A 56,683-nucleotide genomic window follows, 5' to 3' on the forward strand; every position below is an offset into this window, starting at 1 on the left:
CGAGCCGCCCGGCGCCGCGGCCGAGGCCGCGTCAGCCGCCGGTGCCGATGCCGATGGCGCAGCCCGCGGCGCCGCCGACGCGGCCGGCGCCGCCGCCGGGGGCGCGCTCGCGAGCGGCGCGCTCGGCACCGGCCGCGTCGCCAGGCCCCAGCCGACGATCGCGGCGCCCACCGCGCCGATCGCCATGCCGGCGGCCAGCACCGCGCCGCGCGGCCAGCGCGCCGGCGCGCTCATCGCCGCGGCAGCGCCGGTGGGCGCGAAGCCCGAGGCCCCAGCGCGCGCCGGGGGCGTGTCGTCGAACACCTCGGCAGCCGCCTGCCGCACCAGCATGCGGCCGATGCGCGGCTGGCCGGCGGCGTAGGCGCCGAGCATCGCGCGGTCGCACAGCAGGTTGATGCGCCGGGGCACGCCGCGCGCGAGCCGGTGCACCAGCGCGATGGCCTCGTCGCTGAACGGCATCGAGCGCTTGAGCCCCGCCACCTCGAGCCGGTGCGTCACGTACTGCGCGGTTTCCTCCTCGGACAGCGCGCCGAGGTGGAAGCGCGCGATCACGCGCTGCGCGAGCTGCTCCAGCTCGGGCCGCGCGAGCACCTCGCGCAGCTCGGGCTGGCCGATCAGGATCACCTGCAGCAGCTTGCGCTCGGTCGTCTCGAGGTTGGTCAGCAGCCGCAGTTGCTCGAGCACCTCGGCCGAGAGCTGCTGCGCCTCGTCGATGATGAGCACGTTGTTCTGGCCGACCGCGTGCGTCGTGAGCAGGTACTCGTTGAGCGGATCCAGGTACTCCTTGATCGTCAGCTTCGCCGGCGCGGCCGCGTCGCGCGCCGGCAGCGGCACGTGGAACTCCTCGCAGATCGAGCGCAGCAGCTCCTCGACGGTGAGGCGCGGATTGAAGATGTAGGCGACGTTGCAACGCTTGGGGATCTGCTCGAGGAAGCAGCGGCACACCGTCGTCTTGCCGGCGCCGATCTCGCCCGTGAGCAGCACGAAGCCGCCGCCTGCGCGCACGCCGTAGAGCAGGTGCGCGAGCGCCTCGCGGTGGCGCTCGCTCATGAACAGATAGCGCGGATCGGGCGCGATCGAGAAGGGCTCGCGCTTCAGACCGAAGAAGGGCGCGTACATCGATCTCAGCGGCGCACGGCCGCCCGAAGCCGCTGAGCGCCCCAAAGGCCACGAAGGGGCCCCTTCGTGGCCCCGGGGGCAGGAGCGAAGCGACGTGGGGGCTCCATTGCTAGGGCACGATCGCGAGGAACAGGAAGGCCGCGAACAGCGCCAGGTGCACGGCGCCCTGCATCACGGTCGCGCGGCCGCTGCCCAGCGTCAACACGCCGACGACGAGCGTCAGCGTCAGCAGCACGAGCTCCTTGGCGGGCAGGCCCAGCACCAGCGGGTGCGGGAAGAACATCGACACCGCGGCGACGACGGGGATCGTCAGGCCGATGCTCGCGAGCCCCGAGCCGAGCGCGAGGTTCAGGCTGGTCTGTAGGCGGTTGGCCATCGCGGCGCGCACCGCGGCCCAGGTCTCGGGCGCGAGCACGATCAGCGCGATCAGCACGCCGACGAAGGCCGGCGGTGCGCCGGCCGCGCGCACGCCGGCCTCGATCAGCGGCGCGAGCGTCTTCGCCAGGCCGACCACCGCGACCAGCGACACCAGCAGCAGGCCGAGCGCCGACCACGCGGCCGCGTCGGACGGCGGCGCCGCATGCGCGCTCGGGTCGGACTCGTGCTCCTCGGGCAGGAAGTAGTCGCGATGGCGCACCGTCTGCACGAAGACGAACACGCCGTACAGCGCGAGCGAGGCGACGCCCGCGAACGCGAGCTGCGAGCCGCTGTAGGTCGGCCCGCCGGTGGTGGTGGTGAAGGCCGGCAGCACCAGCGCGAGACCGGCCAGCGCCGCGAGCGCGGCCAGCGCCGGGCTGGTGCCGTCGACGCGGAAGCGCAGCACGTGGTGCCGCACGCCGCCGACCACCAGGCACAGGCCGACGACGCCGTTGGCGACGATCATGATCGCGGCGAACACCGTGTCGCGCGCCAGCGAGGCGGCGGCCTCGCCGCCGGCGAACATCAAGGCGACGATCAGCGCCACCTCGATCACCGTGACCGCGACCGCGAGCACCAGTGTGCCGAAGGGCTCGCCGACGCGGTGCGCAACGACCTCGGCGTGATGCACCGCCGACAGCACCGCGGCCACGAGCGCCGCGCCGATCGCCGCCGCGGCGAGCGCACCCGGCGCGCGGCCCCAGGCCGCCGCGAGCACCAGCGCCGCGAGCAGCGGCACCGCCAGCGACCACGGCGGCAGGCTGGCCGAGCGCCACCACGCGCCGGCCTGCGGCTTCGTCAAGGCGGGATCGCGATGCATGCCGGATGCTAGCCGTCGCTCCCCACACAATCGTCGCGACCCCACTCGACCGCCCGCGATGGCCCTCCGTGTTCTGTGCTGTCACCTCGCCTGGCTGGCCGCCGCGGCCACCGCCCCGGCGGCCGCCGAGCCGCTGGATGCGGCGCAGCGCGCCGCGGTGCTCGAGGCCGCCGGCCTGAAGCCGCGCGACGGCGGCACGTTCGCGATCGAAGGCTGCGCGAGCGTGCTGAAGCCGCAGCTCGAATCGATCGCGCTCGAAGCGGGCCGGCCGGCCGGCGTGCTGGTCTACCTCGGGCCGTCGCGCTGCTTCGCCGAGACGCAGGGCGGCAACGTCGCGCTTTTGGCCGTCGATGCGAACGGGCGCTGGTCGATGCCGATGGCGTTCGTGCCCGGCGTCGAGGTCGTGCGCCAGCCGACGTCGAACGCCGGCTGGCCCGACCTCGGCGTCGCCAACCCGGGCGGCTGCATGCCCGTCTACCGCCACGACGGCACGCGCTACGCGCGCATCGGCCAGAAGGCCCTGCAGCCCGGCGGCTGCCAATTCCGCGAGTAGCCCGCCCGCTGCTTGCCCGCACCGGCCATGCACGACTCGATGCCCTTGATCGTCACGCTGGCCGCGGCGCTGGGGCTGGCGCTGGTGCTGGGCTGGCTCGCGATGCTGGCGCGGCTGCCGGCGCTGGTCGGCTACCTGGTCGCCGGCGCGCTGATCGGGCCGCACACGCCGGGCTTCGTCGCCGACGTGCCGCTTGCAATGCAGCTGGCCGAGGTCGGCGTGATGCTGCTGATGTTCGGCGTGGGGCTGCATTTCTCGATCGACGACCTGCTCGCGGTGCGTCGCATCGCGCTGCCCGGCGCGGTGGTGCAGATGGCGGTGGCGACCGCGCTCGGCGCCGCGCTCGCGCTGGCCTGGGGCTGGCCGCTGCAGGGCGCGATCGTCTTCGGCGTCGCGCTGTCGGTCGCGAGCACCGTCGTGCTGCTGCGCGCGCTCGAGGCGCGCGGCCTGCTCGACAGCCGCAACGGCCGCATCGCGGTCGGATGGCTGGTCGTCGAGGACCTGGCGATGGTGCTGGTGCTGGTGCTGCTGCCGGTGCTGGTGGGCCCGCAGGCGCGCGGCATGGCCGAGCTGGGCTGGCCGCTCGCGAAGACGGTGCTTGCGGTGGCCGCCTTCGTCGGCGTGATGCTGCTGGCCGGGCGGCGCGTGCTGCCGTGGCTCTTGTGGCAGATCTCGCGCACCGGCTCGCGCGAGCTGTTCACGCTGTGCGTCATCGCGGTGGCGGTCGGGCTCGCGTATGCGGCGTCGGCGCTGTTCGGGGTGTCGGTCGCGCTCGGCGCGTTCTTCGCCGGGCTGGTGCTGCGCGAGTCGGAGTTCAGCCACCGCGCGGCCGACGAGTCGCTGCCGTTTCGCGACGCCTTCGCGGTGCTGTTCTTCGTCTCGGTGGGCATGCTGTTCGACCCGCGCGTGATGCTCGATCGGCCGCTGCAGGTGCTCGCCGTGGTGGCGGTGGTGATGCTGGGCAAGTCGCTCGCCGCGGCGGTGCTGGTGCTGGCGCTGCGCTACCCGCTCCACAGCGCGCTGACGGTCTCGGTGAGCCTGGCGCAGATCGGCGAGTTCTCGTTCATCCTGATCGCGCTCGGCACCAAGCTCGGCGTGCTGCCCGGCGAGGCGCAGAGCCTGGTGGTCGCCGCGGCGCTGCTGTCGATCGCGCTAAACCCGCTGCTGTTCACGCTGGTCGGGCCGCTGGAGCGCTGGGTGCTGGCGAAGTCGGCCTTCGCGCGCCGGCTCGAAGCGCGCGATGACCCGCTCGCGGCCTTGCCGCCGAGCACCGACGACCGCTTCCTCGCGAAGCAGGCGGTGCTGGTCGGCTACGGCACGATCGGGCGGCACCTCGCGCAGGCGCTCGACGCGGCCAAGCGGCCTTACGTCGTCGTCGAGCAGAACCGCGAGCGGGTGCAGGCGCTGCGCGACGAAGGGCGCGCCGCCGTCGCCGGCGATGCCTGCGATCCGGCCACGCTGGTGCAGGCGCACATCGCGCGCGCCGGGCTGCTGGTGATCGCGGTGCCCGACAGCACCGAGCTGCGGCCGATGATCGCGACCGCGCGCGCGCTGAACCCGGCCATCCCGATCATCGTGCGCGCCGCGAGCGAGGCCGAGGCCCGGCTGCTCGAGTCCGAGAACCTCGACCGCGTGCTCCACGCGAACGGCGCGCTCGCGCACGCGATGGCCGACGCCGTGCTCGAGCGCCTGGCGCGCGCCTGAGCGCGCCGCGGCTTCGTTTCGGAGCCGGCCGCTTCGCTGGAGCGCACCGTCTGCGCCGCGCGCCGTGCCACAAGACGGCAACGCCGTCATGCCGTTTGCCGAGCCATGCTTCTCTCACCGATCTCCGCGACGCGCCAAGTGACCCAGCTGTCGCCGCTGGACGAAACGGCCGGCCCCCGCTCCGAGCGCATCGAGACGCTCGAGTTCGCCATGCAGATGCTCGAGCAGCTGTTCCAGCAAGTGCTGCTCAGCTTCATCCTCGACCGCCTGGACGACAGCCCCTCCGCGGCGCCGCGGCCGTCGGAAGCGCCGCCCGTCACGCCGGCCTTCGCAGCGCCGCCGCCGGCCTGGGCCCCACCCGCCGCGCCGCCCGACGCACCCGCCTACACGCAGACGCCGGCCGACGCCGCCCCACCCGTGGACGCACCGCGCGGGGCGCGCGCCACCAGCCTCGATGCGCTGGACCGCAGCTTCGATCCGGGCGATCTCACCTTCGTGCCGATCCGCAGCCCCGAGGAAGCCCGCCGGCGCGACGCGCAGATCCACGACGAGCACGACTTCGCCGCCGCCGTCGACGAAGCCGCCGCGCGCTACGGCATCCCGCCGGAGCTGCTGCGCGCGCAGGTGCAGACCGAGTCCTGGGGCTTCGGCAACAGCTCGAACCCGGACCAGTACCTCGAAGCGATGCGGCATCGCGGCGACCTCGACCGCGGCGACAACGCCTCGCGCGGCCTGCTGCAGATCTCCGGCAACTTCCTCGACGGCGGCGAATGGTCGGCGGGCGGCCCGAACAACCCGCGCGTCGGCGGCCGCAGCGTCAGCCGCGAGGACTACGACAACAGCATCACGCTGCAGCTCGACGTCGGCGCGGCGAACCTCGCGCAACGCATCGCCGACGGCGGCGGCCTGCGCGAAGGCCTGGCGTACTACTTCTCCGGCAGCTTCGACCCCAGCCGCGCCACCGGCTACCTGGAGAAGATCGACGCCGGTCTGCGCGACGAGTATGCGCAGGGGCTGTAAGCCGCAGGGAGCCTGCGCACCGCCGGCCGGCCGCACGCCCGGCCGGCCGGCTTCGTCCGCGAGCTTTCAGGCCAGCCCGAGCGCTTCGCGCAGGCGTGCCGGCGTGAGGCCGGTCCAGCGCTTGAGCGAGCGGCGGAAGTTGGCCGCGTCGTTGAAGCCGAGCTGGCGCGCGACTTCGTCGTTGCCCTGGCCGCGGCAGTGGATCAGCAGCAGCGCGACATGCGCGCGCGCTTGGTCCAGCTCCGCCTGGAAATGCGTGCCGTGCGCGGCGAGCCGGCGCTTGAAGGTCGCCGGGCTCAGCCCGAAGTGCGCGGCGGTCGGCTCCAGCGAAGGCGCCGGCGCCGCGAGCGGCGGCAGGCAGGCGGCGAGCAGGTGGCGGTACAGCCGCGACAGCAGCGCGTGGCGCGGCTCCTCGGCCTCGGCCTGGCGCGCCAGCGTCGCGGCCGGCAGCGCCGCGGCGGCGCGCGGGCCGAGGCCGGGCCAGGGGCGGTCGAGCCAGGCGGCGTCGATCAGCATCGCGTCGATGCGGCAATCGAAGCGCAGCCGCGTGCCGAGATGCGCCTCGTGCGCCTCGGTGTCGCGCGGCGGCGCGCGGTTGAAGCAGCAGCGCCAGGGCAGCCGCTCGCCGGCGAGCCAGTCGGCCATCGACACCACCGCCGCCATCTGCAGCTCGACGAGGAAGGCGCGCAGGCCGCCGCTGGCGCCGGTCTCGGTGAAGTAGAGCGCGCACAGCGGCCCTTCGACGACCCAGTGCGCGGCGAGCAGCGGGCTCAGCCGCGCCGGGTGCGCCACCAGCACCTCGAGCGCGCGTCGCAGCGTCGGCGCGCGCAGCAGGGCGTGGCTCGCGGCGCCGAAGTGCCCGGGCAGCAGCGCCTGGCCGAGCACGAAGGCGGCCTCGCGCTCGCCGAGCAGCGTGCGCGCAGCGCGCAGCAGCTCCAGGTACTGCAGCGGCGTCAGCAGCGCGCCCGGCGCGCGCAGGCGCGCGGCGGTCAACCCGGCGCGCTGCAGCGCGGCGGCCGGATCGCGGTCGAGGGCTTCGAGCTGCTCGAGCACCAGCGCCGACTGGTGCGCCGCGGGGATCAGCGGCGTGCCCGCCTCGTAGCAGGCGCCGGCGAGGCCGGCCAAGGGCGCGGTGCGCATCGGGCCTCAGGTGGCCGCGGCGGCGCGCGCGGGCACGGCGCCCGTCTGCAGGTCGTCCGCGAGGCGGCGCAGCAGCGCGGCCGCGTCGTCCGCAGGCGTCGCGGCGACGCAGGCCCAGCGCAGGCCGAGCGGCCACGCGGCGTTGCCGGCCTCGAAGGCCGTCAGCTGCACCATGCGCGCAAGGTGGGCCGCGCGGCGCCCGGCCTCGGCCGCGCCAGTGGCGGGCAGCAGCACCACGAAGCGGTCGCCGGCCGCGCGGCACAGCAAGTCGCTGCGGCGCAGGTTCAGCAGCAGCTGGTGCGTCACCGCGCGCAGCGCGCGCACCGCGTCGCGCCGGCCGTGTTCGTGCAGCAGCGGCGGCAGGCCCTCGATCTCCAGCATCAGCAGCGCCGCCGGCGTACCGGGCCGGCGCGCGGCGTCGAGCGCGAGCTGCTCGCGCAGGTAGCCGGTGTCGGCGAGCTGGGTGATGCGGTCGAAGGCGCGGTGGTCGCGGAACAGCCGCTCGCGCTGCGCCATGTGCTCGGAGAGCTCGAACTGCTCGCGCCGCCAGCCGACCAGCCCGGCCGTCAGCAGCAGCATGCCCAGCGGCGGGAGGCCGGACTCGATCCACTTGTCGAAGCGCCCCGGCGCGGCCTGCATCGAGACGATCTCGTCGAGCGCATCGGCCCAGGCGCCGAGCGCGACGCAGCCGAGGCCCAGCGCGAGCAGCGCGGTCACCCGGCCGGCCGGGCGGCTGGCGAGCACCAGCGCCATCCAGGCCGCGGCGAGCAGCGCGGTGCCGCCTTCGCCGAGGACGTCGAGCCCGCGCCAGGCCGCCTGCGGCTTGAGCTCGCCGAAGGCCAGATAGGTGCAGGCCAGCGCCGCGGCCGCGGCCGGCACGCCGAAACGGAGCAGGCGGTGGATGGAAGGACGGGCGAGCCGCATCGAGCGCGCGATGCTCGGGGCGGTTCGTGACGCTCGCGTGGCAGCCGCCCGCCGCGTGGCGCCGCGGCCTCAGGGTCGTTTCGGCTCACGCGGCGAAGCCGGCCGCGCCCGCGCCGGGCGCGGCGACGGCCGGGCCGGGGCGCCGGGCGCCGGTCGATTCGGCTCGCGCGCCGCCGCGGGCGGGCGCAGCGCGGGCCGGGCGCGCCGCGCGTCACCGCATCGACACTCGGCCTTCCTAGCGTCGCGCTCCTTCCGGGTCCAAGGGATGCGAGGAGCGAGCACATGCGACACCCCGATCGATACGAACCGACGCGCCGGCCGCGCCCGGGCCTGCTGGCGCTTGCCGCCTGGCTCGCCGCGGGAGGCGCCATGGCGCAGGGCACGCCGGCGCCCGCCGCCGACGCCGGCACGGCGCTCGTGCCGGTGGTCGTGCGCGGCCAGGCCGCTGCGGCCGACCGCGCGCTCGACGACCAGGAGCTGGCCTCCGACATCCGCAGCGTGGTGCGCAGCGACGGCATCGGCCGCCTGCCCGACAAGAACGCGGCCGAGGCGCTGCAGCGGCTGCCGGGCGTGTCGATCGAGCGCGACCAGGGCGAGGGCCGCTACGTGCGGGTGCGCGGCCTCGGGCCCGACCTGAACGCGGTCACGATCCACGGCAGCCTGGTGCCGTCGCCCGAGCGCGACCGCCGCGCGGTGATGCTCGACGTGCTGCCTTCGTCGCTGATCGGCTCGCTGGAGGTGATCAAGACGCTGACACCTGAAATGGACGCGAACTCGCTGGGCGGCACGATCGAAGTCAAGTCGCTGTCGGCCTTCGACCTGAAGGCGCGGCTGCTGTCGGTGGAGCTGGGCGCGTCGAACAACCGGCAGACGGACCGCAGCAGCCCCTACGGCTCGCTGGTGTTCGCCGACCGCTTCCTCGACGGCAGGCTGGGCGTCGCGCTCGGCCTGAACGCCGAGCGCCGCAGGTTCGGCTCGAAGAACGTCGAGACCGGCGGCGCATGGGACGCCGACGCGCTCGAGTCGTTCGAGCGCCGCGACTACCGCATCACCCGCGACCGCGTCGGCGGCGCCTTGAACCTGGAGCTGCGGCCCGCGCAAGGCAGCGCCTACACGCTGCGCGCGATGAGCAGCCGCTTCACCGACGACGAGCGCCGGCTCGCGCACGGCATCGCCTTCGCCGCCGCGCAGCCGGCCGGCGCGCTCGGCGACGCGGAAAGCACGCGCGAGCTGAAGGACCGCAAGGAGACGCAGCGCATCGAATCGCTGGTGCTCGGCACCGAGCAGCGCTTCGGCGACTGGTCGGCCAACGCCGCCTTCGGCGTGAGCCGTTCGAGCGAGCACACGCCGCCGCACATCGCCGGCGCCAGCTTCGACGGCGGCGACTTCGCCGACGTGGGCTTCGAGAACACGCGCACGCCGCGGCTCGTCGGCCCGGCGGCGATCAACGACGCGGCGGGCTACGAGCTCGACGAGATCGAGCTGGAGCGCATGCTCGTCAAGGACCGCGAACGCAACCTGCGCTTCGACCTCGCGCGCCGGCTCGCGGCCTTCGGCGCGCCGGCGGAAGTGAAGTTCGGCGCCAAGGCCAGCCGGCGCACGAAGACGAGCGCGCAGACGACCTGGATCCTCCAGGACTTCGGGGACCCGCCGTTCTCGCTGCCGGATGCGCAGCGCGGCCTGGGCGCCTATGCCGGCCCGTCGCCGGACTACCCGCTCGGCGCCTTCGGCCCGGGCATCGAGGCCGCGCCGCTGCGCGCGCTGGTCGGCGGCATCGACCTCGACCCCTTCGTCGACGACGAGGAATCGACGATCAACAACTTCCGCATGAAGGAGGACATCGACGCCGCCTACCTGCAGGGCAAGTTCGAGCTGGCCGGCTGGAAGGCCATCACCGGCCTGCGCTACGAGGGCACGCGCTTCAAGGCCAAGGGCAGCGGCCTGCTCGACGGCGAATTCGTGCCGACGACGACGGATCGCAAGGACCGCCACTGGCTGCCCGGCCTGCACCTGCGTCGCGATCTCGACGACGACACCGCGGTGCGCGCCGCCTTCAGCAAGTCGGTCGTGCGGCCGACCTTCGGGCAGCTCGCGCCCGGCTTCGCGATCGAAGGCGACGAAGCCGCGTTCGGCAACCCCGAGCTGCGCCCGCTGCGATCGACCAACCTCGATCTGGGCATCGAGCGCCGGCTGGGCTTCGCGGGCGTGATCTCGGCCTACGGCTTCCACAAGCGCATCCGCGACTTCGTCTACCCGACCGACCTGGCCGGCACGCCCGGGCGCTGGGAAGGCTTCGACGAGGCGATCAGCTTCGCCAACGGCGACAAGGCGAAGGTCTACGGCGTCGAGCTCGCGTGGTCGCAGAGCCTGAAGGGCGTGCTGCCCGGCGCCTGGGGCGCTCTGCTGCTGGGCGCGAACGCGACCTTCTCGAAGAGCGACGCGCGCATCGAGCGCTTCGACGGCGGCGCGGCGGTGTCGCGTTCGATCCCGCTGCCAAGCCAGTCGGACCGCATCGTGAACCTGATGCTCGGCTACGAGAACGACGCCTTCAGCCTGCGGCTCGCGGCCAACCACAAGTCGCGCTACCTGCTCGAGGTGAGCGACGTGCTCGACGCGGGCCGCGATCTCTACGTCGATGCGCAGACGCAGCTGGACTTGTCGGCGCGCTGGTCGCCGAGCAAGGCCTGGCAGCTCTCCTTCGAGCTGCTGAACCTGAACGACGCGCCGTACTCCGTGTACGCCGGCCAGCGCGCGCGCAACGCCCAATGGGAGACCTACGGCCGCACCGTGCGGCTGAGCCTCAAGTACACACTCGACTGATCGCAGGAAGACGACGACATCGACGCGCGCGGCGCAGGCGCTGCGCCACCGGCGTTCCCGAACGGCCTGCTCGTCGTGCAGGACGGCCACAAGCGCCTGCCCGACGGCCCGCAGAACTTCAAGCGGGTGCCGTGGGACGAGGTGGTGAAGGCGCTGAAGCTGCCGTGAGCCCGCCGCCTAGAGCTGGAGCTCGTAGTCGACGATCAGCGGCGCGTGGTCCGAGAAGCGCTGCGCCTTGTAGACGCTGACCGCGCGGGCCGTCGCGGCGAGCGCCGGCGTCGCGAGCTGGTAGTCGATGCGCCAGCCGACGTTGTTGGCCCAGGCCGCGCCGCGGTTGCTCCACCAGGTGTAGGCCTCGCCGGTGTCGTCGGGGCGCAGGCTGCGGTGCACGTCGATCAGCCCGAGCTGGTCGGCCTCGGCGCCGAGCGCACGCGTCATCCAGGCGCGCTCCTCGGGCAGGAAGCCGGAGTTCTTCTGGTTGCTGCGCCAGTTCTTCAGGTCGATCTCGCGGTGCGCGATGTTCACGTCGCCGACCAGGATGAATTCGCGCGTCGCCTTCAGCAGCTCCAGGTAGGGAAAGAAGGCCTCGAGGAAGCGGAACTTGGAGGCCTGCCGCTCGGGCCCGGCCGAGCCGCTCGGGAAATAGCAGCTGATGATCGAAAGCTTGCGCCGCGGCGTGTCGAAGCGCGCCTCGACGTAGCGGCCTTCGTCGTCGAACTCGGGCACGCCGATGCCGGTGATCACCTCGCTCGGTGTCTTGCGCGTGTACAGGCCGACGCCCGAGTAGCCCTTCTTCACCGCGCAGTGGAAGTGGCCGGGCATGCCGGCGACGGTGCGCAAGGCGTCGGTGAGGTCGCCGGCTTGGGCCTTCAGCTCCTGCACCCCCATACAATCCACGCCGCTCTTTTCGACCCACTCGACCCAGCCTTTGCTGGCTGCGGAGCGGATGCCGTTCAGGTTGAGCGAGACGAGTCGCCACACAGCTTTCACTCCAGGTATGAGCACGCCGCTGAGCACACGAACGAGCGACGCGCTGGCGCAGGATTTTGTGGCCTTCGCGGTCGATGCCGGCGTGCTGCGCTTCGGCGAGTTCACGACCAAGGCCGGCCGTCAGTCGCCCTACTTCTTCAACGCCGGCTTGTTCGACGACGGCGCAAAGCTCGGCCGGCTCGCCGAGTTCTACGCGCGCCGGCTGATCGCCTCGAACCTGGCCTTCGACATGATCTTCGGCCCGGCCTACAAGGGCATCACGCTCGCGGCGGCGGTGGCGGTCGAGCTCGCGCGGCTCGGCCGCAACGTGCCCTACGCCTACAACCGCAAGGAGGCGAAGGCGCACGGCGAGGGCGGCATGCTGGTCGGCGCGCCCCTGCGTGGCCGCGTGCTGGTGATCGACGACGTGATCACCGACGGCGCCTCGAAGCGCGAGGCCGCCGAGCTGATCCGCGCCGCGGGCGCCGAGCCCTGCGGCATCGCGATCGCGCTCGACCGGCAGGAGCGCGCGAGCGACGCGGCCGGCGAGCCGGGCGTGCAGGCCGAGGAGAGCCGCCTGAGCGGCGTCCAGAGCGTCGAGCGTGCACTCGGCCTGAAGGTCGTCACGATCGCGACGCTGGCCGACCTGCTTCAGTATTTGGCGGCCCAGGCCGATAACGAACTTTCGCGACATCTGCCGCGCGTCGAGGCCTACCGGGTGCGCTACGGCGTCTAGAAGGCCCGATGCTTCGCCGATCCGCCCGATCGATCCGACCGCGCCCCCGATGAACGCTTCGCGCCTCCTGCTTGCCGCCGCCCTCGTGCTCGCGCCGTTCGCGGCGCCGCCCGTGTCCGCCCAGGAGCGCTCGGCCGGCACGGCGATCTACACGTGCACCAACGCCGCCGGCCGCAAGCTCACCTCCGACCGGCCGATCCCCGAGTGCAACGACCGCGAACAGCGCGTGCTCAACAGCGACGGCTCGGTGCGCAACGTGCGCGAGCCTTCGTACACCAGCGAGGAACGCGCGGCGCGCGACGAGGCCGAGCGCCGCCGCAACCAGGAGCGCGTGACCAAGCAGGAGGCGATCCGGCGCGACCGCAACCTGCTCGCGCGCTACCCGAACGACGCTGCGCACGCGAAGGCGCGCGAGGCGGCCAAGGGCGTGGTGCAGGACGCGATCAAACGCTCCGAGCAGCGCGTCGCCGATCTGCGCAAGGAGCGCAAGCCGCTGGGCGACGAGGCCGAGTTCTATGTCGGCAAGACGCTGCCGATCAAGCTGAGGCAGCAGATCGAAGCGGTGGACGTGAGCATCGAGGCGCAGGAATCGATCGCGGCGAACCAGAAGGTCGAGGCCGAGCGGATCGACGCGCTGTACGACGCCGAGCTCGCGCACCTGAAGAAGCTGTGGGCCGGTGCCGAGCCGGGCTCGATCGGCGCGCCGCCCAGCGCGACCGGCAAGCCGCTGGCGGCAGCCGCTGCACCGGCGAGCGCGCCGGCGACGCTCAAACGCTGAAGCAGCGTTCGCGACGGCCGCGACTCAGCGGCTCAACCGGGCCTTCAGCAGTTCGGTGATCTGCGCCGGATTCGCCTTGCCCTGGCTCGCCTTCATCGCCTGGCCGACCAGCGCGTTCAGCGCCTTGTCCTTGCCGGCGCGGTATTCGTCGACGGATTTCGGATTCGCGGCGAGCACCTGATCGACGATGGCGTCAAGGGCGCCCGCGTCGGACACCTGCTTCAGGCCCCTGGCCTCGATGACGGCGTCGACCGCGCGCTCGCCGGACCACAGCGCCTCGAGCACCTGCTTCGCGCCGGCGTTCGAGACGGTGCCGTCGGCGACGCGCGCGATCAGCGCGGCGAGCGTCGCGGCATCGATCGGGATCGCCGCGATGTCGACCTGCTCGGCGTTCAGCCGCCGCGACACCTCGCCCATCAGCCAGTTCGCGGCGAGCTTCGCCGGCGCGCCGGCCGCCTTCACTGCCTCGTAGTAGCGCGCGAACGCGAGGCTCTGCGTCATCGCGGCGGCGTCCTGCGCCGACAGGCCGTCCTCGCGCACGAACCGCTCCGCCATCGCCGCCGGCAACTCCGGCATCCCGGAGCGGACCCGCTCGATCCACGCCGGCTCGATCACCAGCGGCGGCAGGTCCGGGTCGGGAAAGTAGCGGTAGTCGTGCGCGTCTTCCTTGGTGCGCATCGCGCGCGTCTCACCGGTGTCGGGGTCGAACAGCACGGTGGCCTGCTGGATCGCGAGGCCGTCCTCGAGCTGGTCGATCTGCCACTGCACCTCGAAGTCGATCGCCTGCTGCAGGAAGCGGAAGCTGTTGAGGTTCTTGATCTCGCGGCGCGTGCCGAAGGGCGCGCCGGGCTTGCGCACCGAGACGTTCGCGTCGCAGCGGAAGCTGCCCTCCTGCATGTTGCCGTCGCAGATGCCGAGCCAGACGACGAGCTGGTGCAGGGCGCGCGCGTACTCGACGGCCTCCTTGCTCGAACGCATCTCGGGCTCGGAGACGATCTCCAGCAGCGGCGTGCCGGCGCGGTTGAGGTCGATGCCGCTCATGCCGTCGACGGCGTCGTGCACCGACTTGCCGGCGTCTTCCTCCAGGTGCGCGCGGGTCAGCCGCACGCTGCGCTCGGCGCCGTCGAGCATGAACTTCACCGCGCCGCCCTGCACCACCGGCAGCTCGTACTGGCTGATCTGGTAGCCCTTGGGCAGGTCGGGATAGAAGTAGTTCTTGCGCGCGAAGATCGACAGCGGCGCGATCTGCCCGCCGACGGCCAGGCCGAAGCGGATCGCGCGCTCGACCGCGCCGCGGTTCATCACCGGCAGCGTCCCCGGCAGCGCGAGATCGACCACGCTGGCCTGCGTGTTCGGCGCCGCGCCGAAGGCGGTCGAGGCGGTCGAGAAGATCTTCGACGCGGTGGAAAGCTGGGTGTGCGTCTCGAAGCCGATGACGACTTCGTGGCCGCGGATCAACGGGGCCGGCATCTCAGCAGCCCTCCGGCGCGCGCAGGTGGAAGTCGGTCGCCTGCTGGAACGCGTGCGCCGCGTGCAGCAGCGCGGCCTCCTGCCAGTAGTTGCCGATCAGCTGGAGGCCGACCGGCAAGCCCGCTTCGCCGAAGCCCGCCGGCAGGCTCATCGCCGGCAGGCCGGCCAGGCTCGCCGGCAGCGTGAAGATGTCGGCGAGGTATTCGGCGACCGGATCGGTCTGCGAGCCGATCGGCCGCGCGACCGTCGGCGCGACCGGCCCGGCGATCACGTCGCAGCGCGCGAAGGCGGCCTGGAAGTCGTCGGCGATCATGCGGCGCAGCTTCTGCGCCTGCAGGTAGTAGGCGTCGTAGTAGCCGTGGCTGAGCACGTAGGTACCGATCATGATGCGGCGCTTGACCTCGGCGCCGAAGCCTTCGCTGCGGCTCTTGCGGTAGAGGTCGAGCAGGTCCGATGCGTTGGCCGCGCGGTGCCCGTAGCGCACGCCGTCGTAGCGGCTCAGGTTCGAGCTCGCTTCGGCCGGCGCGATGATGTAGTAGACGGGGATCGACAGCTCGGTGCGCGGCAGGCTCACCTCGACGAGCGCTGCGCCCAGTTCGGCACAGCGCGCGAGCGCGGCGCGCACCGCATCGTTCACGTCGGCCGCGACGCCGGTGCCGAAGAACTCCTTCGGCAGCCCGATGCGCAGGCCGGCCAGCGGCTTCGATCCGCTCGCGCCGGCGCGCGGCGTGTGCAGCGCCGCGGCGAAGTCGGGCACCGGCTGCTCGGCACTGGTGGCGTCGCGGGCGTCGAAGCCGCTCATCGCCTGAAGCAGCGCGGCGCAGTCGGACGCCGAGCGCGCGATCGGCCCGGCCTGGTCGAGGCTCGACGCGAACGCGATCATCCCGAAGCGCGAGCAGCGGCCGTAGGTCGGCTTGATGCCGGTGACGCCGCACAGCGACGCGGGCTGGCGCACCGAGCCGCCGGTGTCGGTGCCGGTCGCGGCCGGCAGCAGCCGCGCGGCCACCGCGGCGGCCGAGCCGCCCGACGAGCCGCCGGGAATCCGCGTACGGTCCCACGGGTTGCGCGCCGGCATGAAGGCCGAGTTCTCGTTGCTGCCGCCCATCGCGAACTCGTCGCAGTTGAGCTTGCCGAGCGTCACGGTGCCGGCGGCCGCGAGCTTCGCGACGACGGCGGCGTCGAAGGGCGAGCGGTAGCCGCCGGAACCTGCGCCGCGGCCGACGAGCATCTTCGACGCGGCGGTGGTCGGCAGCTCGGCGGTGACGAAGATGTCCTTGTGCGCGATCGGCACGCCGTCGAGCGCGCCGCGCGGCTCGCCCTGCGCGCGCCGCGCGTCGGCCGCGCGCGCATGGGCGAGCGCGGCCTCGGCATCGACGACGAGGAAGGCGCCGAGCCCGGTGGCCGCGGCCACGCGGCCGAGCAGGTGGCGCGTGACCTCGACGCTCGACGTCCGCCCGGCCGCGAGCGCCTCGCCCAGCTCGGCCACGCCGAGCTCGTGCAGCTGCGTGCTCATCGCCTCACTCGATCACGCGCGGCACGAGGAACAGGCCGTCCTGCACCGCGGGCGCGCTGGCCTGGTTGGCCTCGCGATCGATGCACTCGGCCGTCGCGTCCTCGCGCAGCCGCAGCGCCACCTCCTGCACCGCCGACAGCGGCGTGTACAGCGGCGCGACGCCGGTGGTGTCGACCGCGCGCATGCGCTCGACGATCGCGAAGAAGCCGTTGAGCTGTTCGAGCATCGCCGCCTGTTCGGCGGCATCGAGTTCGAGCCGCGCCAGGTGCGCGATGCGGCCGACATCGGAGGGGGTCAGGGCCATGGACAAGCGGTGGGCCAGAGGGTGCGAAAGGGCGCGGAAACAAGGCGTTTCGCGGCGGCCGGCGAGTATCTCTCGGGTGGGCCCTCGGGTATCATCCCGCCACTTTTTTGGGCGGCCGGCAACCCGCATGGATGCTCGCATCCGAAGGCGCCGGAGCCCCTTCATCCAGCATCCGCCGAGGCCGCCGAACGAAGCCGGCGGCCCCACCGCCCGAACCCCGCCGAGCCCGCTGCGCCTTCGAACGCCAACGCGGGCCGCGCCCAGCCAAGCGCGACGCTCAAGCCTCGCCCCACATCCATGTTCGCTTCCTTGCGACGCTACTTCTCCACCGACCTCGCGATCGACCTCGGCACTGCCAACACGCTGATCTACGTGCGCGGCAAGGGCATCGTGCTCGACGAACCCTCGGTCGTCGCGATCCGCCACGAGGGCGGGCCGAACGGCAAGAAGATGATCCAGGCCGTCGGCACCGAGGCCAAGGCGATGCTCGGCAAGGTGCCCGGCAACATCGAGACCATCCGGCCGATGAAGGACGGCGTGATCGCCGACTTCATCGTCACCGAGCAGATGATCAAGCAGTTCATCAAGATGGTTCATCCCAGGAGCCTCTTGACGCCCAGCCCGCGGATCATCGTCTGCGTGCCCTGCGGCTCCACCCAGGTGGAGCGCCGCGCGATCAAGGACGCGGCCGAAGCGGCCGGCGCCTCCGCCGTCTACCTGATCGAGGAGCCGATGGCCGCCGGCATCGGCGCCGGCCTGCCGGTCAGCGAGGCCAGCGGATCGATGGTGGTGGACATCGGCGGCGGCACCACCGAGGTCGGCGTCATCTCGCTCGGCGGCATGGTCTACAAGGGCAGCGTGCGGGTCGGCGGCGACAAGTTCGACGAGGCCATCATCAACTACATCCGCCGCAACTACGGCATGTTGATCGGCGAGCAGACGGCCGAGGCGATCAAGAAAGGCATCGGCTCGGCCTTCCCCGGCAGCGAGGTCAAGGAGATGGAGGTCAAGGGCCGCAACCTCTCCGAAGGCGTGCCGCGCGCCTTCACGATCAGCAGCAACGAGGTGCTCGAAGCCCTGACCGACCCGCTCAACAACATCGTCTCGAGCGTCAAGAACGCGCTCGAGCAGACGCCGCCCGAACTGGGCGCCGACATCTCCGAGCGCGGGATGATGCTCACCGGCGGCGGCGCGCTGCTTCGCGACCTGGACCGCCTGCTCGCCGAGGAGACCGGCCTGCCGGTGCTTGTCGCCGAAGACCCGCTGACCTGCGTGGTGCGCGGCTGCGGCATGGCGCTCGAACGCATGGAGCGCCTGGGCTCGATCTTCACGTCGGAGTAGGGCGGGCCGCGCTCGGGACGGGCGCGCCGTAGTCGCCGATGCCGCTCGGCACCCTCGATCGCACGCCGCCGCCCTTCTTCAAGCAGGGCGCGTCGGCGCTGACGCGCCTGATCTTCTTCTCGGCCTTCGCGCTGTTCCTGATGGCGGCCGACACCCGCTTCAAGCTGACGCAGCCGGTGCGCGCGGCGATCGCGACGGCGCTGGCGCCGGTCGAGCGCGCGGTCATGCTGCCGGTGCGCACCGGCATGACGCTGCGGGACTACCTGGCCGGCATCGGCGGCGCGCTGGCGCGGGCCGACGGCGCCGAGCGGCGGCTGGCCGAGCAGGCCGAGCGCGCGAACCGCGTCGAGCCGCTCGAGCGCGAGAACGCGCGCCTGCGCGGCCTGCTCGAACTGCAGCCGCGCTTTTCCGCGCGCACCCACGCGGCCGAGGTGCTGTACGAATCGAGCGACCTCTACACGCGCAAGCTCGTCATCGACCGCGGCAGCAGCCAGGGCATCGTCGCCGCCTCGCCGGTGATCGACGCGAGCGGGGTGCTCGGGCAGGTCACCCGCGTCTACCCGCTGTCGGCCGAGGTCAGCCTGCTGATCGACAAGGACGCGGCGATCCCGGTGCGCAACCTGCGCACCGACGCGCGCGCGGTCGCCTACGGCGACCCGTCGGCCGAAGGCGGCGGCATGGAGCTGCGCTTCATCGCCGCCAATGCCGACATCGAGCCCGGTGACCGGCTGCAGACCTCCGGCGTCGACGGGGTCTACCCGGCGGGGCTGGAGGTCGCGACGGTCGCGAGCGTCGATCGCCGCGGCGGCAGCCAGTTCGCGAAGGTGGTGCTCGCACCGGCGGCGCGCTTCGATGGCCTGCGGCATGTGCTGGTCGTCGAGCCGCTGGCGCTGCAGCTGCCGGCGCGGCCGGCGCCGGAGCCCGAGCTGCCGGCCGCGCCGGCCAAGGCGAGGCGCCCGTGAGCTGCGGCCCTTGCGGGCGCGTGGGCGGGCGGGCGGCATGAGCGCGCGCGGCGATCAGCTGCTGCTGCCGGTCAACCCGTGGTTCCTGTGGGGCTCGCTGGTCGTGGCGCTGCTTGTGAGCATGCTGCCGCTGGGGCGCCAGCCGGCGCTGCCCGACGTGCTGGCGGTCGTGCTGGCGTTCTGGGTCGTGCACGAGCCCCGGCGCGTCGGCATGGGCGCGGCCTTCCTGTTCGGCGTGGTGATGGACGTGCACCAGGGCGCGCTGCTCGGCCAGCACGCCCTCGCCTACACGCTGCTCGCCTTCGTCGCGACGATGCTGCACCGGCGGCTGCGGTGGTTCGACGCGCTCGGCCAGGCGGCGCAGGTGCTGCCGCTGTTCGTGCTGTCGCATGCGGTGATGCTGGTCGTGCGCCTGGTCGCCGGCGCGACGCTGCCTGGCTGGAGCCTGCTGCTCGCGCCGCTGTTCGAGGCCTTGCTGTGGCCTATTGCCAGCTGGCTGTTGCTGGCACCGCAACGCAGGCCACCGGACCGCGACGAAAATCGGCCCTTATGACGTTCCCCCCCGTTGCGGCTTCGCCGCGCCCCCCCGGGGGGGCGCCGCTGGCGGCCCGGCGGAGCCGGATCCGCGGCGGCTGCCCGGGGGGCCGTGCCAGCTTCCCCGCCGCGCCGCTGGAGCGAGCGCCCGAATGAACGCCTCCTACGGCGATTTCCGTGACAGCGAAAGCGAGCTGGGCCGTTTCCGCCTGCGGCTGCTGGTTGCCGGCGGCGTGGTGCTGCTGGGCTTCGCCTTGCTGATCGCACGCCTGGTGACGCTGCAGGTGCTGCGCCACGACGAGCTCGCCACCCGCGCCGAGAGCAACCGCATCGCGCTGCTGCCGGTCGCGCCGAACCGCGGCCTGATCCTCGACCGCAACGGCATCGTGCTGGCGAGCAACTACTCGGCGTACACGCTCGAGGTCGTGCGCGGCAAGGTCGCCGACCTCGACGCGACCTTCGACGCGCTGGGCGAGTTGGTCGAGATCACGCCGCGCGACCGCAAGCGCTTCAGGCGGCTGAGCGAGGACAACCGCAGCTTCGAGTCGCTGCCGATCCGCACGCGGCTGACCGACGAGGAGGTCGCCCGCTTCACCGCGCAACGCTTCCGCTTTCCCGGCGTCGAGATCAAGGCGCGGCTGTTCCGCCAGTACCCGCAAGGCGAGTTCGGCGCGCACGTGCTCGGCTACATCGCCCGCATCAACCCGGCCGAGAAAGAGGCGCTCGACGAGAGCGAGGACGCCGCCAACTACCGCGGCACCGAAGTGATCGGCAAGCTCGGCATCGAGCAGCGCTACGAGGCCGAGCTGCACGGGCAGACCGGCTACGAGGAAGTCGAGACCAGCGCGGGCGGCCGCGCGGTGCGCCGGCTGCGCTCGAACCCGCCGACGCCGGGCAACACGGTGCACCTGTCGATCGACTTCAAGCTGCAGGCGCTGGTCGAGCGCATGTTCGGCGATCGCCGCGGCGCGCTGGTGGCGATCGATCCGCGCAACGGCGAGGTGCTGGCCTTCGTCAGCAAGCCGAGCTTCGATCCGAACCTGTTCGTCGACGGCATCGACAGCGAAAGCTGGAAGGAGCTGAACGAGTCGCTCGACAAGCCGCTGCTGAACCGCGCGCTGCGTGGCACCTACCCGCCCGGCTCGACCTTCAAGCCCTTCATGGCGATGGCCGCGCTGCAATCGAACAAGCGCACCGCCGAGCAGGGGCTGCACGACCACGGCAGCTTCATGTTCGGCAACCACCGCTTCCGCAGCCACGGCGACCACGGCCTCGGCTGGGTGGACATGCACCGCTCGATCGTCAAGTCGAGCAACGTCTACTACTACCAGCTCGCGGCCGACATGGGCGTCGACCTGATGCACGAGCAGCTCGAGCCCTTCGGTTTCGGCCGCAAGACGGGCATCGACCTCAACGGCGAGGTGACCGGCGTGCTGCCCTCGACCGCCTGGAAGCGCCGCGCCTACAAGAAGCCGGAGCAGCAGAAGTGGTACGCCGGCGAGACGATCTCGCTGGGCATCGGCCAGGGCTACAACCACTTCACGATGCTGCAGCTCGCCTCGGCGATGGCGACGCTGGTCTCGGGCGGCCAGCGCTTCGAGCCGCGGCTGGTGCGCGAGATCGAGGACGTGGTCACGCGCGAGCGCCGGCCGGTGTCGGGCGAGGCGCTGAGTCCGCTGGCGCTGAAGCCGGCGCATGTCGAGACCATCCTCCGTGCGCTGCACGGCGTGACGCAGGAGGGCACCTCGACGCGCGTCTTCGCCGGCGCGCCCTACAAGAGCGGCGGCAAGACCGGCACCGCGCAGGCGGTCGGCATCCGCCAGGACCAGAAGTACGACAAGAACAAGCTCGAGGACTACCTGCGCGACCATTCGCTGTACACCGCGTTCGCGCCGGTCGAGGCGCCGCAGGTGGCGCTCGCGGTCGTGGTGGAGAACGCCGGCTTCGGCGCCGAGGCCGCCGCGCCGATCGCGCGGCGCGTGCTCGACTACGTGCTGACCGGCCGCGTGCCGAGCGACGAGGACATCGCGTTGGTGCAGAAGGGCCAGGCCAGCGCGCCGCCGCCGCTGCCGGCGGCCTCGGCCAGCGCGCCGCAGCCATGAGCGGCGCCGGCGGCCCGGGCGCCAACGCCGCCGCGGGGCAAGCGACCGCAGCTCACGGGAGGCGCCGTTGAACGCGGTGCTGCAACGCCCGCCGCTGTGGCGGCGCGCGCTCGGCGTCTTCAGCGGCTTCGACGCGCTGCTGGTGCTGGCGATCCTGCTGCTGTGCGCGATCGGCCTGGTCGCGATGTACTCGGCCGGCTACGACCACGGCACGCGCTTCGTCGATCACGCCCGCAACATGCTGATCGCCGCGCTGGTGCTGTTCACGGTGGCGCAGCTGCCGCCGCAGCAGCTGATGCGCATCGCGGTGCCGCTGTACGTGGTGGGCGTCGCGCTGCTGATCGCCACCGCGATCTTCGGCATCACGAAGAAGGGCGCGACGCGCTGGCTGAACCTGGGCGTCACGGTGATCCAGCCGAGCGAGATGCTCAAGATCGCGGTGCCGCTGATGCTGGCCTGGTGGTTCCAGCGCCGCGAGGGCCAGAGCGACGCGCGCCGCGGCGCCGACTTCGCGGTCGGCTTCGCGCTGCTGGCGGTGCCCGTGGCGCTGATCGTCAAGCAGCCCGATCTGGGCACTGCCATCCTGGTGCTGTCGGCCGGGCTCTACGTGATGTTCCTGGCCGGCCTGAGCTGGAAGCTGATCGTGCCGGCGGCGGCGGTCGCGGTCGTCGGCATCGGCTTGATCGTCGGCTTCGGCGAGACGATCTGCCAGCCCGACGTGAAGTGGGTGCTGCTGCGCGAATACCAGAAGCACCGCGTCTGCACCTTGCTCGACCCGACCGCGGACCCGCTCGGCAAGGGCTTCCACATCATCCAGGGAATGATCGCGATCGGCTCCGGCGGCCTGTCGGGCAAGGGCTTCATGAACGGCACGCAGACGCACCTGGAGTTCATCCCCGAGCGCACGACCGACTTCATCTTCGCGGCCTTCTCCGAGGAGTTCGGCCTGTTCGGCGTGCTGGTGCTGGTGGCCGCCTTCGTGTTCCTGATCGCGCGCGGCCTGGTGATCGCCGCGGAGGCGCCGATGCTGTTCTCGCGGCTGATCGCCGGCGCGATCACGCTCGGCTTCTTCACCTACGCGATGGTCAACATGGGCATGGTCGCCGGCATCCTGCCGGTGGTCGGCGTGCCCTTGCCCTTCGTGAGCTACGGCGGCACCGCGATGGTCACGCTGGGTCTCGGGCTCGGGATCCTGATGTCCGTGGCCAAGAGCCGCAGGCCGCCGGGCGCCTGACTACTTCGGCGCCGCGCGCGCCACGTCACTGCCGCCCCGCAGCGTGCGGCCGTGCTTCGCGAGGAACACCCGCTCCACGTCGAAGCTGCTCTTGACGCCGACGTCCGCGAGGTGCCGGTGCTGCCAGTCGCGTGCCGCGATGCGGCCCAGCGTGTGCAGCTGCTCGAGGAAGGCGCGGTCGGTGTTCATCTTGCTGTTGGCGCCCAGCGGCGTCAGGCCCGCGTCGTCCGCGATCATGTGCAGCCGCAGGTCCTTGTAGCGGCCGGCGTCGAGCTTGCCCTCGCGCACCAGGCGCGAGACGAAGGCGATCGCGCGCATCTCGGCGATCAGACTGGCGTTGAAGGTGATCTCGCTGATGCGGTCGAGGATGTCCTCGGCGCGCCGGGGCGTGCCTTCGCGCTTGAGCGGATTGATGCGCACCAGCAGGATGTCGAGCGCCTCGGTCTGGTAGATCAGCGGGTAGATCGCCGGGTTGCCGGTGTAGCCGCCGTCCCAGTACGGCTCGCCGTCGATCTCCACCGCCTGGAAGGTCATCGGCAGGCAGGCCGAGGCGAGCAGCACGTCGATCGACAGCTCGCGGCCGGTGAACACGCGCGCCTGGCCGGTGGTGACGCTGGTGGCGGCGATGAACAACGGCAACCCGCCCTTGCGCAGCGCCTCCTCGTCGATGTGGCGCCGGGCCACGTCGCGCAGCGGATTGAGGTTCAGGGGGTTGAACTCGTAGGGACTGAAGGCGCGGAAGAAGCTGGAGAACCACCTGTAGCTGGGCAGGTCGTCGATGCCGAAGCCGCCCGGGCTCGGGGCGCCGTTCGAGCCGCGGCTGAAGGGCGCGAAGATCTGGCCCTCGCGGCTCACGTCGTGCCAGAAGGCCGCGAGCGCATCGCGTGCGGCCGGCGCGCCGCCGTTCGCCAGGCCGGTCGCCAGCACCGCGGCGTTCAGCGCGCCGGCGCTGGTGCCGGAGACGGCGCCGATCTCCAGCGCGTCGTCCTCGAGCAGCCGGTCAAGCACGCCCCAGGTGAAGGCGCCGTGCGAGCCGCCGCCCTGCAGCGCGAGATCGACGCGGCCGGGCCGCTTCGGCGGGCGCGGCGCAGGCCGTGACGCCGGGGTGGTCGGGTGCGGCCCGTGCGGCGCGTGCGCCGGCTTGCGGCGCAGCATGTTCATCAGCCGCTGTCGCATCGTGGCCATCGTGGACTCCGGGTTTTCACCGAGTCTACGGGCCCTTCTCGTTCAACCGTCGGCCACCGCGCTCGTCGGCTCCTCGGCCGGCCAGGCCGGGAAATGCAGCGTGAAGCGCGCGCCCGGCCCATGGCCGTGCGGCGCATCGACCGGGCCGTCGCGCGCGTCGTCGAGCGTCAGGCTGGCGCGGTGGCGCCGGGCGATCTCGGCGACGATCGCCAAGCCGAGCCCCGAGCCGTCGACGCCGGTGCCAAGCGCGCGGTAGAACGGCTGGAACACCAGCTCGCGCTCGGGCGCCGGGATGCCGGGGCCGGAATCCTCGACCTGCAGCACGACGACCTGGCCGAAGGGGTCGCCGCGCACCCGCACCGTGACCGTGCCGCCGCGCGGCGAGTAGTGCAACGCGTTGTCGACCAGGTTGCGGATCAGCTCGCCGAGCAGCACCGCGTGGCCGGCGACGACGCAAGCCGCGGCCTCGGGCTCGCCGATCGCGGCGGGCCCGCCCGGCGGCTGCTCGAAGCCGAGGTCGATGCGGCCGTCGAGCGCGCGCGGCACGAAGTCCTGCACCGTCTCCATCGCGAGCGCCGCCAGATCGACGCGATCGAGCCGCAGCGCGGCGCCGCGGTCCTCGGCGCGCGCCATCGCGAGCAGCTGGTTGACGGTGTGCGCGGCGCGCTGGCTCGAGCGGGCGATCTGCTGCAGCGTGCGCTTCAGCGATTCGGGGCCGGCCTCGCCGAGGTCGATCTCGCGTTGGGCGATCTCGGCCTGCGTGCGCAAGCCGGACAGCGGCGTCTTCAGCTGGTGCGCCGCGTCGGCGAGGAAGCGGCGCTGGGTCGCGAACGAACGGTCGAGGCGGCCGAGCAGGTCGTTGATCGCGCGCACCAGCGGCGAGACCTCCTCGGGCGCATCGCGCTCGTCGATCGGGCTCAGGTCGTCGCTGTCGCGCTGGCGGATGCGCCGCTGCAGTTCGTCGAGCGGCGCGATGCCGCGCGCGAGCGCGAACCAGACCAGCAGCACCGCCACCGGCAGGATCACGAACTGCGGAAGGATCACGCCCTTGATGATCTCGGTGGCGAGCTGCGAGCGCTTGTCGAGCGTCTCGGCGACCTGCACCAGCACCGGCGCCGTGGCCGGCGGCACGGCGGGCGCGGCTGGCGACGCCCGCGCCGCGGGCGCCGACGCCGCCGGCACGGCCCACAGGTAGGCGACGCGCACAGGGCGGTCGCGCATCTCGTCGTCGCGAAAGCGCAGTTCGCCGGCAGGCGCGGCGGGCTCGTCGATCGGCGGCGTCGGCAGCGTCGCCTCGCCGCCGATCGGCTCGCCGCGGCTGCCGAGCACCTGGAACCAGATGTCGTCGGCATCGCCGGTGCGCAGCAGCCGGTCGGGCGCGGCCGGCGCCTCGAAGGCTGCGCGGCCCTCGGCCAGCACCACCTGCTGCGCCAGCGAGCGCGCGATGTCGCCCAGCGCACGGTCGTAAGGCCGGTTCGCGATGTTCTGCGCGACCAGCCAGGTCAGCGCGACGCTCATCGGCCACAGCAGCAGCAGCGGCGCGAGCATCCAGTCGAGGATCTCGCCGAACAGCGAGCGCTGGCCGCGCGACATGGGAACCGCCCGCCCGCCGGCTCCGTCGGTCGATGCCCCCGGGAGATGCGGGCCGGCCGGGTCGGGCGACAAGGGGGCGCCTGCATGGCCTTCGCCCGGCGCTCGGCCCGCGTCCATTCAGCTCGCGATCTTCTCGAGGCAGTAGCCGAGCCCGCGCACGGTGGCGATGCGCACCGGCCCCTGCTCGATCTTCTTGCGCAGCCGGTGGATGTAGACCTCGATCGCGTTGTTGCTGACCTCGTCGCCCCATTCGCACAGCCGTTCGACCAGCTGCTCCTTGCTCACCAGCCGGCCGGCGCGCTGCAGCAGCACTTCCAGCAGCGACAGCTCGCGCGACGACAGCTCCACCAGCTGGTCGTTCAGGTACGCCACGCGGCCGGTGGCGTCGAACGCGAGCGGGCCGTGGTGGATGACGTTCGAAGCGCTACCCAGCCCACGGCGCGTCAACGCGCGCACCCGCGCTTCCAGCTCGGCCAGCGCGAAGGGCTTGGCCATGTAGTCGTCGGCGCCGAGATCCAGTCCCTTGACGCGCTGCTCGACGCTGTCGGCCGCGGTGAGGATCAGCACCGGCGTCGCGTTGCCGCGCGCGCGCAGCTTGCGCAGCACCTCCAGGCCGTGCAGCTTGGGAAGGCCCAGGTCGAGGATCACCAGATCGAAGGCGTGGTCGGCGAGCGCCGCGTCGGCCTCGCTGCCGCTGGCCACCGCGTCGACCGCGTAGCCGCCGCGGCGCAGCGTGCGCAGCAGGCCGTCGGCGAGCACTTGGTCGTCTTCGGCGATCAGGATGCGCATCGGCTCGTTGCTTTCATGGTCGGCCAAAAACTACTGTACAAATCCCCAGCCTTGCTCGATGATCGCGGTCACTCACGGAGGCCATCATGGACACGAACGTCAAAGCGCTCAATACGGAAAAGGCCAAGGCTCTGCAAGCCGCGCTGGCCCAGATCGAGAAGCAGTTCGGCAAGGGCACCGTGATGCGCCTCGGCGAAGGCGAGGTGATCGAGGACATCCAGGTCGTCTCCACCGGCTCGCTCGGATTGGACATCGCGCTCGGCGTCGGCGGCCTGCCGCGCGGGCGGGTCGTCGAAATCTACGGTCCCGAGTCCAGCGGCAAGACAACGCTCACGCTGCAGGTCATCGCCGAGATGCAGAAGATCGGCGGCACCTGCGCCTTCATCGACGCCGAGCACGCGCTCGACATCCAGTACGCCCAGAAGCTCGGCGTCAACCTGCAGGAGCTGCTGATCTCGCAGCCCGACACCGGCGAGCAGGCGCTGGAGATCGTCGATGCGCTGGTGCGCTCGGGCTCGGTCGATCTGGTCGTGATCGACTCGGTCGCGGCGCTCACGCCCAAGGCCGAGCTCGAAGGCGAGATGGGCGACTCGCTGCCCGGCCTGCAGGCGCGGCTGATGAGCCAGGCCCTGCGCAAGCTCACCGCGACGATCAAGAAGACCAACTGCATGGTCGTCTTCATCAACCAGATCCGCATGAAGATCGGCGTGATGTTCGGCTCGCCCGAAACCACCACCGGCGGCAACGCGCTGAAGTTCTACGCCTCGGTGCGGCTGGACATCCGCCGCATCGGCAGCATCAAGAAGGGCGAGGAAGTCATCGGCAACGAGACCAAGGTCAAGGTCGTCAAGAACAAGGTCAGCCCGCCGTTCAAGGTCGCCGAGTTCGACATCCTGTTCGGCGAAGGCGTGTCGCGCGAAGGCGAGATCGTGGACATGGGCGTTGAGGCCAAGATCGTCGAGAAGTCCGGCGCCTGGTACGCCTACAACGGCGAAAAAATCGGCCAGGGCAAGGACAACGCCCGCGAGTTCCTGCGCGAGAACCCCGACATCGCCCACGAGATCGAGAACAAGGTGCGCGAGTCGCTGGGCGTCGCGCTGCTGCCGGCGATCGAGGTCGAAGTGCCGGCGGCGGCCAAGCAGGGCAAGAAGGCAGCCGGCGGGGCCCAGTGACAGCGAAGGAACGGCGCCGCGAGCACCTCAGCGCGAGCGGCGGCGCAAGTTCGGCGCGATGCAAGACCCGAAGTCAACTGAAGCACGCTTGAAGGCCAAGGCCCTGGCCTGCGTCGCGCAACGCGAGCACAGCCGTGTCGAGCTGCGCACGAAACTGTTCGCCTACCTCGACCGGCAGCGACGCGCTGCAGAGGCCGCCGGCGCCGAGACGCCCGCCGCAGCCGACGAGGCCGGCGGCGATCGCGAAGCGGGCGTCGAGGCGCTGCTGGACTGGCTTGTCGAGCGCGACCTGCTGAGCACCGAACGCTTCGTCGAAGGCCGCGTGCGGGCCCGCGCGGCGCGCTTCGGGTCGCGGCGGGTGCAGCAGGAGCTGGCCCGCCATGGCGTCGCGCTCGATGCACAAGCCGAACGCCAGTTGCGCCAGAGCGAGCCGGCACGCGCCCATGCGCTGTGGGCGCGGCGCTTCGGCACTGTCGCCGCCGAGCCGGCGCAGCGCGCCAAGCAAATGCGCTTTCTGCTTGCACGCGGCTTCGATGCCGAGCTGGCGCGGCGCGTCGTCGCGGGCACGGCGACCGTCGACGGCGAGGACCACGAGACGCTCTGAACGCCTTGCGTCGAGCTGCGCTTCGCACGCTTGGCGGCCGCAGGGTCAAGAACGAAGTTCAAGCGGCGTCTGACGCAACGACGCAGCGGCGTGCGATGGCGTGCGGCCCTACAGCCCGAGCATCAGCCGCAGGTTCTGCACCGCGGCACCGGAGGCGCCCTTGCCGAGGTTGTCGAGCCGAGCGACCAGCAGCGCATGCCCGCGCGCGACATTGCCGAAGACGCGCAGCTCGAGTCGGTTGCTGTCGTTCAGCGCCTCGGGCTCCAGCGTCGCCGTGCCTTCGGTCGACGGCACGCTGACGAACTCGCTGCCGGCGTAGTGGGCCGCCAACGCCGAGTGCAGGTCGGCCGGCGCCGGCCGACCGGGCAGCAGATCAAGATGCAGCGCGATCTGCACCAGCATCCCCTGGCGGAAGTTGCCCACGCTCGGCACGAAGATCGGCCGGCGCGCGAGCCGGCCATAGCGCTGCAGCTCGGGCAGGTGCTTGTGCTCGAGCGCAAGGCCGTACAGCTCGAACGCCGGCGCGCGCTTGTCGGGATCGACGGCTTCGTAGGCCTCGACCATCGAGCGCCCGCCGCCCGAATAGCCGCTGACCGCATGCACCGCGAGCGGGTAGTCGGCCGGCAGCAGGCCGGCATCCACCAGCGGCCGCACGAGCGCGATGCCGCCGGTCGGGTAGCAGCCCGGATTCGCGACACGACGGGACCCGGCGATCGCCGCGTCCTGCCCTGGCGTCAGCTCGGCGAAGCCGTAGACCCAGCCGTCGGCGACGCGGTGCGCGGTGCTCGCGTCGACGATCCTCGGCCCGCCGCCCGGCAGGGCATCCGCCAGCGCGACGGTCTCGCGCGCCGCGTCGTCGTGCAGGCACAGGACCGCGAGGTCGGCCTGCGCCAGCAGCTCCCGTTTCGCGCCCGGATCCTTGCGCCGCGCGGGGTCGATGCTGATCAGCTCGATGCCGGCCAAGCCGGCCAGCCGATCGCGGATGCCGAGGCCGGTGGTGCCCGCCTCGCCGTCGATGAAGATGCGCGCGCGTGCCATGCCGGGTCGTCCTCCGCAGTCGTTGCGGCGCAGCATGCCATAGCGGCGCATCGGCACGATCGAGCAGAATCCGCCCCCGGGCCGAAGCCGCCCCGCCGCGCCTGGCGCCTCGCCGGGCATCGCTTCCCGCCATCGAGAACCACCATGAAGATCCACGAATACCAGGGCAAGGAAATCCTGCGCCAGCACGCCGTGCCGGTGCCACGCGGCTATCCCGCGTTCACCGTGCAGGAGGCCGTCGAGGCGGCACAGAAGCTCGGCGGCCCTGTGTGGGTGGTCAAGGCGCAGATCCACGCGGGCGGCCGCGGCAAGGGCGGTGGCGTGAAGATCGCGAAGAGCCTCGACGAAGTGAAGACGCTCGCCGGGCAGATCCTCGGCATGCAGTTGAAGACGCACCAGACGGGCCCTGAAGGCCAGAAGGTGCGCCGCCTGCTGATCGAGGAAGGCGCGGACATCAAGAAGGAGTACTACGTCGCCGCCGTCACCGACCGTGCGACGCAGAAGGTCGCGATCATGGCCTCCAGCGAAGGCGGCATGGACATCGAAGAGGTCGCGCATGCCACGCCGGAGAAGATCATCAAGGTCTTCGTCGATCCGGCCGCGGGCCTGACCGACGCGCAAGGTCAGCAGCTCGCCGACGGCATCGGCGTGCCGGCCGCGAGCCGGGCCCAGGCGATCGACGTGTTCAAGAAGCTCTACGGCTGCTACATGGCGACCGACTCGAGCCTCGCCGAGATCAACCCGCTGATCCTCGAGGGCGGCGGCGGCATCCGGGCGCTGGACGCGAAGTTCAACTTCGACAGCAACGCCCTCTTCCGCCATCCCGAGATCACCGCCTACCGCGATCTGGACGAGGAGGATCCAGCCGAGATCGAAGCGAGCAAGTTCGACCTCGCCTACATCCAGCTCGACGGCAATATCGGCTGCCTCGTCAACGGCGCCGGCCTTGCGATGGCGACGATGGACACGATCAAGCTGTTCGGCGGCGAGCCGGCGAACTTCCTCGACGTGGGCGGCGGCGCGACCGCCGAGAAGGTCACCGAGGCCTTCAAGATCATGTTGAAGAACCCCAAGGTGAAGGCGATCCTCGTCAACATCTTCGGCGGGATCATGCGCTGCGACACCATCGCCGAAGGCGTGATCGCCGCGTGCAAGGCGGTCAACCTGCAGGTGCCGCTGGTCGTGCGGATGAAGGGCACGAACGAGGACCTCGGCAAGAAGATGCTGGCCGATTCAGGCCTGCCGATCATCAGCGCCGACTCGATGGCCGAGGCCGCGCAGAAGGTCATGGCCGCACTGAAGTGACCCACCCCCGTTGCGGCTTCGCCGCTCCCGTTCGAGCAAGCGACGCCGGCGGCCCGGCCGAGTCGGATCCGCGGCATGCGCTGGCGAACGACCCGAGCGACATTTCGAGGACACGAGCATGAGCATCCTGATCGACAAGAACACCCGCGTCATCACGCAAGGCATCACCGGCAAGACTGGCCAGTTCCACACCCGCGGCTGCCGCGACTACGCGAACGGCAAGGCCTGCTTCGTCGCCGGCGTGAACCCGAAGAAGGCCGGCGAGGACTTCGAGGGCATCCCGATCCACGCAAGCGTCAAGGAGGCCAAGGCCCAGACCGGCGCAACCGTCAGCGTGATCTACGTGCCACCGGCCGGCGCGGCGGCCGCCATCTGGGAAGCGGTCGAGGCCGAGCTCGATCTCGCGATCTGCATCACCGAAGGCATCCCGGTGAAGGACATGCTGGAGGTGCGCAACAAGATGAAGGCCAAGGAGGCGGCCGGCGGCAAGAAGACCTTGCTGCTCGGGCCCAACTGCCCGGGGCTCATCACGCCCGAGGAGATCAAGATCGGGATCATGCCGGGGCACATCCATCGCAAGGGGCGCATCGGCGTGGTCTCGCGCTCGGGCACGCTGACCTACGAAGCGGTCGCGCAACTCACCGACCTGGGCCTGGGTCAATCGAGCGCGGTGGGCATCGGCGGCGACCCGATCAACGGCCTCAAGCACATCGACGTGATGCGCATGTTCAACGACGATCCCGACACCGACGCGGTGATCATGATCGGCGAGATCGGCGGCCCGGACGAAGCCGAGGCCGCACGCTGGTGCAAGGCCAACATGAAGAAGCCGATCGTCGGCTTCATCGCCGGCGTCACCGCGCCGCCCGGCAAGCGCATGGGCCATGCTGGCGCGCTGATCTCCGGCGGCGCCGACACCGCCGACGCCAAGCTCGCGATCATGGAAGAGTGCGGTTTCACCGTCACGCGCAACCCGTCCGAGATGGGCAAGCTGCTCAAGAGCCTGCTCTGACGTTTCCGCACCTGCCAACGAGACCAGAGGATCCGCATGGAAGCGTTCATGACCCCCGAGTTCTGGGTCGCGGTCGGACAGATCATCCTGATCGACATCGTGCTGGGCGGCGACAACGCCGTCGTCATCGCACTGGCCTGCCGGGGCCTTCCGCCAGCGCAGCGCACACAAGGAATCATCTGGGGCACCGCTGGTGCGATCGTGCTGCGGGTGATCCTGATCTTCTTCGCGCTGACGCTGCTGGCGATTCCCTACCTGAAGATCGTCGGCGCGCTGCTGCTGGTGTGGATCGGCGTCAAGCTGCTCGCGCCCGACCATCAGGACGAGCACAGCAACATCGCGAGCAGTGACAAGCTCTGGGCCGCGGTGAAGACGGTGATCGTGGCCGACCTCGTGATGAGCATCGACAACGTGATCGCGATCGCGGGTGCGGCGGAAAGCGCGGGCGGCGACCACAAGATGCCGCTGGTGATCTTCGGCCTGCTGGTGAGCATTCCGATCATCGTCTGGGGCAGCCAGCTGGTGCTCAAGCTGATGGACCGCTACCCCATCATCATCGTGGTCGGCGGCATGCTGCTCGGCTGGATCGCGGGAACGATGGCGGTCACCGACCCGGCGGTCGTGCCGCTGCTCGCGGGCGTGCAGGAAGAAGTGGGCTGGCTCAAGTACGCGGCCGGAGCGCTCGGCGCGGTGCTGGTCTACGTGATCGGCAAGGCGGTGGTGCGGCGCAAGGCGCCGCCACTGCCGCCGGGCGTCTGAAAACCGAGAGTTACTGCCGCCGCGCGCCGGCCGGCAGCCGAAGGTCGCGTGCTACCTTCGGCGGATGCTCGATGCCGCTTCGCCGACGACCCTGTGGATCGTGCTGGTCGTCGGCGTCGCGGTGGTCGCCGGCCTGGTGCTGATGCGCCGCGCCGGCGCGGCCGGACCGCATGAACGGCGCGGCGGCAAGCTGCTAAAGACCGATTTCGCGAGCACCCAGCAGAACGCCGCGGTCGACACGGTGCTCGACCCGCGCGTGGCCGAGCCGCAGCGGCGCATCGGCCACTACGTGATCGAGCGCGACATCGGCCGCGGCGCGATGGGCATGGTGCTGCTGTGCCGCGACGAGCGCACCGGCGAGGCGGTCGCGGTCAAGACGATGGCGCTCGGCCGCGAGTTCCACGGCGACGCGCTCGAGGAAGCACGCGAGCGCTTCTTCCGCGAAGCCGAGATGGCCGGCCGGCTGCGGCACCCCGACATCGTCGCGATCCGCGAGGCCGGTGAAGACGGCGGTACCGCCTACATCGCGATGGAGCTGCTTTCCGGGCGCGACCTCAGCGAGTTCGCGCAGCCGACCCGGCTGCTGCCGACGCCGGTGGTGCTGGGCATCGTCGCGCGCGTCGCGCTGGCGCTGGCGCATGCGCACCGGCAGGGCGTGACGCACCGCGACATCAAGCCGGCGAACATCATGGTCGAGCTGATCAGCGGCATGGTGAAGGTCACCGACTTCGGCATCGCGCGAATCATCGACTCGACGCAGACCCGCACCGGCCTCGTGCTCGGCACGCCGAGCTTCATGTCGCCCGAGCAGATGGCCGGCGAGCGCGTCGACGGTCGCAGCGACCTGTACGCGCTCGGCGTCACGCTGTTCCAGCTGCTGACCGGCCAGCTACCCCACAAGGCCGAGTCGATGGCCGAGCTGCTGCACTCGATCGCCAACGACGCCGCGCCGGACATCCGCACGCTGCGGCCCGAGCTGCCCGAAGCGCTCGCCAACGTCGTCGCGATCGCGCTGGAGAAGCACCCGGACCGCCGCTATGCCGACGGCGACAGCTTTGCCAGCGACCTGCAGGCCGTCGTCGCGCAGATGAAGGCGCCTGCCGCTTCGGCAGGCGGAGCCGGGCAGAATCCGGCGCCCCAGTCGCAGCGTGCCTAGCGCCGCGCACAGCAGCCCCACATCCTCAGCTTCGATGTCTACCGCGCCCGGCCTGCACTTCGAGTTCGCGAGCGCGACCGACACCGGCCGTGCCCGGTCGAACAACGAGGATTCGGTGATCGTCGACGCCAACGCCGCGCTGGCGGTGCTGGCCGACGGCATGGGCGGCTACAACGCCGGCGAGGTGGCCAGCGGCATGGTGACGAGCTTCATCAAGGCCGAGCTCGGCCGCTGGCTCGCCGAAGCCAGCGCGCAGGCGACCGACAGCGACGTGCGCCGCGCGATGGACATCTGCGTGGACAACGCCAACCGGGCGATCTTCAACGCGGCCAACTCGAACCCGCAGTACGCGGGCATGGGCACGACGCTGGTGGTCGCGGTGCTGCGCGACACGCGCCTGCTGCTCGGTCACATCGGCGACTCGCGCTGCTACCGCTGGCGCGCCGGCGAGCTGGTGCAGATCACACGCGATCACTCGCTGCTGCAGGAGCAAATCGACGCCGGGCTCATCACGCCCGAGCAGGCGGCGGTGTCGAACCACAAGAACCTGGTGACGCGCGCGGTGGGCGTCGAGGACACCGTGTTGCTCGAAACGCACCTGCACGAAGTGCAGCCCGGCGACTGGCTGCTGATGTGTTCGGACGGTCTGTCCGACATGGTCGACGACCCACGCATCGCCTCGGTGCTTGCAAGCAGCGAATCGCTGCAAGATGCCGCACAGGCGCTGGTCCAGACGGCCAACGAGGCGGGCGGCCGCGACAACATTTCCGTTATTCTCGCCAGCGCCGAGGGCCCTGCGCCGCCCTCGCGCGCCTGGTGGCCATTCAGGCGCTGAAGCCGCGGTCTGCAGGCAAAGGCAGAGCGGCTGCGCAGGCGGCGAACAAGAACAGGGCGGGAGCGCCGCGCCAAGCATCCAAGATCAGAACGCACGGGGTCAGGCATGGGCAAGCTGGTGGTTTCGCTCGACGGTGTCGTCATCAAGGAAGTGCAGCTGACCAAGGACAAGACCACCTTGGGCCGCCGCCCCTACAACGACATCGTGATCGACAACCTCGCCGTCAGCGGCGAGCATGCGGTGCTGCAGATGGTCGGCCAAGACGTCTTCATCGAAGACCTCAACAGCACCAACGGCACCTACATCAACGGCAAGGCCGTCAAGAAGCAGCTGCTGCAGAACAACGACACCGTCGAGATCGGCAAGTACAAGATCAAGTACCACTCGGTCGAAAGCTCGGATTACGAGAAGACGATGGTGATCAAGCCCTCGCCGGTGGCCAACACGCAGCCGGGCGCGGTCAATTCGGGCTTCGGTGCGTTCTCGGCCGGCCCAAGCGTGGCGGCCATCAAGGTGCTCAACGGCGCCGCGGTCGGCCGCGAGGTGCCGCTCACGAAGGTCGTCACCACCGTCGGCAAGCCCGGCGTGCAGGTCGCCTCGATCACCAAGCGCCCCGGCGGCTATGTCTTCGCGCACGTTGAAGGCGCGAGCCGGCCGATGGTCAACGGCGGCTCGGTCGGTGCCGAGCCGGTGCATCTGAAGAACGGCGACGTGATCGAGCTCGCCGGCACGCAGATGCAGTTCGTCCAGAGTTAGCCCACCCCCCGTTGCGCCTTCGGCGCTCCCCCTCAAGAGGGCGCCGCTGGCGGACCGGCGGAGCCGGATCCGCGGCGGCCCTGGAAGGGGATGTGTCCCGCGTGTCACCTTTCGCGGCATCGCCGCCGCTGACGGCCACCGTCACATTGCGGCCATCGCCGGTGTGAGGCATCGCACGATCCGTCGGTTGCTCGGGTTTGTGCTGCTCGGCACCATCGCCAGGTGACAGCCTTCACTCCCAGCGCGCGGGCGCCGCGATGAGCGCGGTGCGCATCCAAGTCCTCGGCTGCTCCGGCTCGATCGCCGCCGGCAGCCGCACCACCGCGTTCCTGCTCGACGAGCGCGTGCTGATCGACGCCGGCACCGGCGTCGGCGACCTTTCGCTCGAAGCGATGCTGCGCGTCGACGACATCCTGCTGTCCCACTCGCACCTCGACCATGTGCTCGCGATCCCGCTGCTCGCCGACAGCGTGATGAAGCTGCGCTTCGCGCAAGGCCCGCGCGGTCCAATCCGCATCCACGCGCTGCCCGAGACGCTCGACGCGCTGCGCCAGCACGTCTTCAACAACGCGATCTGGCCCGACTTCACGAAGATCCCCAGTCCGGCGCGACCGATCCTGAGCCTGCACCCGATCGAGGTCGGCCAGACCCTCGCCTTTGGCGTGGGCGACGACCGCCGTGAAGTGGAAGTCCTGCCCGCGCAACACACCGTGCCGGCCTGCGGCTTCGGCATCGCCACCGACACCGGCTGGTGGGTCTACAGCGGCGACACCGGCCCGAACGCGGCGCTGTGGCCGCTGCTGCGTGGCCGGCGCATCGCGCACCTGATCATCGAGACGGCCTTCGGCGACGACGAGCGCTGGCTCGCGGACCTCTCCGGCCACCTCGCGCCGAGCAGTCTGGCGGCCGAACTGGCCCAGCTCGATGGCAGCGTGCCGGTGCACATCACGCATCCCAAGCCGGGCGAGGTGGCGGCGGTGGTGGCGCAGATCCGGGCGATCGACACGGCGCATCGGGTCGAGCCGTTGGTGAAGGGGATGGTGTTCGAGCTGTAGTCGGCCGACGGCCTCCCAAGGCAGCGACGAAAAGCGTCAACTCGATGCCACGGTCGGCTCCCTGGACAAAAACCGTCGCTCGAATCGCCTTCACGCCCGCGAAAAGAGGGCGTTTCGCACACGAAAAGACCTGCGGCACGCTGGCATGGACGCTGCTAAGTACAGAGCACGAGAGTTCCTCGTTTGCGTCATCAACCCACCGCTCCAGGAGAGCCCGACATGCGTAGCTTGAAGAAGACAGCCCAGAAGGGCTTCACCCTGATCGAACTGATGATCGTCGTGGCGATCATCGGCATCCTGGCGGCGGTGGCGTTGCCGGCGTATCAGGACTACCTGATTCGTGCACGCGTCTCCGAAGGTCTTGCCATGGCAGCTTCTGCAAAGGCAGCGATCGCCGAAAACGCAGCGAATGCCGAACCCTTCAATAGTGGCTGGACTGCACCGTCAGCCACCAACAACGTAACTAGCATTGCGATTGCCCAAGCCACGGGAGTGATCACGATTACTTACACCGCGAGAGTCGGTGCAGCTGGTGCGAACGTTGTTACGCTTGTCCCGGAATCTCCTGCTGGAACGGCTTTGGTTGGTACGGCAACCGCCAGTACGCCTCCGACTGGCGGTGCAATCACTTGGACGTGCAACACCGCTACGACGACGGTTCCCGACAGGCTTCTTCCTGCGAATTGCCGCTAAGCAGCAGCAGTTATGAGGAGAGAGCGCTTCGGCGCTCTCTTTCTTTTGGTGCTTTCTTATCAGTTCAAATCTGCGGCTTGACGGTGCTCAAGACCTAATTGACTTTGCGCAGCACCCGTGCCGCATGAGTGACCGCCGCGTTATTGCGTGGGCCGCGCCCCTTGCCATCTTTATCCCTCTGGTGGCCGTTTCCTCGACTGTCGTCGATGCCGTGCTGCTTAACCAAGCGTCTGCCGTCGTGCTGTGCGGCGCGGTGTCTTGCGCGGTGATGCTCCTCTCGCTTCGGTCATCGCAGCCATCACGAAGCCCAAAGCAGCACTTCCACCTCCTCTGGAGTTGCGGCGCCGCACTGGCCATCGGCGGCGCTTGCGTTGCAACGAGCCGCCGGCGGGCGGATGCTTGGCCCGTCGAACTCGGCGTGCTTGCAGCCTCGGCCGCGGTATTGACCGTCGCCTGCGCGATGGCGTCCCGCGAGCGCTGCCCGATTGATGCCGCGCACCCATCGGCGCATGCGGGGTTGTGGTTCGCGTGGGGCTGGTGGGTGGCCGGCGTGCTGTGCGCGGTCATCGCCGCGGTGCAGTACTTCGCGCCGGCTTGGAGTGCCGTCTTCCTCGACGCCGGGTTGCTGGCATACAGCACTGCGCCAGGCCGAGCCGTCGGCAATATGCGCCAGCCCAACCACCTCGCGACCGCTCTGGTCTGCGCGATGGTCTGGACCGCGTGGCTTCGGCACATTCGGCGCCTTTCCGCCGCAGCCTGCGGGGCATCGATCGTCGCGACCGTCTTCGCCGTGAGCCTCAGCGCCTCCCGCACCGGCGCTCTTTCGCTCGGCATGCTGCTGCTGTGGGCGTTAGTCGACCGCCGCCTGCCGCGCAGCGCCCGCTGGCTGCTCGCGCTGACGCCGCTGATCTACCTCGCCTGCTGGCTCGGCCTCGCTGAATGGGCCGCTTGGGCGCAGACCCAGTACTACGGCGCTGACCGCCTCCAGTCCGGGAGCGACCCGAGCAGCTCGCGCTTCGCGATCTGGAAAAACGCGATCACGCTTCTCGCGCAACACCCCTGGACCGGCGTCGGCTGGGGCCACTTCAACTTCGCCTGGACCTTCACGCCTTTTCCCGACCGCCCGACTGCGTTCTTTGACCACACGCACAACCTGCCGCTGCAACTGGCCGTCGAGATCGGTCTGCCCGCGACGGTGTTGGTGCTCGGCTTGTTCGCTTGGTCGATGTGGCAGGCGCGCGGTGCATGGAGCGGTGACCGGGCCGACCCGAACCGCGAGCAGTCGCCCGCGCGCGCCGCCTTGGTAATGCTCGTCGTGCTCGGCGTGCACAGCCTGCTCGAGTACCCGCTGTGGTACGCCTACTTCCTGTTGCCGGCCGCGTGGGCGCTCGGGCTCTTCATCGGCTCGGCGCCGGTGCCTGCCGGTGCGAAGCCGATGAGCGCGACGGCGCAGCGCTGGACCGCGCGCCTGCTCGCCCTTGCCGGCGTCGCGATGATTGCCGGCGCGCTCTACGCGCTGTGGGACCACCGCCGCATCGAGCGCATCTTCGAAGCAAACGCCGGCGACGCGCCGCTGGCCGAGCGCATCGCCGACGGCCGGCGCAGCAAGCTTTTCGGTCATCACGCCGATTACGCCGCGGTGACCAACGAGCCGAAAGACATGAACCTCGCGAGCTTTCGCAGGCCGCTGCTGCAACTCGTCGATACGCGCCTGCTGATCGCCTACATCGAAGCGCTGAAGGCCACTGGCGAGGACAGGAAGGCGCTCTACGCCGCGCAGCGCCTTCGCGAGTTCCAGCGCGCCGATGCGCAGGCCTACTTCAGGGATTGCGACTCGCCGACGCCGCCGTTCCAGTGCGAGCGCGCGCCGGTCACCGGGCTGACGTGGCGGGACATGATCCCGCCGGCTGCTACGAACGACTCAGGGCGCTGAGGTCCAGTCGCCCGACTTCCCGCCGCGCTTCTCCAGCAGCCGCACGCCCTCGATCACCATGCCGCGATCGACGGCCTTGCACATGTCGTAGATCGTCAGCAGTCCCACCTGCACGGCCGTCAGCGCTTCCATCTCGACGCCGGTCGGTCCCAGCGTCTCGGCGGTCACGCGGCAGGCAATGCGCACGCCGGCCGCATCCACCTCGAAGGCCGCCGAGACGCGCGTCAGCGGCAGCGGATGGCACAGCGGGATCAGCTCGGCGGTTCTCTTTGCCGCCTGAATCGCCGCGATACGCGCGATGCCGATCACGTCGCCCTTCTTCGCATCGCCGCGCTCGATCAGCGCGAGCGTCGCCGGCTGCATGCGGATCCAGCCTTCGGCGACCGCGACGCGATGCGTCGCGGCCTTGGCCGAGACGTCGACCATGTGCGCCTGACCCTGCGCGTCGAAATGCGTGAGCGCCGCAGCGCTGGCCGGCGGGGTGGTGAAGTCGTCGTCAACCATCGGCGCAACATCGGGAAACAGGGCACGGGCATCATAGTTCGCAGCTCTTCGGGCTTCGTGATCGAGCCGTCGCGCCGGGCTCGACGGCGCCATGGTGAACTCCCGCGCGCCCCGTCGATCAGCCCGGACTGCCGCCATGGAACAGACCCTGCCGCCCCAGCCTCCCGCGCCGCCTGCATTTGCGCGATTCGATCTGCGCTCGCAAGCGCGCGCCGCCGGCCTTCATCTTGGCTTGAGCTTGCTGGTCGCCGCTCTTGCTGCGATGCTGGTCTTCTTGCTCTGGTACCCGATGCCGTTTCGCGAGATCTCGGGCGGGCGCGAGCTGTTCTTCATCGTGGTGGCGGTCGACGTGATCGTCGGTCCGCTGATCACCTTCGCGGTCTTCAACCGTCGCAAGCCGCGCAGCGAGCTGCGGCGCGACGTGGCGATCGTCGCGTTGCTGCAGCTCGCGGCACTCGGCTACGGGCTCCACACGGTCTACATCGCACGGCCGGTCGCGGTGGTGCTCGAGGTCGATCGGCTGCGCGTCGTCACGCAGGCCGATCTGGAAGGGCAGGATCTGGGCCAGGCGCTGCCCGAGTGGCAGTCGATGCCGTGGCACGGCGTGCGCGTCGCCGCCGCCCGGCGCGCGCGTGGCGACGAGACGGTCGACGTCGTCCAGCAGGCGCTCGCCGGCCGCGACATCGGCCAGCGCCCCGACTTCTGGCGCCCTTCGGCCGAGGCCCCGGCCGCGATCGAGCAGGCGGCGAAGCCCCTGGCGGAACTGCAGAAGCGCCATCCCGAATCCGCAGCGCGGATCGACGAAGCCGTGCGCGCCAGCGGCGTGCCGGCCGATCGGCTCAAGTTCCTGCCGCTGCTCGCCCGCGCGACCGACTGGTCCGCGCTCATCGAAGCCACAACCGGCCGCATCGTCGGCCACGTCCACGTCGATGGCTTCTAGCCGCACGCTTCGCCGCCTCGCCCTTGCCTCGGGCCTCGTACTCGCCGCGCAGGCGACGGGGCCGGCCTGGGCGCAAGCCGCGCGCCCGGAGAACCGCAACAACCTGCCCGCGCTCGGCGACACCGCCAGCGAAGACGTCTCGGTCGCCAACGAGCGCCGCATCGGCGACCGGATCATGCGCGACATCCGCCGCGATCCGGACTACCTCGACGACCCGATCCTGCTCGAGTACATGCAGACGATGTGGGCCGAGCTGCTGCGCTCGGCGCGCGCCAGCGGCCAGATCCCGCCCGAGCTCGACGAGCGCTTCGCGTGGGAGCTGTTCCTCGTGCGCGACCGCACCGTCAACGCCTTCGCACTGCCCGGCGGCTACACCGGCATCCACCTCGGGCTGATCGCGATGACCGCGTCGCCCGACGAGCTGGCGTCGGTGGTCGCGCACGAGCTGTCGCACATCACGCAGCGGCACATCGCACGCAGCGTGGGTGCGAGCAAGACGACCTCGCTGGTCGGCATCGCCGGGCTGATCCTCGGCGTGCTGGCCGCGAGCCGCAGCCCGGATGCGGCGCAGGCCTTGATCGTCGGCGGCCAGGCAGCCGCGGTGCAGGGCCAGCTGAACTATTCGCGCGACGCGGAGCGCGAGGCCGATCGCGTCGGCTTCAGCGTGCTGACGGGCGCCGGCTATGCGCCCGCCGGCATGCCGGCGATGTTCGAGAAGCTGCTGCAGGCCTCGCGCCTGAACGACAGCCAGAACTACCCCTACCTGCGCAGCCACCCGCTGACCACAGAGCGCATCGGCGACGCCCGCTCGCGCCTGGGCGTCGGCCTGTTCACCGCGCCGCCGCGGCCGGTGGTCCATGCGCTGATGCAGGCGCGCGCCCGCGTGCTGATGGACCCGCGCGACGCCGCGCTGCAGCGCGCGCAGGACTACGACGCACAGGCCGCGCTCGCCGCCGGCGCGAGCACGACCGACCGCCTCGCCGCGCTCTACGCGAGCGCGCTGGCCTCGGTGCTGCGACGCGACGGTGCGCGCGCCGAGAAGGCGCTGGCCAGCGCCCGCGCGCTCGAGCTTGCCGACGCGTCCGCCGCGCGCGAGCTCGATGCGCTGGCGCTGCAGGCGGCGCTGGCGCGCGGCGACGGCGCACGCAGCGAAGCGCTGCTCGCAAAACTGGCCGCGCAGCCGGCCGAGCCGGTGGCCGCCGGCACGCCTGCGCGCGGCGCCGAGGCGCCGCCGGCGTCGGTGGTCGCGCGGCCGCTGCTGCTCGCGCGTGCGCAGCGCGCTCTGCTGCCCGACGGTGCCGCACAGCAGCGCGCAACCGCCGAACGGCTCCAGACCTGGGTCGCCGAACACCCGATGGACGCGACCGCCTGGGGCCTGCTCGCCTCGCTGTGGGAGGCCCAGTCGCAGCCGCTGCGCGCGGCCCGTGCGGCCGCCGAGCAGCGCTATGCGCGCGGCGACGTCAGCGGTGCGGTCGAGCGGCTGCGCGCGGCGCAGCGCGGCACCCGGGCGGCCAGCGGGCCGGACTTCATCGAAGCCTCGGTGATCGAGGCGCGGCTGAAGGACCTGGAGACGCAGCGCCGCATCTTCGCGAGGGAAGAACGCGGCGAGCCCTGATGCCGCGCGGCGCACCGCGCCGAGCCCGGCGGGTCGTCAGTCCTTGCGCTCGAACACCGCTTCGAGCGCCGCGTCGATCACCAGCCCGCAGACGCTGTAGATCAGCGAGCCGATCAGCGCGGCGCCGAAGCCGCGCACCGCGAAGCCCTCGAGCACGTGCGCGGCGCCGTAGAACATCGCCGCGTTGATCACGAACAGGAACAGCCCCAGCGTGATCAGCGTGACCGGCAGCGTCAGCAGCACCAGCACCGGCCGCAGGATCGCGTTGAACAGGCCCAGCACCAGGGCCGCCCACATCGCCGCGGTGAAGCTCTTCACCTCGACGCCCGGGTAGAGGTGCGCCACCAGCAGCAGCGCCGCGGCCAGCAGCAGCCAGCGAACGAGGGTCTTGAACATGGGCCGGGACGATAGCGGTTCGGCGCGGCGCGCGACCGCAGGCCGTGGGCCGCGCGCCACAAGCCGCGGGCGATCAGACGACCGACAGCCGCACTTCGATGTTGCCGCGCGTGGCGTTCGAGTAGGGGCACACGCCATGCGCCGCCTGCACCAGCGCCTCGGCGTCGGCCTTCGCCATGCCGGGGATGCTGACCGCGAGATCGACCTCGATGCCGAAGCCCTGCGGGATCTGGCCGATGCCGACCTTGCCGGTGATGCTGGTGTCGGCCGGCAGGCTGATCTTCTTCTGGCCGGCGACGAACTTCATTGCGCCGAGGAAGCAGGCCGAGTAGCCGGCCGCGAACAGCTGTTCGGGGTTGGTGCCGACCGCGCCGTTGCCGCCGAGCTCCTTCGGCGTCGTGAGCTTCACGTCGAGCACGCCGTCGGAGGACTTCGCACTGCCTTCGCGGCCGCCGGTCGCGGTGGCCTGTGCGCGGTAGAGCACCTTGTCGATCGTGTTCATGGTCGGGGTCCTTTCGAAGCTTGGGGTGAACCCGCAGCGGCGGCCGCGGGGGCAGGAGGCGTCGGGCGCGAAGGGCGCGCGAACGCCTTCCGCGCTGCGCAGTGTGCCCAGCCGCGCCCGGCGGCACGCCCGGCACGCCGATTGACCGCGCCACCGGGTCGCCGAATCACGCGGGTGCTGGACAAAACGCTCACGATTTGATCGCACACAAGAGGATTGGGTACTTTTGATCTGCCCGGACCCTGTCGCGCGAACGCCGACGAATGCGCGTTTTCCATGGAGAAACAGCTTCTCAATGAGGCAGGTGCGCAGTAGCATGCGCGTCGCAGGGTTTATCGAGAGAACGAAGGTCCACGCGGCCTTTGCCCGCAGCCCGGCACATCAACAACTCTTGATGGAGAAATTCAACATGGCAACTGCGAAGAAGGCGCCGGCCAAGAAGGCCGCTGCGAAGAAGGTCCCGGCGGCCAAGAAGGCGCCGGCGAAGAAGGCCCCGGCGGCGAAGAAGGCCGCCCCGGCCAAGGCCGCGAAGAAGGCCGTGCCCGCCAAGAAGGCGGCGGCCAAGAAGGCGCCGGCGAAGAAGCGCACGCCGAACGCGGCGTTCATGAAGGCGCTGACCCCGAGCGCCGCGCTGGCCGCGATCGTCGGCGACAAGCCGCTGCCGCGCACCGACGTGACCAAGAAGGTCTGGGAGTACATCAAGAAGAACAAGCTGCAGGACGCGGTGCAGAAGCGCGTCATCGTCGCGGACGCCAAGCTGAAGGAAATCTTCGGCAAGGCCAAGGCCGACATGTTCGAGATGACCAAGCTGGTCAACGCCCACCTGAAGTGAGGCGGCGCGGCGCTGCACTTGCAGCGCCGGCCTCGACCCCCGAAGCCCGGCTTTCGCCGGGCTTTCTTTTTTGGGTTTCGCCGGCTTGCTCTTTCAGGGCGCCGCGCCTCGGGCGCCCGGTGCCAGCAGCGCGTCCAGCTTCGCGAGCACCTGCGCCACGTCGATCGGCTTGGTCCAGTAGTCGTCGAACCCGGCCCGGTGCGCGGCGGCCACCTGCTCGGCCATCGCGTCGGCCGACAAAGCGATGCAGCGCAGCGCGCGCGTGCCCGCGTCGCTGCGCAGCCGGTCGATCAGCGCGAGCCCGCTCATGTCGGGCAGGTTGATGTCGATCAGCATCAGGTCGGGCGGCCGCTCGTGCGCGATGCGCAGCGCGGTCGCGCCGTCGCCCGCGATCTGCAGCTCCCATTCGGGCCGGCTGCGGATCAGCTCCTGGAACAGCAGCTGGTTCAGCGCCTCGTCCTCGACGTAGACGATGCGGCGCGGCGCCGTCGTCGCGCCGTCGGCCGTGGCGGCCGGTGCCGGCGCCGCGGGCGCCGCCGGTGCCGGCGGCGCCGCCGCCTCGGCTCGCCGCAGCACCACGGTGAAGGTCGAGCCGCGGCCGGGCCGGCTCGCGACCTCGATGCGCCCGCCCATCGCCTCGACGAGCTGGCGCGAGATGAACAGGCCCAGCCCCACGCCGTCGATCTGCCGCTTCTCCGCCCCCAGCCGCTCGAAGGGCTGGAACAGCTTGGCCTGCTGCGGCGCGTCGAGCCCCTGCCCGTGGTCGATCACCGCGACGCGCGTCTCGGCGCCCGCATGCTCGACGCGCACCAGCACGCGAGCCAGCGGCTCGCTGAACTTGATCGCGTTGGTCAGCAGGTTCATCAGCACCTGCTCGAGCCGGCGCGGCTCGCCGAGCACCGTGCCGGGCGCCGTCCCGGCGGCGCGCTCGACCGTCACCCGGTGCTGCTCGGCCAGCGGCTGCACCAGGCCCAGCGCCGAGTCGAGCGCGGCATCGAGCGCCACCGGCTGCTCGCGCCCCTGCGGCTCGTTGCCGTCGTGGCGGCTGATCTCCAGCACGTCGTTGATCAAGCCCAGCAGGTGCGTGCCCGCGTGCCGCATGCTCGCCAGGCGCTGGGCCTGGCGGCCGGCGAGCGGCTGCTCACGGTCGATCGCCATCAGCTGCGCGAAGCCCAGGATGCCGTTCAGCGGCGTGCGCAGTTCGTGGCTCAGGCGCGAGAGGAACTCGCTCTTCGCGCGGCTTGCGCGCTCGGCGTCGAGCCGCGCGCGTTCGAGCTGCTCGGCGGTCTGCTGCTCGTGCACGTCGCGGCAGGTGCCGACCAGCCCGTCGACGCGGCCCTCGGCATCGTGCGAGGCGCGCACGACGAACTCGAGCCAGCGCAGCGTGCCGTCGGGCCGGTGGATGCGGTAGCGGCCCTCGTGCACGCCGTCCTCCGCCAGCACCGTGCGCACGCCGGCCGCGGCGGTCTCGCGATCGGCCGGCACGATCTGCGCGAGCCAGGCCTCGAGCGTGAAGCCATGCGGCTGCGCCGCGAAGCCGTGGTTCGCCAGCGCCTGCGCGTCGAGCTGCACGATGCGGTCGGCCAGCTTCGCCTGCGCGAGGCCGATGCGCGCGGCGCCGGCCGCGAGCTGCCACTGCGCCTCCATGCGCCGGTGCGCGGCCTCGGCTTCCTTGCGCGGCGTGATGTCGGCGCTGAAGCCGTGCCACAGCACGCCGCCGTCGGCCAGGCGCTCCGGCGTCGCGAAGGTCTCGAGCCAGCGCACGCGGCCGTCCTCGCGCACGATCCGGTACTCGAGCACCAGCCGCGTCAGCGCGCGTGCCGACTGCGCGATGCCCTGCTCGAAGACCTCGCGGTCGTCGGGGTGCAGCAAGCGGTCGGGCAGCGAAGGATCGCTGCCGGTGCCGCCGGGCGGTGCGTCGCTGCCGAGCACCTCGCGCGCGCGCTCGCTCATGTACGGGTAGCTGCTGCGCCCGTCGGGGTGCCACTGGTACTGGAAGACGATGCCCGGCACCTGCGACGCGAGCTTGGCCAGCCGCTCGTCGCGCTCGCGCTCGCGACCGACGGCGCGCACTTGGGCGGTCACGTCACGGATCGTGCCGCGGTAGCCGGCGAAGCGGCCGTCGGCGTCGAAGAACGGCACCGCACTGCGCGACAGCAGGACCTCGCCGCGCGGCGAGGCCTTCGCGCCGAGCACGCGGGCGAAGGCGCCGTGGCGGTCCAGCACCGCACGAAAGCGCTGCGGCGGGCGCAGCGGCTCCCCGTCGCGGTCGAGGATCGCAAAGTCGCTGATGCGCCGGCCGACCATCTCGGCCGAGCTCATGCCGGTGCGCGCCTCGAAGCTTTCCGAAAGCCACACGTAGCGGTGCTCGGTGTCGCTCTCCCACATCCAGTCGCCGCCGGCGCGGCCGAAGTCGAGCAGCCGCTGGTGGTCGCGCTCGGCCGCGTGCAGCCGGTGGCGCGACAGCAGCAGCCCGGCCGCCGCCTGCGCCAGCTGGGCCAGCAGCTCGCGGTCGCGCGCGTCGAGCCGGTGCGGCTGCCAGCCGCTCACGCACAGCGTGCCGACGCGCTGGCGCAGCACCTCCAGCGGCTGGCCGGCGTAGAAGCGCATCTGCGGCTGGCCGGCGACCATCGGGTGCTCGCGCGTGCGGGGGTCGGCCGAGAGGTCCTCGATCTCCAGCAGGCCCGGCGCGCGGATCGCGAGGTCGCAGAACGAATGCCGGCGCTCGGTGTGCCTCGCCTTGACGCCGACCTGCGCCTTGAACCAGAGCCGCTCGGCATCGACCAGGCTCACCAGCGCCACCGGGCAGCCGAGCACGCGCGAAGCGCTCGCGACCAGCGCGTCGAAGGCCGGCTCGGGGTCGGTGTCGAGGACGCCGAGCTGCTGCAGCAGCGCGAGGCGTTCGCCTTCTTCGTCGTCGTGCATCTCCCCGCTGCCCATGCACCCGCCTTCCTGCGTCGGCGCCGCCTCGCGCCGGTCGCGCGATTCTGCTGCGCGGTGCCGGGGCGCCAGCCCCTAGGTCGACGGGCCCGGGGCGGCCCGGGCGCGCAGGCGCCGCTCGAGGAAATCGAGCCGGTCCTGGCCCCAGAAGATCTCGGCGGCGCCGCCGTCGCCGCGCTGCTCGTCGATCACGACATAGCTCGGCGCGCCGAACACGCCGGCGTCGATGGCCGCCTGCGAATCGGCCTCGTAGCGCTCCTGCACCGCCTGGGTGTGCGAGGCCGCGAGCCGTTCGGCCGGCAGCTCGCGCTCGGCCAACGCAGCGGCGAGCACCGCCTCGTCGGCGATGTTCAGGTCCTTCACCCAGACCGCGCGCAGCAGCGTGTCGGCCAGCGCCATCGCGGCGTCGCAGCCGTCGTGCCGGTCGACCGCGATGATGAGCCGGGCCGCATCGTCGGGGTTCACCGGGAAGTACTTCGGCTGCAGGTTCAGCGGCGCGTGCAGCCATGCGCTGAAGCGCGCGAGCTCGACCAGCCGGTACGCCTGCCGCTGCGGCGCGCGCTTGGCCAGCGGCAGCCCGCCGGAGACCGGGAACACCTGGCCCAGGTCGACCGGCAGCACCCGGATCGGCACGCCCGACTTGCGGGCGATGTCCCAGAAGCGCAGGTGGCCGAGGTAGGTCCAGGGCGAATGGGGCGCGAAGTAGTAGTCGATCCGCTGGGCCATCGGCGGCTCCTGAAAGCGTGGGGCCGGCGCAGTCTAGGGGCCTGCCGGGCGCCTTCGTGCTCGGCGCGACCGATGGCCCCTGCGGCCGCGCCGCCTTGCCGCGCCGGCCGCGCCGCGGGTCAGCGTGGCCCGTTCAGCGCCGCTTGACGTAGCGCGGCTGCAGCATCTGCTCGAGCACGTAGCCGGACAGCTCGGCCAGCGCCTTCGCGACCGGCCCCGCCGGCAGGCGCCGCGCGACGACGCTGACCAGGTCGAAGCGGTGCCGCAGCCCTTCGAGCTCGATGGGCGAGGGCCAGCGCACCATCACGCGGTCGATCGCGCTGCGGCAGTCGGCCACGGTCTTGCCGTCGACCGGCGCGCGCAGCGTCAGCGCGTACAGGTGGCGCGCGCCGAGCAGCTCGACCAGCGTCGCGCCGCTGGCGAAATCGCTCAGGTCGTCGGCCGCGGCGAGCGCGCTGCCGAGCCGGTCGGCCTCGTCGAGCCACCACCGCGCGTCGCGCCGGCCGGGGCTGCCGAGCGCGGGCGCGTCCGGGTGCAGCAGGCGCGCGAGGCCCACGGTGATCAGCGCGCTCGCCAGCGCGTGCGCGCAGCGCACCAGCTCGTCGCCTTCGCAGTGCTTGTCGGCGTAGCTGCGCGCGAAGGTGGCGGCGCAGGCGTAGAGCGCGTCGCGCACGGCGAGCGTCTCGGCCGCCCGGGTGTCGATCGCCGCGGGCAGCGCGGCGATGTCAACGGTCACGTCGCGCAGCCGCTCCTCGGCCTGCTGGCAGCGGCGCTCGGAGGCGGCGGTCGGCTCGTCGTCCGGCGTGCCGTCGAGCGGCCAGGCGGCGGTGGGGTCGGCGCCGATGCCTTCGAGCAGCCCGAGCAGCCGCTGCGCCGCACGGCGGCCGTCTTCCGAGCCTTCGCGGGCGAGCGAGTTCGCGAGCGCATCGAGCTGGCCGATCTGCACCCGCGAATACGCGGTGCGCGCGCCGCGCTGGAAGAACTCCGCCGCCTGCTTGTGGTCGCCCAGCTCGCGGTAGGCGGTGCCGAGCGCGGCCCGCACGCGCGAATCGGCGAGCCATGCCTTGCGGCCCGGGTCGTTGGCGAGCGCGGTCTGCAACTCGCGCAGCTGGTCGAACAGCTCGGCCGGCGGCTTGTCGCCGGCGACCGCTTCGACCTGCAGCACGCGCGCGGCCAGCTCGCCCGCGCTCATGCAGCGCTCGGCGCCGCGCAGGCGCGAACTGCCGAACGACACCTCCGCGTCGGCCGTGTCGTGCAGCAGGCGCCACTGCGGGTCGCCGTAGCACTGGTAGGCGCCCCAGGTGTTGCAGCGCGCGCCGTGGCGCGCGTGCACCTGGGCGCGCGCGGCCTTCACCGCTTCGCCGAAGGGCAGGCCGTCGCAGCCGCCCTTGCTGCCGAGCAGCCCGGCGTAGAGCTCACAGGCGAAGTCGAGCGCCGCGGTGTCGTCCACCTGCCAGCCGGCGGCCACCACCGCCTTGGTGCCCATCGCGATGAAGCGCTGGGCCAGGCTCGCGGCCAGCGCGGCCTGGCGTTTCGCGCGCTGCCCGGCCGCGCGGCCGCCGCGCGGGCCGGCGTGCGCCGCGTCGCCGTCGCGGCCGGAGTAGCAAGCGTTGATGAAGACGAACTCCGGCGCCGGGCTCATCTGCTCGACGTCGGCGGCGCCGAGCAGCTCCTGGTGGCTCAGCACCAGGCCGGTCTTGCGCAGGGTCCTGGCGTCTTTGTCGTGGCCGCTGGCGTCGCCGATGCGGCGGATGAACTGCTCGACCACGCCGTGCCCGCACAGGTGCAGCAGCCGGCAGGGCCGCTCGAGCAGCGCGACGCGCACCTTCTCGAAACCCAGCTCGGGCGTCGCCTCGTCGCCCGGCACGCCGCCGATCAGCGCGACGGTGCTCCAGGGCCGGCCGTCCTCGCGCAGCAGCCGGCTCACCGCCTCGGCCTCGGCGCGCGCGCCAGGCAGGTCGGCGAAGCGCAGGGGTTCGCCGCGCTCGTCGGTCCAGCCGGCGGTCGAGGGCGCGCCGACCACCAGCGCGTTCCAGCCCGAGACCGGCTGCGGCAGCCGGCGGAAGTCCTCGCTCTTGCGCTGGCGCACCATGCCGGCGTGCACGACGAAGGGCCGCGGCACCTCGCCGTCGGCCGCGTTGGCGAGCGGCGGGCTCAACAGCTCCCAGGGGTAGGCGGCCGTCTCGTCGTCGACGACCAGCACCGTGTTGTCGAGGTTCGCGAGCCGGCTCTTCAGGTCGTTGGGCAGCAGCAGCTGGAACAGCACGCTGCCCAGGCGCGGATCGGTCGCGCGGGTCAGCGCGTCGCCGGCCTCGGCGCGGTCGTCGCTGATGCGGTCCATGAAGCGGCGCAGGCTCGCGACGTCGGCATGCACCTGCGTCGATTCGACGCGCGCGCGCTCGCCGATCAGCGCGAAGGCGAGGCCGCCGGCCTCGTCCTGCTCGACGACCAGCCGCTGCCAGGTGCCGTTGCTGCCGCGCTGCTTGTAGCCGCTCATCGCGCCCTCGCGAACCTCGAGCACGCCGCGCGGCCAGACGTAGCGCTCCGCCCACTCGTTGCGTTCGAGCAGGCGCCGGGCCTCGTAGGCGGCGTCGAGCGCGGTGGCCTCGTCGATCTCCACCAGCTCCAGCTCTCGGATGCGCACGCTGCGGCCGACGCCGGCCCCGTCGCCCATCTGTGCCATCAGCCTCGCGGCCGACCACACGCCGTAGAGCAGGCCGGCGAGGCTGTCGCGGATCGTCATCACCTGGATCTGCGTGCCGATCAGCACCGAGGACAGGCACAGCTCGACGGGCCCGTCGCCCGGCGGCGCATACGGGTCGCGGTGGACGTGCTCGAAGGCGTAGCGCAGCACGCCGCGCGTCACCGTCTCGGCCAGCACCGCGGGCGTGAGTTCGCCGATCGCGCCCAGGCCGAGCATCACCGCGCCGGGGTAGGACGGCTTCGCCGCCGAGTGGTTGTTGGGCCGCAGGTAGTGGCCGGTGCGCGCCGCGCCCTCGAACAGCTTCAGGCTCAGCAGCCGCGTCAGCTGGCCGTCGAGCTTTTCGTCGACCCGCCTGGCCGCGCCCGCGGGCCGTTCGTTCAGGTGGTGGCCGATCAGCAGCGGATGGCGCGCGTAGTCGAGCCCGCCGTGCACCACGCGCAGCTCGATCGGCTCGGTGCGCGCGGCGAGCGCTGCCGCGCCGGCGCCGCCGTGCAGCAGCAGCTCAGCGAGTTCGGCGTCGCTGGTCGGCAGCAGTGCCGGGCGCGGCGCCGGCACGAGCGGGCGCAGCTCGACCGGCCGGCCGTCGTCGGCCCGCCCGCGCCGCGCCTCGGGCTGCTGCGGCAGGCGGCGCGTGCTGCCCTTGAGCAGCAGTTCGAAGTAGGCCTCGAAGCTTTCGGTGTGGTCGGCGAGCGTGCCGTGTTCGCAGGGCGCGTACCAGGTGCGCTCGGGCGCGAGCCGCGAGGTCCAGGGCACGGTGCCGTCGCCCTCCGGGCTGGTCATGAACTCGATCGCCGGCGCGTGGTTCAAGCCGATCTCGGCGAAGGCGGCGTTCCAGCCGCCGCCCGCGGAGCCGGCCGGGCGCATCTGCACCACCGTCTCGCCGCGGCCGGCGACGTAGAAGGCGTGCGGGTCGGCGCACAGCTCGTCGAAGGACCGCCGGAACGCGGCGCTCGCGACGTAGCCGCGCGCGCCGGCCAGCACCGCCGCGGCCGGCAGCACCGCGTTCGGGTCGCTGCGCTGCACCTGCTTCCACGCGGCGTCCTGGAACAGGTCGTCGAAGGCCGCGTCGGCGTCCTGGGGCAGCATTTCCATCAGCCCCGGAAAGCCCGCGCCGTAGCGCGACAAGTCCTTCGGCGACAACTTGCGCGCGAGCGTGCCGAGCACCTGCGACAGCCCGTGCTGGCCCAGCAGCAGCTGCGCCGGCGCGTACGAGCCGCGGTTCGGCGTGCCCAGCTGCACGAGGCGGCTGCCGCGCGGCTTCAGCGCGCGCCAGAGCTCGCGGCCGGCCGCGTCGATGTAGAGCGCATGGCGCGCGACGAGCCCGCCCATCGAATGCGCGATCACGTGCAGCGGCAGGTTGCGGTCCTTCAAGGCGCCGTCGATCGCGGCCAGCCGCGCGGCGAGCTCCTTGCCGCTCGCGGCGATCGGCCGGCGCCAGTCGAAGGGAACCGCGATCACGTTGAAGGCCTGCTGCGCACGTTCGAGCAGCCGCCGGTAGCTCACCGCGAGCAGGCCGGTGGCGGCGAGCCGCGCGTCCTGCTCGCCCTGGAGCTCGAGGTGTTCCAGGCCGCCGTCCAGCATCGAGCCGAGCGAAAGCCACACCGCGTCGCCGTTCGCGGCCGAGAGTTCGCTGCCCATGATCCCGGCCAGCACCACCAGCACCGGCTTGTTCGCCTGGCTCGGTGCCGCGCATTGCGCGAGCCAGGCGGGGAAGTCGGGGCGGTTCAGGCGGTCGTTCTTCAGCGCCTGGAAGGCGCCGCGCTTGGCGCGCTCGGCCGGGCTGCCGCGGGTCTGGCGTTCGTCGTCGGCGATCGGGCGGAAGGCCTCGTCGCGCCGTTCGAGCGCCGCGCGCAAGGCGCCGCGCGAGCTGCTGCCGGCGGCGAAGTAGCCGAAGTGGCTGACCGCCGCGCTCTCGACGCGCAGGCTCAAGCCGGGCGTGCTGCGCGCGAGGCCGCCGAACATCGAGCGCGTGTGCACCACGTAGTCGTGGTCGTGCCAGCCGTAGAACACGTCGGCCACCAGCGTCAGCAGCCCCGACAGCCCGCTCGCCTGCGCATCGCCGGCCACCACCCGCAGGCGGTCGGTGGGCTTGGCTTGGCAGTGCGCGAGCGCCAGGGTCAGCGGCGAGCCGGGCATCATCGCTTCGAGCCCCGGCAGCGTCTTCGCGTCGGCGCGCGCCGCGACCAGCGAGCGCACCAGCTTCGCGAAGCGCTCGTAGATCACCGCGCCGATGCCGCCGACCGCGAGGCCGACGGCGCGCAGCATCAGCGAGAAGAACAGGTCGGTGCGGCCGTCGGCCAGCAGCGTGCCGCGCGCCGGGCAGGCCACGCGCACGAAGCAGCCGGCGGCCAGCGGCGTGCCGGCCCGCGCGAGCGCGTCGAACAGCGGCTCGATGCGGGACGCATCCGGATGGCCCGCCGCCCCGCCCTGGCCGGCCGGCGTGCCGAGCTCGAAGTGCGCCGCGAAACGCGCCCGCTCGTCGGTACCGACCACCGCGGTGCGCAGCGCGAACAGCTCGCCAACCAGCCCGCCGCGCGAATGCGAGACCACGTCGATGCGCCGCGGCGTCTTCGCACTCGCCGGCAGCGCGGCGAGCAGCGCCTCGACGAGCCCGATCACGTTGTCGACCGGACTCAGCGTCAGCGTGCGGTGCTCCCAGCCGAGGATCAGGTGGCTCGCGTCGAGCGCGGCCCAGTCGGTGGGCCAGGGCGCGCCGTCCTCGCGCTCGCACAGCTTGCCGAAGCTGCCGGCGGTGCTCGACGCGGTGCCGTGCAGCAACAGCAGCACCGGGCGCGCGTCGTCCTGTGCGAGCGGCTGCGCGAGCGGCTGCCAGCGGCCGTCGAGCCAGCGCAGCAGCAGGCCGCCGCGCTCGCCGAGCGCATCGTCGAGCACCGAGTTTTCGAAGGCGGCGCAGAGCTTGGCCGCGACCGGCAGCGCCCGGGTGTCGGTCGAGTCGACGCCGAACCAGCGGCGCGCGGTCTGGCGGAAGGTCTCGGCGACGTCGAACAGCCGGTCGAGCGTCGTCGGCTCGGTCAGCTCGCTGACCGTGTAGCGGTCGACCGCCGCGCCGCCGCCGCTGCCCGCGCGCGTGCGCACGCCACCGCGCAGCGGCGCCAGCTCGAACGGCAGCTCGATGCGCGACAGGTCCGGCGCGGGGCCGCCGCGCTTCGGTGCCGGCGGCGGCGCGACGTGCTCGCGCACGAAGTCGGCCGGCGTCGTGACGAGGACCGAGCCGTCGGCGAAGCGCACCTCGAGCACCGCGCCTTTTCTCGCGAGCAGCGCGGTGTCGATCGAGCCGCTGCCGGAGCCGCGCGTGCCGCCTTGGACGCGGGCCGTCTCGCGCAGGTGGGTGGCGGCCCAGGTGTCGAAGGCGTTCGGGTCGAAGGCCGGCGGCGGGGCGGCGGGGCCTGCGGCGTCAGGGGCGAGGCCGGCAGCGTCCTGGCGCGGCGATGAAACGGCACGGGCGCGGCGGCGGGTGGGCATCGCGGTCTCCTGCGCACCGGGGCGCGTCGTTGTTGTGGGCGCGGGTGTAGGGCGCCGACCGACGAGCGTCAATCCTGTGCAGTCCGGCCGGCTCCTTCGCACAGGGGACGCCGGCGGCTCGCCGAGACGGCGCGCGCCGCAACCGCTTCTGGGTCGAGCGTGTCGCGACGCCGGCGCGGTCGGCCGGCTCGCGCCGAAGGGCCGTCGACCGCGCCGGCAACCGCCGTCACTCGTCGAGCAAGGGCCGCAGGTACCGCCCCGTGTAGCTCGCCTCGCTCGCCGCCACGTCCTCCGGCGTCCCGCTCGCCACCACCTGCCCGCCGCCGGCCCCGCCCTCGGGCCCCATGTCGATCAGCCAGTCCGCCGTCTTGATGACGTCGAGGTTGTGCTCGATCACGACCACCGTGTTGCCCGCGTCGCGCAGCTGATGCAACACCTTGAGCAGCAGCGCGATGTCGGCGAAGTGCAGGCCGGTGGTCGGCTCGTCGAGGATGTAGAGCGTGCGGCCGGTGTCGCGCTTGCTCAGTTCGAGCGCGAGCTTCACGCGCTGCGCCTCGCCGCCCGAGAGCGTCGTCGCGCTCTGGCCCAGCGTGATGTAGCCGAGGCCCACGTCGAGCAGCGTGTGCAGCTTGCGCTCGATCGAGGGCACCGCGCCGAAGAAGGCGTGCGCGTCCTCGACGGTGAGCCGCAGCACCTCGTCGATGTTCTTGCCCTTGTAGAGGATCTCCAGCGTCTCGCGGTTGTAGCGGGCGCCCTTGCAGACGTCGCAGGGCACGTACACGTCGGGCAGGAAGTGCATCTCGACCTTCAGCACGCCGTCGCCCTCGCAGGCCTCGCAGCGGCCGCCGCCGGCCGCGGCGCCGACGTTGAAGCTGAAGCGGCCCGGGCCGTAGCCGCGCTCGCGCGCGGCGGGCACCTCGGCGAACAGCTCGCGGATCGGCGTGAAGAGGCCCGTGTAGGTCGCCGGGTTCGAGCGCGGCGTGCGGCCGATCGGGCTCTGGTCGACGTTGATGACCTTGTCGAAGTGCTCGATGCCGTCGATCTCGTCGAACGGCGCGGCATCCAGGTGGCTCTGGTACAGCTTCTTGGCCACCGCGGCGTAGAGCGTGTCGTTGACCAGCGTGCTCTTGCCGGAGCCCGAGACGCCGGTCACGCAGGTGAACAGGCCGACCGGCACCTCGACCGTCACGCCCTTGAGGTTGTTGCCGCGCGCGTTCGTGATGCGCAGCGCGGTGATGCGCCCGCGCGCCGCCCATGCGATCTGCCCCGGCGTGGGCTCCTTCTTCGACTTGCGCGCCGGGAACCCGGCCGGATCCTCGGGCGCGGCCGGGAGCGCCTCTTCGCGCCGCCACGGCGTGCGCCGCTTCGGCACCGCGATGCGCAGCAGGCGGCCGAGGTACTGGCCGGTCAGCGATTCCGGCTCGGCGCAGATCGCGTCCACGTCGCCCTCGGCGATCACGCGGCCGCCGTGCACGCCGGCGCCCGGGCCGAGGTCCACCACGTGATCGGCCGCGCGGATCATGTCCTCGTCGTGCTCGACGACGAGCACGCTGTTGCCGAGGTCGCGCAGGTGCTTGAGCGTGCCGATCAGGCGGTCGTTGTCGCGCTGGTGCAGGCCGATGCTGGGCTCGTCGAGCACGTACATCACGCCGGTCAGGCCCGAGCCGATCTGCGAGGCGAGCCGGATGCGCTGCGCCTCGCCGCCGCTCAGGGTGTCGGCGCTGCGGTCGAGGCTCAGGTAGTCGAGGCCCACGTCGTTCAGGAACTTGAGCCGAGAGCCGATCTCGCGCAGCACCTTGTCGGCGATCTCGGCCTTCGCGCCTTGCAGGTGCAGGCCGGTGACGATCGCCTGCGCCTCGCGCAGCGTCGCGCGCGAGACCTCGTAGATCGGCCGCGCCACGCCGGTCTCGGCATCGACCAGCAGCACCCAGCGCGCCTCGCGCCGCAGCCGCGTGCCTTCGCAATCGGGGCAGGGCTTGCTCGCCTGGTAGCGCGAGAGGTCCTCGCGCACGGCGGCCGAGTCGGTCTCGGCGAGCCGGCGCTCGAAGTTCGGGATCACGCCTTCGAAGGCATGCCAGCGCTTGGTCCTGCGCGGCTTGCCGCCGGCCGTCTGCGTCGTGTGGACGAAGGCGATCTCGGTGTCGCCCGAGCCGTAGAGCACAAGCTGCTGCTGCTCGGGCGTCAGCTGCTCGAACGGCGTGTCGGTCGCGAAGCCGTAGTGCGCGGCCACCGCCTCGAGCATCGAATGCGTGTAGGCGTTGCGGCGGTCCCAGCCCTTGATCGCGCCGCTCGCGAGGCTCAACGAAGGAAAGCCGACGACGCGCTGCGGGTCGATCACCGTGACCTCGCCGAGGCCGTCGCACGACGGGCAGGCGCCGACCGGCGAGTTGAACGAGAACAGCCGCGGCTCGAGCTCGGCCAGCGAGTAGTTGCACACGGGGCAGGCGAAGCGCGCGCTGAAGAGATGCTCGCGGCCGGGGCCGTCGTCGGCCTGCTCCCAGGCGATCGCGCGGCCGTCGGCGAAGCGCAGCGCGGCTTCGAAGCTCTCGGCGAGGCGCTGCGTCATCTCGGGCCGCACGCGCAGGCGGTCGATGACGATGTCGATGTCGTGCTTGTCGTTCTTCTTGAGCCTGGGCAGCTCGGCGTACTCGTGCACCTGGCCGTCGACGCGGAAACGCACGTAGCCGCGCGCCTGCATGTCCTCGAACAGCTCGAGGTGCTCGCCTTTGCGCTCGCGCAGCACCGGCGCGAGGATCATCAGCCGCGTCTCGGGGGGCAGGGCGAGGACCGAGTCCACCATCTGGCTGACGCTCTGCGCACGCAGCGCGAGCCGGTGCTCCGGGCAGTAAGGCGTGCCGGCGCGCGCGTAGAGCAGGCGCAGGTAGTCGTGGATCTCGGTGACGGTGCCGACGGTGGAGCGCGGGTTGTGGCTGGTGGCCTTCTGCTCGATGCTGATCGCCGGGCTCAGGCCCTCGATCACGTCGACGTCGGGCTTGTCCATCAACTGCAGGAACTGCCGCGCGTAGGCCGAGAGGCTTTCGACGTAGCGGCGCTGGCCCTCGGCATACAGCGTGTCGAACGCGAGGCTCGACTTGCCCGAGCCCGACAGCCCGGTGATCACCACCAGCGCATGGCGCGGGATGTCGAGGTCGATGTTCTTCAGGTTGTGCGTGCGCGCGCCGCGGATGCGGATCGCGTCCGCGCCCAGCTTCGCGACGCGCGGCAGGACGGCGCCCGGCCGGGCTGCGGGCCCCGGCTCGCCGCCGCGCGGGAGCGCGGGGTTCGCGGCGCCCGACCCGGTCGGCTCGGCAGGCGGCGGTGCGGTCGAGGGCAGGGGCAGCGTCGAGGACATCGGGGGCTCGCCCCGGGGTGCCCGAGGCAAACGGCGATTATGCGAGCCGACCCTCGCGCGGCCTGTCCCCACCGGCGCGCGTGGAGCCGGCAACACGGCCCGCGGGCCGACCCGGTCGGCGGGGCGGCGCGTCGCGTCGTTAAGCTTCGACCATGCCCGTCCGCCGCCTGCTGCTCGCGTTGCTCGCCCCGCTGCCGATCCTGGCCTCCTGCGGCGGCGGCGTCTCCATCGGCATCGGCTGCTGCGACGACGACGACCCGCCCTCGGTCGCGCTGGCCGCCTCGACCGACGCGGCTCGCCCCGGCGAGGCGGTCCAGCTCACCACCGCGGTGAGCGACGACTAC

At 71.9% G+C, this 56,683-nt stretch carries 45 protein-coding genes (1 of these 45 cut by a window edge); 26 read left to right on the forward strand and 19 right to left on the reverse strand.

Translation table 11 applies throughout. The features are described from left to right. A partial coding sequence (locus VFR90_RS06980; protein WP_326405385.1) for an ExeA family protein occupies positions 1–1,119 on the reverse strand: 1,119 nt, incomplete at its 3' end. Between the two features lie 109 nt (positions 1,120–1,228). Then, entirely contained in the window at positions 1,229–2,356 is a 1,128-nt protein-coding gene (locus VFR90_RS06985) for a calcium:cation antiporter (protein WP_326405386.1), read from the reverse strand. Between the two features lie 58 nt (positions 2,357–2,414). Between VFR90_RS06985 and VFR90_RS06990 the strand changes: the two genes are divergently transcribed. From VFR90_RS06990 to VFR90_RS07000, 3 genes are all read left to right on the forward strand, one after another. Next, positions 2,415–2,909: a hypothetical protein gene (locus VFR90_RS06990; protein ID WP_326405387.1), complete on the forward strand. Its 495-nt coding sequence runs from the start codon at positions 2,415–2,417 to the stop codon at positions 2,907–2,909. 27 nt (positions 2,910–2,936) lie between these two features. Further along, on the forward strand, positions 2,937–4,613 hold the full coding sequence (locus VFR90_RS06995) for a cation:proton antiporter domain-containing protein (protein ID WP_326405388.1): 1,677 nt from the start codon (positions 2,937–2,939) through the stop codon (positions 4,611–4,613). A 105-nt stretch (positions 4,614–4,718) separates the two neighbouring features. Next, entirely contained in the window at positions 4,719–5,633 is a 915-nt protein-coding gene (locus tag VFR90_RS07000) for an FmdB family transcriptional regulator (protein WP_326405389.1), read from the forward strand. Between the two features lie 66 nt (positions 5,634–5,699). On the opposite strand, the gene VFR90_RS07005 is transcribed toward VFR90_RS07000, so the two are convergent. Both VFR90_RS07005 and VFR90_RS07010 read right to left on the reverse strand, forming a co-directional pair. Beyond that, positions 5,700–6,773, reverse strand: coding sequence for an AraC family transcriptional regulator (locus tag VFR90_RS07005; RefSeq protein ID WP_326405390.1), 1,074 nt, complete (start codon positions 6,771–6,773; stop codon positions 5,700–5,702). Positions 6,774–6,779: 6 nt separating this feature from the next. After that, a complete protein-coding gene (locus VFR90_RS07010) occupies positions 6,780–7,697 on the reverse strand; it encodes a GGDEF domain-containing protein (protein ID WP_326405391.1) in 918 nt (305 codons plus the stop codon). Positions 7,698–7,979: 282 nt separating this feature from the next. Here VFR90_RS07010 and VFR90_RS07015 point away from each other — a divergent pair, with 282 nt between their 5' ends. Further along, positions 7,980–10,517, forward strand: coding sequence for a TonB-dependent receptor (locus tag VFR90_RS07015; RefSeq protein WP_326405392.1), 2,538 nt, complete (start codon positions 7,980–7,982; stop codon positions 10,515–10,517). 177 nt (positions 10,518–10,694) lie between these two features. Here VFR90_RS07015 and VFR90_RS07020 read toward each other — a convergent pair whose 3' ends face one another. Further along, a complete protein-coding gene (locus VFR90_RS07020; RefSeq protein WP_326405393.1) occupies positions 10,695–11,498 on the reverse strand; it encodes an exodeoxyribonuclease III in 804 nt (267 codons plus the stop codon). A 16-nt stretch (positions 11,499–11,514) separates the two neighbouring features. Between VFR90_RS07020 and pyrE the strand changes: the two genes are divergently transcribed. Together pyrE and VFR90_RS07030 are read left to right on the forward strand one after the other, a co-directional pair. Beyond that, positions 11,515–12,222, forward strand: a complete 708-nt coding sequence (pyrE, locus tag VFR90_RS07025) for an orotate phosphoribosyltransferase (protein ID WP_326405394.1) — start codon at positions 11,515–11,517, stop codon at positions 12,220–12,222. 49 nt (positions 12,223–12,271) lie between these two features. Beyond that, positions 12,272–13,000, forward strand: a complete 729-nt coding sequence (locus VFR90_RS07030) for a hypothetical protein (protein WP_326405395.1) — start codon at positions 12,272–12,274, stop codon at positions 12,998–13,000. Between the two features lie 24 nt (positions 13,001–13,024). Here VFR90_RS07030 and gatB read toward each other — a convergent pair whose 3' ends face one another. Genes gatB through gatC form a run of 3 tightly spaced genes read right to left on the reverse strand, consistent with a single transcriptional unit; the run spans position 13,025 to position 16,287 of the window. Next, positions 13,025–14,470, reverse strand: a complete 1,446-nt coding sequence (gene gatB, locus VFR90_RS07035) for an Asp-tRNA(Asn)/Glu-tRNA(Gln) amidotransferase subunit GatB (protein WP_326405396.1) — start codon at positions 14,468–14,470, stop codon at positions 13,025–13,027. 1 nt (position 14,471) lies between these two features. Beyond that, positions 14,472–15,983 (reverse strand): Asp-tRNA(Asn)/Glu-tRNA(Gln) amidotransferase subunit GatA, encoded by a 1,512-nt coding sequence (gene gatA, locus VFR90_RS07040; RefSeq protein WP_326405397.1) that lies wholly within the window; start codon positions 15,981–15,983, stop codon positions 14,472–14,474. 4 nt (positions 15,984–15,987) lie between these two features. Further along, complete coding sequence (gene gatC, locus VFR90_RS07045; protein ID WP_326405398.1) at positions 15,988–16,287, reverse strand: Asp-tRNA(Asn)/Glu-tRNA(Gln) amidotransferase subunit GatC; 300 nt, start codon at positions 16,285–16,287, stop codon at positions 15,988–15,990. 297 nt (positions 16,288–16,584) lie between these two features. On the opposite strand from gatC, the gene VFR90_RS07050 reads away from it, so the two are divergent. The 5 genes from VFR90_RS07050 to rodA all read left to right on the forward strand — a co-directional run bounded on the left by VFR90_RS07050 (position 16,585) and on the right by rodA (position 22,460). Next, complete coding sequence (locus VFR90_RS07050) at positions 16,585–17,628, forward strand: rod shape-determining protein (RefSeq protein WP_326405399.1); 1,044 nt, start codon at positions 16,585–16,587, stop codon at positions 17,626–17,628. Positions 17,629–17,666: 38 nt separating this feature from the next. Continuing rightward, on the forward strand, positions 17,667–18,590 hold the full coding sequence (gene mreC / locus VFR90_RS07055) for a rod shape-determining protein MreC (RefSeq protein WP_326405400.1): 924 nt from the start codon (positions 17,667–17,669) through the stop codon (positions 18,588–18,590). 37 nt (positions 18,591–18,627) lie between these two features. Then, positions 18,628–19,143 (forward strand): rod shape-determining protein MreD, encoded by a 516-nt coding sequence (mreD, locus tag VFR90_RS07060; protein ID WP_326405401.1) that lies wholly within the window; start codon positions 18,628–18,630, stop codon positions 19,141–19,143. Positions 19,144–19,276: 133 nt separating this feature from the next. Beyond that, positions 19,277–21,226 carry a penicillin-binding protein 2 gene (gene mrdA, locus VFR90_RS07065; RefSeq protein WP_326405402.1) on the forward strand — a complete coding sequence of 650 codons (1,950 nt, stop codon included), beginning with the start codon at positions 19,277–19,279 and terminating at the stop codon, positions 21,224–21,226. Between the two features lie 67 nt (positions 21,227–21,293). Next, positions 21,294–22,460 (forward strand): rod shape-determining protein RodA, encoded by a 1,167-nt coding sequence (gene rodA / locus VFR90_RS07070; protein WP_326405403.1) that lies wholly within the window; start codon positions 21,294–21,296, stop codon positions 22,458–22,460. Here rodA and VFR90_RS07075 read toward each other — a convergent pair whose 3' ends face one another. The 3 genes from VFR90_RS07075 to VFR90_RS07085 form a co-directional block, all read right to left on the reverse strand. Beyond that, positions 22,461–23,645 carry a patatin-like phospholipase family protein gene (locus VFR90_RS07075; protein ID WP_326405404.1) on the reverse strand — a complete coding sequence of 395 codons (1,185 nt, stop codon included), beginning with the start codon at positions 23,643–23,645 and terminating at the stop codon, positions 22,461–22,463. Between the two features lie 42 nt (positions 23,646–23,687). Continuing rightward, positions 23,688–25,238: a sensor histidine kinase gene (locus VFR90_RS07080; RefSeq protein ID WP_326405405.1), complete on the reverse strand. Its 1,551-nt coding sequence runs from the start codon at positions 25,236–25,238 to the stop codon at positions 23,688–23,690. Positions 25,239–25,355: 117 nt separating this feature from the next. Then, on the reverse strand, positions 25,356–26,027 hold the full coding sequence (locus VFR90_RS07085; RefSeq protein ID WP_326405406.1) for a response regulator: 672 nt from the start codon (positions 26,025–26,027) through the stop codon (positions 25,356–25,358). An 86-nt stretch (positions 26,028–26,113) separates the two neighbouring features. On the opposite strand from VFR90_RS07085, the gene recA reads away from it, so the two are divergent. Both recA and VFR90_RS07095 read left to right on the forward strand, forming a co-directional pair. Beyond that, positions 26,114–27,199, forward strand: coding sequence for a recombinase RecA (recA, locus tag VFR90_RS07090; protein ID WP_326405407.1), 1,086 nt, complete (start codon positions 26,114–26,116; stop codon positions 27,197–27,199). 88 nt (positions 27,200–27,287) lie between these two features. Beyond that, positions 27,288–27,803, forward strand: a complete 516-nt coding sequence (locus tag VFR90_RS07095; RefSeq protein ID WP_326405408.1) for a regulatory protein RecX — start codon at positions 27,288–27,290, stop codon at positions 27,801–27,803. A 108-nt stretch (positions 27,804–27,911) separates the two neighbouring features. Here the strand turns inward: VFR90_RS07095 and argC are convergent, their stop codons facing one another. After that, positions 27,912–28,841 (reverse strand): N-acetyl-gamma-glutamyl-phosphate reductase, encoded by a 930-nt coding sequence (gene argC / locus VFR90_RS07100; RefSeq protein WP_326405409.1) that lies wholly within the window; start codon positions 28,839–28,841, stop codon positions 27,912–27,914. Between the two features lie 144 nt (positions 28,842–28,985). Between argC and sucC the strand changes: the two genes are divergently transcribed. From sucC to VFR90_RS07145, 9 genes are all read left to right on the forward strand, one after another. Continuing rightward, positions 28,986–30,146, forward strand: a complete 1,161-nt coding sequence (gene sucC / locus VFR90_RS07105; RefSeq protein WP_326405410.1) for an ADP-forming succinate--CoA ligase subunit beta — start codon at positions 28,986–28,988, stop codon at positions 30,144–30,146. Positions 30,147–30,264: 118 nt separating this feature from the next. Then, positions 30,265–31,158, forward strand: coding sequence for a succinate--CoA ligase subunit alpha (gene sucD, locus VFR90_RS07110; protein WP_326405411.1), 894 nt, complete (start codon positions 30,265–30,267; stop codon positions 31,156–31,158). Positions 31,159–31,194: 36 nt separating this feature from the next. After that, positions 31,195–31,917 carry a TerC family protein gene (locus tag VFR90_RS07115; RefSeq protein ID WP_326405412.1) on the forward strand — a complete coding sequence of 241 codons (723 nt, stop codon included), beginning with the start codon at positions 31,195–31,197 and terminating at the stop codon, positions 31,915–31,917. 64 nt (positions 31,918–31,981) lie between these two features. Beyond that, positions 31,982–33,073 carry a serine/threonine-protein kinase gene (locus VFR90_RS07120; protein ID WP_326405413.1) on the forward strand — a complete coding sequence of 364 codons (1,092 nt, stop codon included), beginning with the start codon at positions 31,982–31,984 and terminating at the stop codon, positions 33,071–33,073. A gap of 34 nt (positions 33,074–33,107) precedes the next feature. Next, entirely contained in the window at positions 33,108–33,908 is an 801-nt protein-coding gene (locus VFR90_RS07125; protein WP_326405414.1) for a Stp1/IreP family PP2C-type Ser/Thr phosphatase, read from the forward strand. A 105-nt stretch (positions 33,909–34,013) separates the two neighbouring features. Continuing rightward, on the forward strand, positions 34,014–34,664 hold the full coding sequence (locus tag VFR90_RS07130) for an FHA domain-containing protein (protein WP_326405415.1): 651 nt from the start codon (positions 34,014–34,016) through the stop codon (positions 34,662–34,664). A gap of 266 nt (positions 34,665–34,930) precedes the next feature. Beyond that, positions 34,931–35,719 carry an MBL fold metallo-hydrolase gene (locus VFR90_RS07135; RefSeq protein WP_414676505.1) on the forward strand — a complete coding sequence of 263 codons (789 nt, stop codon included), beginning with the start codon at positions 34,931–34,933 and terminating at the stop codon, positions 35,717–35,719. A 219-nt stretch (positions 35,720–35,938) separates the two neighbouring features. Next, positions 35,939–36,412 (forward strand): pilin, encoded by a 474-nt coding sequence (locus tag VFR90_RS07140; RefSeq protein WP_326405417.1) that lies wholly within the window; start codon positions 35,939–35,941, stop codon positions 36,410–36,412. Positions 36,413–36,830: 418 nt separating this feature from the next. After that, complete coding sequence (locus VFR90_RS07145) at positions 36,831–38,345, forward strand: PglL family O-oligosaccharyltransferase (protein WP_326405418.1); 1,515 nt, start codon at positions 36,831–36,833, stop codon at positions 38,343–38,345. Here VFR90_RS07145 and moaC read toward each other — a convergent pair. Continuing rightward, positions 38,334–38,849, reverse strand: a complete 516-nt coding sequence (gene moaC, locus VFR90_RS07150) for a cyclic pyranopterin monophosphate synthase MoaC (RefSeq protein WP_326405419.1) — start codon at positions 38,847–38,849, stop codon at positions 38,334–38,336. The genes VFR90_RS07145 and moaC overlap by 12 nt on opposite strands. A 136-nt stretch (positions 38,850–38,985) precedes the next feature. Here moaC and tfpZ point away from each other — a divergent pair, with 136 nt between their 5' ends. Together tfpZ and VFR90_RS07160 are read left to right on the forward strand one after the other, a co-directional pair. Next, positions 38,986–39,789 carry a TfpX/TfpZ family type IV pilin accessory protein gene (gene tfpZ, locus VFR90_RS07155; protein WP_524538611.1) on the forward strand — a complete coding sequence of 268 codons (804 nt, stop codon included), beginning with the start codon at positions 38,986–38,988 and terminating at the stop codon, positions 39,787–39,789. Further along, positions 39,779–41,404, forward strand: coding sequence for a M48 family metalloprotease (locus VFR90_RS07160; protein WP_326405421.1), 1,626 nt, complete (start codon positions 39,779–39,781; stop codon positions 41,402–41,404). Before tfpZ ends, VFR90_RS07160 begins: the two co-directional genes overlap by 11 nt. Before the next feature lie 36 nt (positions 41,405–41,440). Here the strand turns inward: VFR90_RS07160 and VFR90_RS07165 are convergent, their stop codons facing one another. Then, positions 41,441–41,800 (reverse strand): phage holin family protein, encoded by a 360-nt coding sequence (locus VFR90_RS07165; RefSeq protein ID WP_326405422.1) that lies wholly within the window; start codon positions 41,798–41,800, stop codon positions 41,441–41,443. Positions 41,801–41,873: 73 nt separating this feature from the next. After that, positions 41,874–42,302, reverse strand: coding sequence for an organic hydroperoxide resistance protein (locus tag VFR90_RS07170; protein WP_326405423.1), 429 nt, complete (start codon positions 42,300–42,302; stop codon positions 41,874–41,876). A 409-nt stretch (positions 42,303–42,711) separates the two neighbouring features. Here VFR90_RS07170 and VFR90_RS07175 point away from each other — a divergent pair, with 409 nt between their 5' ends. Beyond that, positions 42,712–43,134, forward strand: a complete 423-nt coding sequence (locus VFR90_RS07175) for an SWIB/MDM2 domain-containing protein (protein ID WP_326405424.1) — start codon at positions 42,712–42,714, stop codon at positions 43,132–43,134. A 93-nt stretch (positions 43,135–43,227) separates the two neighbouring features. Here VFR90_RS07175 and VFR90_RS07180 read toward each other — a convergent pair whose 3' ends face one another. The 4 genes from VFR90_RS07180 to uvrA all read right to left on the reverse strand — a co-directional run bounded on the left by VFR90_RS07180 (position 43,228) and on the right by uvrA (position 56,339). Further along, entirely contained in the window at positions 43,228–46,074 is a 2,847-nt protein-coding gene (locus VFR90_RS07180) for an ATP-binding protein (RefSeq protein ID WP_326405425.1), read from the reverse strand. A 75-nt stretch (positions 46,075–46,149) separates the two neighbouring features. Further along, positions 46,150–46,800, reverse strand: a complete 651-nt coding sequence (locus VFR90_RS07185; RefSeq protein ID WP_326405426.1) for a 2-hydroxychromene-2-carboxylate isomerase — start codon at positions 46,798–46,800, stop codon at positions 46,150–46,152. A gap of 133 nt (positions 46,801–46,933) precedes the next feature. Beyond that, positions 46,934–52,987 carry a DUF7379 domain-containing protein gene (locus VFR90_RS07190; RefSeq protein ID WP_326405427.1) on the reverse strand — a complete coding sequence of 2,018 codons (6,054 nt, stop codon included), beginning with the start codon at positions 52,985–52,987 and terminating at the stop codon, positions 46,934–46,936. Between the two features lie 226 nt (positions 52,988–53,213). Further along, positions 53,214–56,339, reverse strand: a complete 3,126-nt coding sequence (uvrA, locus tag VFR90_RS07195; RefSeq protein ID WP_326405428.1) for an excinuclease ABC subunit UvrA — start codon at positions 56,337–56,339, stop codon at positions 53,214–53,216. A gap of 152 nt (positions 56,340–56,491) precedes the next feature. On the opposite strand from uvrA, the gene VFR90_RS07200 reads away from it, so the two are divergent. After that, positions 56,492–56,683: the beginning of a hypothetical protein gene (locus VFR90_RS07200; RefSeq protein WP_326405429.1), read on the forward strand. Its footprint extends 204 nt past the window's final position; the window shows 192 of its 396 coding nt (coding positions 1–192); the start codon lies at positions 56,492–56,494; its stop codon lies off the right edge, out of view.

It is taken from the genome of Methylibium sp. (assembly GCF_035762065.1).
Classification (GTDB): Bacteria; Pseudomonadota; Gammaproteobacteria; order Burkholderiales; family Burkholderiaceae_C; genus Methylibium.

Excerpts from the sequence above, each read along its gene's own strand:
- VFR90_RS06990 (WP_326405387.1), top strand. The coding sequence starts at position 2,415 with ATGGCCCTCCGTGTTCTGTGCTGTCACCTCGCCTGGCTGGCCGCCGCG.
- VFR90_RS07190 (WP_326405427.1), bottom strand. The coding sequence starts at position 52,987 with ATGCCCACCCGCCGCCGCGCCCGTGCCGTTTCATCGCCGCGCCAGGAC.
- VFR90_RS07175 (WP_326405424.1), top strand. The coding sequence starts at position 42,712 with ATGGCAACTGCGAAGAAGGCGCCGGCCAAGAAGGCCGCTGCGAAGAAG.
- tfpZ (WP_524538611.1), top strand. The coding sequence starts at position 38,986 with ATGGAACAGACCCTGCCGCCCCAGCCTCCCGCGCCGCCTGCATTTGCG.
- sucD (WP_326405411.1), top strand. The coding sequence starts at position 30,265 with ATGAGCATCCTGATCGACAAGAACACCCGCGTCATCACGCAAGGCATC.
- VFR90_RS07030 (WP_326405395.1), top strand. The coding sequence starts at position 12,272 with ATGAACGCTTCGCGCCTCCTGCTTGCCGCCGCCCTCGTGCTCGCGCCG.
- gatC (WP_326405398.1), bottom strand. The coding sequence starts at position 16,287 with ATGGCCCTGACCCCCTCCGATGTCGGCCGCATCGCGCACCTGGCGCGG.
- mreC (WP_326405400.1), top strand. The coding sequence starts at position 17,667 with ATGCCGCTCGGCACCCTCGATCGCACGCCGCCGCCCTTCTTCAAGCAG.
- VFR90_RS07185 (WP_326405426.1), bottom strand. The coding sequence starts at position 46,800 with ATGGCCCAGCGGATCGACTACTACTTCGCGCCCCATTCGCCCTGGACC.
- argC (WP_326405409.1), bottom strand. The coding sequence starts at position 28,841 with ATGGCACGCGCGCGCATCTTCATCGACGGCGAGGCGGGCACCACCGGC.
- gatA (WP_326405397.1), bottom strand. The coding sequence starts at position 15,983 with ATGAGCACGCAGCTGCACGAGCTCGGCGTGGCCGAGCTGGGCGAGGCG.
- VFR90_RS06985 (WP_326405386.1), bottom strand. The coding sequence starts at position 2,356 with ATGCATCGCGATCCCGCCTTGACGAAGCCGCAGGCCGGCGCGTGGTGG.
- VFR90_RS07165 (WP_326405422.1), bottom strand. The coding sequence starts at position 41,800 with ATGTTCAAGACCCTCGTTCGCTGGCTGCTGCTGGCCGCGGCGCTGCTG.
- VFR90_RS07130 (WP_326405415.1), top strand. The coding sequence starts at position 34,014 with ATGGGCAAGCTGGTGGTTTCGCTCGACGGTGTCGTCATCAAGGAAGTG.
- VFR90_RS07085 (WP_326405406.1), bottom strand. The coding sequence starts at position 26,027 with ATGCGCATCCTGATCGCCGAAGACGACCAAGTGCTCGCCGACGGCCTG.
- mrdA (WP_326405402.1), top strand. The coding sequence starts at position 19,277 with ATGAACGCCTCCTACGGCGATTTCCGTGACAGCGAAAGCGAGCTGGGC.
- VFR90_RS07000 (WP_326405389.1), top strand. The coding sequence starts at position 4,719 with ATGCTTCTCTCACCGATCTCCGCGACGCGCCAAGTGACCCAGCTGTCG.
- VFR90_RS07005 (WP_326405390.1), bottom strand. The coding sequence starts at position 6,773 with ATGCGCACCGCGCCCTTGGCCGGCCTCGCCGGCGCCTGCTACGAGGCG.
- VFR90_RS07075 (WP_326405404.1), bottom strand. The coding sequence starts at position 23,645 with ATGGCCACGATGCGACAGCGGCTGATGAACATGCTGCGCCGCAAGCCG.
- VFR90_RS07010 (WP_326405391.1), bottom strand. The coding sequence starts at position 7,697 with ATGCGGCTCGCCCGTCCTTCCATCCACCGCCTGCTCCGTTTCGGCGTG.
- VFR90_RS07115 (WP_326405412.1), top strand. The coding sequence starts at position 31,195 with ATGGAAGCGTTCATGACCCCCGAGTTCTGGGTCGCGGTCGGACAGATC.
- VFR90_RS07080 (WP_326405405.1), bottom strand. The coding sequence starts at position 25,238 with ATGTCGCGCGGCCAGCGCTCGCTGTTCGGCGAGATCCTCGACTGGATG.
- moaC (WP_326405419.1), bottom strand. The coding sequence starts at position 38,849 with ATGGTTGACGACGACTTCACCACCCCGCCGGCCAGCGCTGCGGCGCTC.
- VFR90_RS07170 (WP_326405423.1), bottom strand. The coding sequence starts at position 42,302 with ATGAACACGATCGACAAGGTGCTCTACCGCGCACAGGCCACCGCGACC.
- VFR90_RS07125 (WP_326405414.1), top strand. The coding sequence starts at position 33,108 with ATGTCTACCGCGCCCGGCCTGCACTTCGAGTTCGCGAGCGCGACCGAC.
- VFR90_RS07120 (WP_326405413.1), top strand. The coding sequence starts at position 31,982 with ATGCTCGATGCCGCTTCGCCGACGACCCTGTGGATCGTGCTGGTCGTC.
- VFR90_RS07050 (WP_326405399.1), top strand. The coding sequence starts at position 16,585 with ATGTTCGCTTCCTTGCGACGCTACTTCTCCACCGACCTCGCGATCGAC.
- VFR90_RS07015 (WP_326405392.1), top strand. The coding sequence starts at position 7,980 with ATGCGACACCCCGATCGATACGAACCGACGCGCCGGCCGCGCCCGGGC.
- recA (WP_326405407.1), top strand. The coding sequence starts at position 26,114 with ATGGACACGAACGTCAAAGCGCTCAATACGGAAAAGGCCAAGGCTCTG.
- uvrA (WP_326405428.1), bottom strand. The coding sequence starts at position 56,339 with ATGTCCTCGACGCTGCCCCTGCCCTCGACCGCACCGCCGCCTGCCGAG.
- gatB (WP_326405396.1), bottom strand. The coding sequence starts at position 14,470 with ATGCCGGCCCCGTTGATCCGCGGCCACGAAGTCGTCATCGGCTTCGAG.
- mreD (WP_326405401.1), top strand. The coding sequence starts at position 18,628 with ATGAGCGCGCGCGGCGATCAGCTGCTGCTGCCGGTCAACCCGTGGTTC.
- pyrE (WP_326405394.1), top strand. The coding sequence starts at position 11,515 with ATGAGCACGCCGCTGAGCACACGAACGAGCGACGCGCTGGCGCAGGAT.
- VFR90_RS07160 (WP_326405421.1), top strand. The coding sequence starts at position 39,779 with ATGGCTTCTAGCCGCACGCTTCGCCGCCTCGCCCTTGCCTCGGGCCTC.
- VFR90_RS07180 (WP_326405425.1), bottom strand. The coding sequence starts at position 46,074 with ATGGGCAGCGGGGAGATGCACGACGACGAAGAAGGCGAACGCCTCGCG.
- VFR90_RS07140 (WP_326405417.1), top strand. The coding sequence starts at position 35,939 with ATGCGTAGCTTGAAGAAGACAGCCCAGAAGGGCTTCACCCTGATCGAA.
- VFR90_RS06995 (WP_326405388.1), top strand. The coding sequence starts at position 2,937 with ATGCACGACTCGATGCCCTTGATCGTCACGCTGGCCGCGGCGCTGGGG.
- sucC (WP_326405410.1), top strand. The coding sequence starts at position 28,986 with ATGAAGATCCACGAATACCAGGGCAAGGAAATCCTGCGCCAGCACGCC.